Here is a 57245-nt window from a genome sequence, read left to right on the forward strand (position 1 = left end):
TCGGCTTCTTCGCGAGCAGGCTCGCTCCCACAGGTTCACCGAGATTGTGTGGGAGCGAGCCTGCTCGCGAAGCTTTTCAGACCTTCAGTACTTTCCCGCCAATCGCCACCGCGACCAGCAGCACCGCCATCAGGCCAAAGGCAAAACTCAAGCTGCTGGCGTGGGCGACAAAACCGATCACTGCCGGCCCGGCAAGAATCCCCGCATAGCCCAAGGTAGTAATCGCCGGTACCGCGATACTTTCCGGCATCACCGTCTGCTTGCCCACCGCGGTGTACAGCACCGGCACGATGTTCGAGCAGCCGGCACCGACCAGTGCATACCCCACCAGCGCGGCTTGCCAGCTCGGCGCGAAGGTCGCCAGAAACAGACCGGCCGCGGCCGTCAGCCCGCCGAACAGAATGATCCGCGTGGCGCCCAAGCGGCGGACGATGCGATCACCCAACAAACGGCCAGCGGTCATGGTCAGGGCAAATGCCGCGTAACCGAGGCCTGCATAGGCGGTGTCGATCCCGCGTTCCTGTGCGAGGAACACCGCGCTCCAGTCCAGCGCTGCACCTTCGGTGAGAAAAACAATGAAGCACATGCCACCGATAAACAGCACGATGCCATGGGGAATGGCGAATGCCGGACCCGAACTTTCGCTGCCGTAGGGCAGCATGTGCGGCACGCATTTGCACAGCGCCGCGATCAACAGCGCGACCACCACCAGCATGGCCGCCAGTGGCGACAGGCCGAGTCCGAGCAGGGCGCTGACGCCGGCCGCGCCGACAATCCCGCCCAGACTGAACAAGCCATGAAAGCCCGACATCATGTTCTTGCCGCTGGCGCGTTCGACGATCACCGCCTGCAGGTTCACCGTCGAATCCACTGTACCCAGCCCTGCGCCGAACATGAAAAGGGTGGCGATCAGCGCCGGGATTGACGACACCGTCGCCAGCAACGGTAATGCCGCGCAGATCAACAACGTGCCGCCGGTGGCCACGCGCCGGCAGCCGAAGCGCGCCGCCAGAATGCCCGCCAGCGGCATCGCCAGAATCGATCCGACGCCCAGGCACAACAGCAACAGGCCCAGCGTGCCTTCATCGAGACCGGCGCGGGTTTTGGCATAAGGCACCAGCGGCGCCCAGGCGGCGATGCCGAGCCCGGCGATGAAAAAAGCCACGCGCGTGGATATCTGTTGCAGGCGTCCGGGGACGAAGGTGTCTTGGGGGTTGAGGCTGGTCATATCGATCCTTGGTAAAAACATCGCGTCCCCGAAGGACAGTGATTCAGCGACGAGGTTCGATCGCTATGCGGGGGCGTGCAGCCGACATCGTAACCTGTAGGAGTGAGCCTGCTCGCGATAGCGGTGTGTCAGGTAAAAATATCTCGACTGACCCACCGCTATCGCGAGCAGGCTCACTCCTACAAGGGATTGCGGTTACAGTGGGATTTTCGGCAGCGCAGAGAGGTGGGGATGACTCGGTTTTATGACGCACGAGGCAATATCTATGGTGTGGTTTCACCCGAAGCCTTGCGTGAGGCAGGAATCGGCTTGCCCGCCAGCGCCCCCGAATGCGCCGCCTCGCGTCAGGCATGGAGCGACGCGGCGATCTCTTATTGTTGCGACTGGCCCGCAGGCCAGCGCCCGGCGCACAGCAAGGCCCATCGCAGCGACGGCTTGCTGATCGGCCCGTTCCAGGCGGCGCCGCCGTTCGATGTGCTGATCGTCAACACCGACGGCACCCTCGCCGAGCGCAGTGGCAACGGCCTGACGATTTTCTCTCAGGCATTGACCGAGCAAGGCTTGATGCCGGACGCAGGCGCGGTGTTACGCGTGCATCACGATAAGGGCGACGCTGTGGAAACCTCGGTGAAACCGGCCACCGTCGATGCTGTTCGGGGCTTCTGGCTCGACCTTGGTCAACCCGGTTTCGGCCCGGATGCCGTCGGCGCGCCGCAAGTCGAAGAGGTGCAATTCAACGGGCGAGCGGTCAGCCGCATACCGCCGCTGGCAGGGCTTGATCCAGCCTGGACGCACAGCCAGTTCGTGCGCATCGGCAATCCGCATTGCGTGACGTTGCTCGACGATCCCGGCGCATTGCCCAGCAATGAGCAAATGACTGAATCCACACTGAACGAAGGCCTGACCCGAATCGCCTATGCCATGCCGATCGGCTCAGGAAAACCCTGCCCGGCGGGCGTCAATCTGCAATGGGCCGCGCTGCAATCACCCCAGAAAATCCACGCCCGGGTGTTCGAGCGGGGCGAAGGGCCGACGGCTTCATCCGGCACCAGCGCCAGCGCGGTGGCATCGGCGGCGTGGCGGGTGGGTTGGGTTGTGGCGGGGGAAGTGCAAGTGATGATGCCCGGCGGCACGGCGCCGGTTTTGCTGGAGGTAGCAGACGAAGAATTGGTGCGAGTCAGATTGTTCGGAACGGCGCGATTGATGGGCTGAATTCGAGGCCGCCATCGCTGGCAAGCCAGGCTCCCACAGGTTTACGCCGTACTCAATATTGATGATCGGCACAAAACCTGTAGGAGCCTGGCTTGCCAACGATGAGGCCATCAGATCCGGCACAAACCTCAGCTCAGACCGCCGCTGAACTCCACCACCGGCATCTGCCGCTTCATCAACACCTTGCCAGCGCGAATCGAATACAGCGGCAAGCCCTGGCTGCGAATCACTTCGTAATCGCTGTCAGCCGACAGGATCAGCAGGTTCGCCGGGCGCCCCTGTTCCAGCCCGTAACGCTCGCCCAGATGCATGGCTTTGGCGCTGTTGTCGGTGACCAGATTCCAGCGCACTTTGCAGGTTGCGGTAACCGAGCATGTGGCAGATGTGCAGCCCGGCTTCGAGCACGCGCAGGATGTTGCCGTTACCCAGCGGATACCACGGGTCGACGATCGAATCCTGGCCGAAACACACGTTCATACCGGCTTCGAGCAGTTCGTTGACGCGGGTCACGCCACGGCGTTTCGGGAAATTGTCGAAACGCCCTTGCAGGTGAATGCTCTCGGTCGGGCAGGAGACAAAACTGATCCCGGAATGCCCCAGCAGGCGAAACAGTTTGGCGCAGTAGGCGTTGTCGTAAGAGCCCATCGCCGTGGTGTGGCTGGCGGTGACGCGGGCGCCCATGTCGCGGCTGCGCGCTTCTTCGGCGAGCACTTCGAGGAAGCGCGAGTGCGGGTCGTCGGTCTCGTCGCAATGCACGTCGACCAGGCAACCGGTGCGCTCGGCGAGGTCCATCAGAAACTTCACCGAACTGACGCCCTGATCGCGGGTGTACTCGAAATGCGGAATCCCGCCGACCACGTCCGCGCCCATGCGGATCGCTTCTTCCATCAGCTCGCGACCGTTACGGAACGATTCGATGCCTTCCTGCGGGAACGCGACGATTTGCAGGTCGATCAGATGACGGCTTTCCTCGCGCACTTCGAGCATGGCCTTGAGCGCGGTGAGTTGCGGGTCGGTGACGTCGACGTGGGTGCGCACGTGCTGAATGCCGTGCGCGGCCAGCGCCTGAATGGTCTTTTTGGCGCGGGTCTTGGTGTCTTCCTCGGTAATGGTGACCTTGCGTTCGCCCCAGCACTCGATGCCTTCGAACAGTGTGCCGCTCATGTTCCAGCGCGGCTCGCCGGCGGTGAGGGTGGCGTCGAGGTGAATGTGCGGCTCGACGAAGGGCGGCACCACCAGATTGCCGCCGGCGTCGAGGTCGTCCGGGCCAAGCGTCGGTGCTTCGGTCTGCCGGGCGATGCTGTGGATCAGACCGTTTTCCAGGTGCAATTCGTGCAGGCCTTCCTGGTTGCGCAGGCGGGCGTTGATGATGTGCATCAGGCGAATCCTTTTATAGATCTTGTAGTGGTGCGCTGACGCGACGGGCGCCGAGCAGACCGGTGACGATGACATACGTTAGCGCGGCAGCGGCAATCCCTACCAGCGGCGCGACCCACGGCGAACTGAACGCAGCAATGGTGCCCACGCCGTAAGCGCCGAGCCCCGGCCAGTTGAACGCCGGTAACCGCGCGTCGGCCAGACGCGGATAATGCCCGCGCCAGCGGTAGAAGAAGTCCGCCATGATCACCCCGCCAATCGGCGGAATCACTGTGCCGAGCAAAATCAGATACGGCACCAGCATGTCGTACATGCCGAGCAAGGCGAGCACCGTGCCGATCACCGCGCCGCCCAGGGTCACGGTTCTGCGCCGGCCGGTGCGCAGCAGGTTGCAACCGGCGACGGCAAAGTTGTAGATGGTGTTGTCCTGGGTGCTCCAGATGTTCAGCAACAGCATGGCCATCGCGGCCATGGCGAAACCTTGCAACAGCAACACCTCGACTACGTCTGGTTGCTGATAGACGATCGCGCCATACGCGCCGATCAATACCATCAGGCCGTTGCCAACAAAAAAACCGATCAGGCTGGCCAGCACCGCCACCCGCGCCGAGCGCGAGAAACGCGTCCAGTTGGTCGCTTGCGTCGCGCCACTGACGAAGGTGCCGAACACCAGCGTGATGGCTGTCGACCAGTCCAGCGAACCCGTCGGCACGACGCTGAGCAAGCCCTCGAAACCGCCGACTTTTATCGTCGCCACCCACATCGACAGCATCAACAGCAACAGCATCGCCGGCACCGCGATGTACGAGAGAATTTCCAGCCCGCGATAACCGATGTACGCCGTGGCGCAGAAACCCAGCCCGAACAGCACCATCAGGCCGAGCACCGTGGCTTCATTGAGATTGAAATACTTGCCGATCACCACCGCCGCCGTCGCCGTGCCCCAGGCGTACCAGCCGATCTGGGTAAAACCGAGGATCAGGTCGCTGAGCTTGCTGCCCACTTCACCAAAACAGAAACGGCCCATCAGCACCGAGTTGAGCCCGCTCTTGAAAGCGATATAGCCCAGACCCGCGGCGTACAGGCCGAGCAGCAGGTTGCCGACAACGATCACCGCGATCATCTCGCTGAAGGTGAACGCCACGCCGAGCTTGCCGCCGGCAAACATGGTCGCGGTGAAAAACGTGAAGCCCAGTAACACCATCGCGGTGGAGGCCAGGCCTTTGCGCGCATGCATCGGGACTTCGCTGAGGGGGTAATCGTTGCCGGGAGCGTTCTGCGTCATGGGGCAGTCCTTGCAGGAAGGGAGAAGACGCGGGAGGGTTGCAGCGGTCGTGCCAAATACCGATTGGGTGGGGTATGTATAGACGACTCGGCAAAGTCAGGCGCAAAAACGGTGCACCCGAGCGCACCCGTGTGCCATGTGGGAGCCCCGATCGTTCCCACGCAGAGCATGGGAACGATCGGTGTCAGGGGATTTTGATGCTGACAGAGGAATTGCAGCAGGGCGGCGTAAGCATAAAAAAACAGCCTTTGCGGCTGTTCTTTATTTCCTGACTCAACACCGCCCCCTTACAAAAAGCGATCTGCGGTGATTACTCGCCGCGATAGATGCATCCGCTGGTGCACGTCTCATGAATGCGGATCGCGCTCAGTTCCGGCAGCAGCGGCTTCATTTCATTCCAGATAAATTTGGCCAGCACTTCACTGGTCGGGTTTTCCAGACCGGGAATGTCGTTCAGGTAGTTGTGATCGAGACGCTCGTACAGCGGCTTGAAGATCGCCTTGATCTCGGAGAAATCGCGGATCCAGCCGGTGTGCGGGTCGAGGTCGCCGCTCAGGTGCAGCGCCACTTTGAACGAGTGACCGTGCAGACGCCCGCACTTGTGGCCGTCCGGGACGTGCGGCAGGCGGTGGGCGGATTCGAAAGTAAACTCTTTGAAGATTTCCACGGTATTTGGCTCTGTTCAGATGGCGTTCGCCGCAGCGATTCGGGCAGGCGGCGAGTTTATCAGCTTGTCTGTGGCTGTGCTGACTAAAGGGTCAGCAAGTGCTCGGCGAGGCGACCGTTGGCCGTCAGTTCGAGAAATTCGTCACCGAGTCGGCGGCTTTCGTCCATCGCCGTGTGCCAGTACTTCTGCCGGCCCGGCGCATCGCCCATGAAGCGTTTGAAGTCGTTACGGTCGGGCAGCTTGCCGAAGGGCAGGCGGGCCAGATATTCCTTCGACGGTGCGAGCAACAGCACGTCCTGCAAACGCTGCACCGAGGCGCGGCGCCACGGCAGGGTCTTGTCGAACCAGCCGGGAATCACCCGGTCGGTGAAGTGCGGATAGAGCACGATGCCGTCGCCGCTGTAGGGCAGGTCGAGGTGATAGTCGAGCAGGCCACCGTCGCGGAACGTCCCCGCGCCGGCTCCCGGCAAGTCGCGCACGCCTTGCATGACCATCGGAATCGAACCCGAGGCGAGCAGGGCCTGGCGCAGGTTGCCGGTGTTCAGCGCGACGAAGCGCGAAGGGAAATCCTCCAGCGCATGCAGCGGTGGGGCCAGACGCGGGTCGTGAATGATCAGCCGTTCGAAGTGCCGCGACAGCCGCGCACGACCGCGCAGGTTGTCGGCGATCACCGAACCCAGCGCCAGACCGAGTCGTCCGCGATGATCCTCGGCCAGGCGCCCCTGACTTTTCACCACCATGATGTTCAAGCGGTAATGCGCATTGGCGAGGATGCTGGCGTCGCGGCCGTCGAGCAGGTCATTGAGCATGCGCTGCGAGCTCTGACTGATCTCGGCCATGGTCACGCCTTTGTTGAAATTCTGCTCGGCGTACAAATGCCCGAGGCGGCGGATGCCTTCGGCGGCATCCGGCAGGCAGGCACTGGCGAAGCGCCAGGAGCCGACTGAAGCGCCGATCAGCGAACGCTCGCGCGGCGCACCCGGCAGCCACTCACCGAACAGCGCCAGATCCAGCCCTTGAATCCCCAGCGCCTTCGGCCCACCGGCCGCGCCGGGCAGGGTGCCGACGTCGGCAGCGTTCAGGCCCTGAGCACGAATGCGCGCCATGGCCCGCGGGCCGGCCTTGAGCGTGAGGGCAGGGAATTTGATGTGGATGGCGGTCATACCGGCCTCGATCGTTAGCAAGCTGCGAATTATAAGCACACCGCCGAACCCTGTGGGAGCGCCCGCGACGACGGCGTACTGATCGTTCCCACGCTCTGCGTGGTAATGCAGCCGGGGACGCTCTGCGTCCCATTGGAACGCGGAGCGTCCCTTGAGGCATTCCCACGCGGAGCGTGGGAACGATCGGAATGAACAGGGCGCAATGATGGCCATTCAGTTTCAGTTAAGTTGCTGCCGTTAAGGTGCCTACCTTAAGCAACCTATAAGAATTCGGAGACAACCGTGAACACCCTGACTGCCCTGACCACTGCCTCGCTCATCTGCCTCACCGCCGGTACTGCTTTTGCGCGCGATCTGGGGCCTGACGAAGCGCTTCGTTTGCGCGACGCTGGTACTATCGTGTCCTTCGAGAAGCTCAACGCCATCGCAATGGACAAACACCCAGGCTCGGAAATCACCGAAACCGAGCTTGAGGAAGAGTACGGCAAGTACATTTACCAGATTGAACTGCGCGACCCCAAAGGGTTGAAGTGGGACCTGGAATTGAACGCCGTTGATGGTGAAGTGCTCAGGGATCATCAGGATACGTAATGAAGCTGAATATTCGCGTCACCCGCCTGACGGCGCTGGCGCTGGTGTTGTTGTGCAGCCCGGCCATGGCTCGCGACCTCGATCAGGACGAGGCACTGACCCTGCGTCGCGAGGGCGTGATCCTGCCGTTGGAGCAAGTGTTGCAGCAGGCCATGGATCGCTACCCCGGCGCCAAACTGCTGGAAGTCGAGCTGGAAGAAAAACACGACGTCTACATTTACGAAGTCGAGTTGCTGACGGTTGAAGGCGTGGCGCGCGAGCTGCACTTGAAAGCCGATACCGGCGAGTTAGTCAAAGACAAGGAAGATTGATCGATGCGTTTGCTCTTGGTGGAAGACCATGTACCGCTGGCCGACGAGTTGCTCGCCAGCCTGCAGCGGCAAGGTTACGCGGTCGATTGGCTGGCGGACGGTCGCGATGCGGTGTATCAGGGCAGCAGCGAACCCTACGATTTGATCATTCTCGACCTCGGCCTGCCCGGCGTGCCGGGGCTTGAAGTGCTGGCGCAGTGGCGCGCCGGTGGGCTGTCGATTCCGGTGTTGATTCTGACGGCACGCGATTCTTGGGCCGAACGCATCGAAGGCCTGAAGGCCGGTGCCGACGATTACCTGACCAAGCCGTTTCACCCCGAAGAGCTGCAACTGCGCATTCAGTCGCTGCTGCGCCGCTCCAAGGGGCAGGCCAATCAACCGACCTTGAAGGCCGCCGGCCTGCACCTGGACGAGGGGCGTCAGTGCGTGGTGCGTGACGGCGCGGATATTCAACTGACCGCCGCCGAGTTTCGCCTGCTGCGCTATTTCATGCTGCATCCGGAACAGATCCTTTCCAAAAGCCACCTCGCCGAACACCTCTACGACGGTGAAACCGAGCGCGATTCCAATGTCCTTGAAGTGCACGTCAATCACTTGCGGCGCAAGCTCGGCAAAAGCGTGATCGAAACCCGTCGCGGCCAGGGTTACCTGTTCGGCGGGCAAGCCTCGTGAGATCGATCCAGCGCCGCTTGAGCCTGGGTCTGATCAGTGTGATGGTGATCGTCGGCGTGGTGCTGGCGCAGACCAGCCTGTGGTTATTCGAAGTGGGTCTGCAGCGTTATCTCGAAGCGGGTCTGCGCAACGACAGCGAGAGCCTGCTGGTGGCGCTGGTGCGCGGCCCGCAAGGCTTGCAACTGGACGAGCGGCATCTGTCGCCTGCCTATCAGCGGCCGTTTTCCGGGCATTATTTCCGCATCGATTTTGCCGACAGCCACTGGCGCTCCCGATCGTTGTGGGATCAGGACCTGCCGCTGCTCGATCATCCCGGCCTGCACAGCAATCTGCAGTTGGGCCCGGACGGCCAACAGTTGCTGATACTGCGTTCGGACTATCGGCGCCTCGGCCAGTCGATTTCAATCAGCGTCGCGCAGGATTACACGCCGGTGCGCGAAAGCTTCCAGCGCATGCGCCAGATCGGTCTGGCGGCAGGCCTGACGGCGTTGCTGGTGATTCTGCTGTTGCAGCGCCTGACCGTGCGCCGCGCCTTGAAGCCGCTGGAGCGGGCGCGCGAACAGATCGCGCAGTTGCAGCAAGGCCAGCGTTCGCAGCTCGACGACCAGGTGCCGGTGGAACTGGAGCCGCTGGTGGCGCAGATCAACCATTTGCTCGCCCACACCGAAGACAGCCTCAAGCGCTCGCGCAACGCCTTGGGCAATCTCGGCCATGCCTTGAAAACACCGCTGGCGGTGTTGTTGAGCGTGGCGTCGAGCGAAAAACTCGATGCGCACCCGGAACTGCGCAGGGTCCTCATCGAGCAACTGGAGCAAGTGCAGCAGCGCCTCAATCGCGAGTTGAATCGCGCGCGCTTGTCCGGCGATGCACTGCCCGGCGCGCTGTTCGATTGCGACGCGGAACTGCCGGGATTGCTGGCGACGCTGAATATGATCCACGGCGAGCATCTGGCGCTCAGCTACGTCGCCCCGGCGGGCCTGCAACTGCCGTGGGACCGTGAGGATCTGCTCGAGCTGCTGGGCAACCTGCTGGATAACGCCTGCAAGTGGGCGGACGCCGAAGTGCGCTTGAGCGTGATCGAACGTACCGATGGCTTTGCCTTGAGCGTCGAGGATGACGGCCCCGGGATTCCCGAACAACAGCGCGCCGAGGTGTTCAGTCGTGGCACACGGCTGGATGAACAGACCGACGGCCATGGGCTGGGGTTGGGCATCGTGCGCGATATCGTGGAAACGTGGGGCGGCTTGCTGGTGTTGGGCGAGAGCGAGTGGGGCGGGTTGAAGGTGGTGATCGAATTGCCTAAACGCTGAGCCTGATGACTACACCATCCCCTGTGGGAGCTAGCTGTGATCTCTCTGTAGGTTGTTCACTCGGGGCTTTTCCGGGAAATTGGAGGTGCGAACCAAACCAAGCCCCCGGAGGCCCCGAGTGAACACTCATAAAAATGCCCGATTAACTGTTTCTGGTCGAGCCCTTCTTGTTCAAAGAGTCCTCACAGAGGGTTTGAGAGTTGAAGAGGTGGCCAAGGCCCAGGGGGTCAGCGTTCGCACTGCCTACAAGTGGATAAACCGCTATCGAACCGAAGGCGAAAAAGGTCTCCAGGATCGCTCATCCCGCCCGGCTTCCTGTCCGCACGCTACTGCCCCAGAGTGTCTGGAGAAAATCATCAAGCTTCGCCGTGAGCGAAAAACCTATGGCGAAATCAGTAAGTCTTTGAAGGTGGGGCATAGCACGGTAGGCAGGATATTGAGCCGCAACGGACTCAATCGCCTGGCTTATCTGGAACCGCCAGTTGCGGTTATTCGCTACGAATACTCTCAGCCGGGAGGCTTGCTGCACTTGGATATCAAGAGGCTGGGGCGCTTTAACAAACCTGGTCATCGAGTGACAAAAGACCGTCTGAAAGGCCGTTCTTACCATGTGGGTTGGGAGTTTGGACATGTTGCCATCGACGACCATAGTCGAGTGGCGCACTGTGGTTTATACCCAGACCAAACCGCTCGTAGCGCCTGCCTCGCGCTGATCCGGGCCCTGCGTTACTACAAAACGCTCGGCGTGAAATTCGAGCGGGTAATGACCGATAACGGCCCTTGCTACAAATCCAGGAGCTTCAAGCGCCTGTGCCGGCGGCTGCGGCTTAAGCACATCTTTACCAAGCCTTACACCCCGCGCACGAATGGCAAGGCAGAGCGATTTATACAGACCGCTCTGCGCGAATGGGCCTACGCCAGAAGTTATGAAAGCTCAGATCAACGCGCGACGTATCTGATGCCTTGGTTGCACAGGTACAACTGGCATCGCCCGCATGCCAGTTTGAGTTATTTACCACCGATTAGCCGAATAGCATCCGTGAACAACGTGGTGGGTTTACACAGCTAGCCCTGCTAGCGATAGCGATCTTTCAGTCACATGAGTATTGAATGTGACGCCGTCATCGCTAGCAGGCTAGCTCCCACATTGGTTCTCGGGCTAGCCGTCAAACGCGAAACTGATACATCAACCGCTGCTGCTGATTCGCCAGGCTGTTGAGCGACTGGCTGACCCGCGCCGATTCATTGGCCTGCCCCGACAGCGATTCCGTCACGTCGCGAATCGTCGCCACGTTGTTGTTGATCTCTTCGGCCACCGCGCTCTGCTCTTCAGCGGCGCTGGCGATCTGCAGGTTCATGTCGCTGATCACTGTCACCGCGTCGCCGATCTGGCGCAGTGCGGTCACTGCCTGGCCGACCTGCTCGACACTGCCCTGGGCCTGGCGATGGCTGTTGCCCATCGAACCGACCACCTCCTGCGTGCCGTTCTGCAATTGCTCGATGACCTGACGGGTTTCCTCCACCGATTCCTGGGTACGTCGGGCAAGGTTGCGCACTTCATCGGCGACCACGGCAAAACCGCGTCCGGCTTCACCGGCCCGTGCCGCTTCGATCGCGGCATTCAGTGCCAGCAGATTGGTCTGCTCGGCAATCGCGCGAATGGTTTCCAGCACCGCGCCGATTTTCTCGCTGTTGGCCGCCAGACCTTCAACCTGCACCATCGCCGCGCTCATGTCGGCGGCGAGGGTGTCGATGCTCGCGGTAGTGCGGTCGATTACGGTCAGGCCCTGGCGAGTGGCGCGGTCGGCGTCCTTGGCGGCTTCGGCCGCCTGGGCCGCGCTGCGGGCGACGTCCTGCGCGGTGGCGCTCATTTCGTGAGAGGCAGTGGCGACCTGATCGACCTGACGGTATTGCTGCTCCATGCCGGCGCTGGTCTGGGTGGCGATGGCCGAGGACTGATCAGCCGTGCTGCGCGCGTCCTGCACTGAGCGTTTCACTTCGGCGATGATCGGCTGCAACTTGTCGAGAAAGCGGTTGAACCAGCCCGCCAGTTGCCCGAGTTCGTCCTGCTTGTCATAGGCCAGGCGACGGGTCAGGTCGCCTTCGCCGCTGGCGATGTCTTCGAGCATGTGCGCGACGCCGAGAATCGGTCGGGTCACGCTGCGCGCCATCAGCCACACCAGCAGCAGGCCGAGCAGGGCGGCGAGGCCGCCGAGGCTCAACTCCATCAACGTGCCCGAGGTGTTGCTCGCGTCTAGCTGTTGCTCGAGCGCTTCGGCGCGGCTGACCAGCACTTTTTCCGGTACATCGAGCAGCACGCCCCACGTCGGCCCGCCCGGAATCGGCTGGAACGGCGAGAGCACTTTCAACTGGCCATTGTTGTGCAGGCTGCTCACGCCCGTGCTGGCCGCCAGGCGCCGTAGCAGCTCAGCACCGCTGGTGGTGTCGACGGCGTCCAGACGCTGGCTGAGTTTGCCGGCATCGGCGCTGTAACCGGCGAGCAGGCCGGCGGGGCTGATGATGCTCACGGCGGTCTGACCGTCGTAGAGCTTTTTGCTCGCGGTCTGGCTGATCGCTTGCAGGCTGTTGAGGTTGATGTCGACCGACAGCGAGGCAATGACTTTGCCATTGAGCAGCAGCGGGAAGACGATGCTGGTCATCAGCACTTTCTGCCCGTCGATCATGTAAAAGTACGGTTCGATCACGCACGGCTTGAGGGTGCTGCGCGGGCAGGTGAACCAGGCGTTGGCAGCCTGACCGCTAGGGCCGGTGCGGGTGTCGCTCATGTCGCTTTCCGGCAGGGCCATCGAGTGGACTATGCCCGGGGTCGGCTGCGACCAGTACAGGGCAAAACGGCCCTTGTCGTTGCTGCCCAGCTCATCCTGCCCGGCGAACAGTTCGTCCTTGCCGTCCAGCGCATTGGCTTCGAATACCAGCGACAGGCCGAGCAGATCCGGGTTGGCCTGCAGCGCAGATTTGACCTGACGGGTCATGTCTTCGCGCAGATCGAAGGCATCGAGAAAACGCTTCTCGGCCTGTTCGCGCAGAAACAGCACCTGCCGCGAGAAGCCGTGGCCGTATTGATAGGCGTCCATGAACTGCTGGCGAATGCCTGCCGCTTGCACCTCACCCTGCGACTCGATGCGCGCCTGCGCCGACTCGGTGAGCATTTCCATACTCGACGCCTTGACCAGCGCGGAACTGTGCTGCATGCGATACAGCGAAAGACCGACCAACAGGGTCACGATACCGGCCAGACAAAGGCCGGCGAGCAGGGTGATTTTCCATTGGATGGAAAGGTGTCTGAGCGACATGGAAAACATCCTTATTCGATAAATATCTGAGGCTTTGCACTCTAACGGCGGAAAAGCAGCTTTCTTGAGCGGCAAGCTGCAAGCGGCAAGCTAAAAGCGAGCATCGGACTCAAGGATTGATCGTTCCCACGCTCTGCGTGGGAATGCAGCCCGGGACGCTCCGCGTCCCAAAGCGGATGCAGAGCGTCCATTGAGGCATTCCTTTGCTGCGCGTGGGAACGATCAAAAGCAGCTCAGCTTGCCGCTCGAACTTGCAGCTTGTGGCTGCTTGGGGCACAGTGCGCGCCCTTCTAAGAAGACCCTTTTGCCTCCGCCGAGCAGTTCTGGCGGACTCATCCTGTCTGGCGGTCGGTTGTCCACCGCGGTGTTTTTCGAGGTAGTGAAATGAATGCAGTCATAGCGGCAGTCGGCGTCATGCTGATTCTCAGCCTGTCCCGCGTGCATGTGGTGATCGCGCTGATCGTCGGGGCGCTGGTTGGCGGCCTGACCGGTGGCCTGGGCATGGACGCCACGCTCAAGGCGTTCAACAGTGGTCTGGGCGGCGGCGCGACGGTGGCGTTGTCCTACGCTTTGCTCGGCGCTTTCGCCGTGGCAATCGCCAAGTCTGGCCTGGCCCACGCGCTGGCTGACAGGGCTCTGGCGATGGTTGACCGGCAACATGCGACCGGCGGCGGCAACGTCAAATGGCTGCTGATCGGCCTGTTGTGGGTGGTGGCGATTGCTTCGCAGAACATCCTGCCGATCCACATCGCGTTCATTCCGCTGCTGGTGCCGCCACTGCTCTATGTGCTGACCAAGCTGCAACTCGACCGCCGCCTGATCGCCTGCGTCATGACCTTCGGCCTGATCACCCCGTACATGTTCCTGCCGGTGGGTTTCGGCAACATCTTCCTCAATGAAATCCTGCTGGCCAACGTTGCGCGCAGCGGCGTCGACATCAGCGGCATCAACATCACCCACGCCATGGGCATCCCGGCGCTGGGCATGGTTTTCGGTCTGGCGATGGCGTTCATCAGTTATCGCAAGAAGCGCGTCTATGACCTGGAAAAAATCGAGCAGGTCGAGCAGACCGCAGTGCATTACAACCCGCTGAGCCTGCTGATTGCCGGCGTGGCCATCGCCTCGGCGTTCGTCGTGCAGTTGCTGCTGGATTCGATGATTATCGGTGCGCTGGTGGGTTTCCTGATCTTCTCGGTGTCGGGCATCGTCAAGTGGCGCGAAACCGATGACCTGTTCACCGAAGGCATGAAAATGATGGCGATGATCGGTTTCATCATGATCGCCGCCTCCGGTTTCGCCGAGGTGATGAAGGCCACCGGGCAGGTGCAGACCCTGGTTGAATCGTCGGCGGCATGGATCAATCACAGCAAAGGCGTCGGCGCGCTGCTGATGCTGCTGGTGGGCTTGCTGGTGACCATGGGCATCGGCTCGTCGTTTTCCACGGTGCCGATTCTGGCGGCGATTTTCGTGCCGCTGTGCGTGCAACTGGGCTTCAGCCCGATGGCCATCGTGTGCATCGTCGGCACTGCCGGTGCGCTGGGCGACGCCGGTTCGCCGGCCTCGGACTCGACCCTCGGCCCGACCTCCGGCCTGAACATCGACGGCCAGCATCACCACATCTGGGATACCGTGGTGCCGACCTTCCTGCACTATAACCTGCCGCTGCTGGCCTTCGGCTGGGTGGCCGCGATGGTGCTGTAAACCCCTGAACCCTGTGGGAGCTGGCTTGCCAGCGATGGCGTCGACACATTCGTTATTCGTCTTTCAGACACACCGCCATCGCGGGCAAGCCCGCTCCCACAGGGACACGCAGTGCCTGCTGGCTCAACTTTTGCCCCGGCGTGCCGTTAAAGCCTTTAACCACGCCAACAAAATCAAAAGAGTGAGCCCCCACAATGCGCCTGAGCCTCAAGGCTAAAGTCCTGTCCCTCGCCGTTCTTCCGGTATTGCTCTTTGCGCTGGTCATCAGCCTGACCACACTGTTCATCCTCCAGGAACAGGCGCGCAAGGAGGTCGAACAGACCCGCGAGCGCCTGCTCGGCGACGCCAAAGCCACTCTGCAAAGTTATGTCGCCGTGGCGATGACCACGATCAAACCGCTGTACGACGCTGCCGCTCCCGGCGACAACGAGGCGCGGGCGCAGGCGATCAAGCTGCTGTCGGGCATCCGCTACGGCAAGGACGGCTACTTCTTCGCCTACGACTCGGAAATCGTGCGCCTGTTCAAGGCCAACGACCCTGACGGCGTGGGCAAAAGCTTCAAGGACAATCGCGACCCGAATGGCGTCTACGTCAACCTCGGTCTGGTGAAAGTGGCGAAGGACGGTACTCACTACCTGCAATACAGCTCGCCGCTGCCTGGCAATGCGAAAGTGCTGGTGCCGAAACTCGGTTACACCGAATACCTGGCCAAGTGGGACATGGCCGTCGGTACCTCGGTCAATCTCGACGGCATCGAAGCGCAAGTGGCGCTGGTCGAAGCCCAGGTCCAGGAACGTGTGCAAGGCGTGGTGCTGAGCATTGTCGGCGTGGCGGTGCTGGTGCTGCTGGTGATCGCGGCGGCGGGGATGCTGCTGGCCAATACCATTCTGCGGCCGCTGACCCTGATGAAAGCCAACCTCGATGACATCGCCGCGGGCGAGGGCGATCTGACCCGGCGCTTGAATATCACCAGTCAGGATGAACTCGGCGAACTGGCCGGCTCGTTCAACCGCTTCGTCGACAAGATCCACGGCCTGGTGCGGCAGATCACCGAGATGACCACGCAACTGACCGGACTGGTGACTCAGGTGTCGGATCAGGCGCAGCGCTCGGATCAGGCGATGGAGCGTCAGCGTCACGAGACCGATCAGGTTGCCACCGCCATCAACGAAATGTCTGCCGCCGCGCAGGAAGTCGCCAAGAGCGCACAGAACGCCGCCGTCGCCGCGCAGCAGACCGACGCAGAAGGCCAGAGCGCCAAACGCGTGGTGGCCGGCAGCATCAAGCAGATCCATGCGCTGGTCGATGACATTCGCAACAGCGGCGTGTCGCTGGACAGCCTGCAGCAGGACGTGACGTCGATTGTCGGTGTGCTCGGGGTGATTCGCTCGATCGCCGAACAGACCAACCTGCTGGCCCTCAACGCGGCGATCGAAGCGGCGCGGGCGGGCGAGGCCGGGCGTGGTTTTGCCGTGGTCGCCGATGAGGTCCGCGCGCTGGCCAGCCGCACGCAGATCAGCACCCAGGAAATCCAAGGCATGATCGATCGCCTGCAAGCCGGCACGCAGCAGGCGGTGGAAGCCATGCGCCGTTCCAGCGAGGCCGGTGATGGCACGTCACAGCAGGCCAATCAGGCCGGTGCATCGCTGGATGCCATGGCCGAGCTGATCGCGACCATCAACTCGATGAACGCACAAATCGCCAGCGCTGCCGAAGAGCAGACGGCGGTGGCAGAAGAGATCAACCGCAGCGTGCACCAGATTGCGGTGGCGGTGGATAGCGTTGCCGATGAAACGCAATTGGGCGCGCAAACGTCGCGCAGTCTGGCGGAGTTGGGACAACGGTTGGGCAAGCTGGTTGGGCAGTTTCGGATCTAGAGAACGCCGCAAACCCTGTAGGAGTGAGCCTGCTCGCGATAGCGGTTTGGCAGACACAGTGATGCTGAATTTGCCGACGCTATCGCGAGCAGGCTCACTCCTACAATTGGATCGGTGGTTGATTCAGAACCGATCCCAATACGGAATCTCACCAAAACACTCAACAAAAAAATCAATCACCGTCCGCACCTTCACTGACAACCTTCGACTGCCCGGCCACAACACCGCAATCTGCTGCGGCTCCAGACTGTTCGATACCTGATACCCACGCAACACCGGCACCAAGGTGCCAGCGCGCACCGCCTCGCCAATCAGCCATGACGGAAACATCACCAGCCCCAGCCCCTGTTCGGCGGCCTGGGTGAGGGTGTCGGCGTGGTTGCTGGTGATCGGACCTCTGACCGAATACGGCGTCCAGTCCTGGCCATCGCGGCGGAAAAACCAGCGCTGCTGACCGGTCGCGCCTTTGTAGGCCAGGCATTGGTGTTGAGCCAGATCCTCAGGTTTTTGCGGGGTGCCGTGGCGCGCCAGGTACGCCGGGCTTGCGGCGACTTGAAAACGGTGCGGCGCCAGAATTCGCGCCTGCATGCTCGAATCATGCAGTGGGCCGATGCGCACCAGCAGGTCGGCGCCTTCCTGCAATGGGTCGACGTAGTGATCGGTCTGTTGAATATCCAGTTGCAACTGCGGGTAACGCGCGCACAACTGGCCCAGCCACGGGCTCAGATGGCGCTGGCCGAACACCACCGGGGCGTTGATGCGCACCAGGCCGGTGGGTTCGCTTTGCTGCTCCTGCAACGCTTGCTCGGCTTCTTCCAGTTGCACCAGCAGCAGCCGCGCATGGTGGCCGAGCATACGACCGGTCTCTGTCGGCGAAACGGCGCGGGTGTGCCGATAGAGCAGTTGCTGATTCAGCGCCTGCTCCATCAATTGGATCTGCCGCGAGATCGAAGAGGGCGCCACGCCTTCACGGCGCGCGACCTCAGAAAAACTGCCCTGATCGAGTACAGCAACAAACAGCCGCAGCGCCTTGAATCCGAGTTCGTTGAGCCCGTGCATGGGAAGTCCTGCTGTGCGAGTTGCGCAAAAGTGTTGTCCGAATGCTCCCATTTATCGCACAGCTGTGCCAGCCGATAATCCGCGCCATCGTTTCTTGAAGTGGAAAGTTTTCATGCAGACGCTGGATGAGGTGGCTGTTGCCGCACCCGTTAGGCAATCGGGGTTGCGCTTGTTGTTGCTGCCGCTGGTGATATTGGCGGGCATGGGCTTGTCGGTGGAGGCCGGGTTGCTTGGGCCGTTGGGCGAGCAGGTCGGGCACCTGTGGGCGACGCTGAGTATCTTCGGCGTCGGTGCGGCGATCCTGTTCTTGTTGTTGCTGTTCGCCGGCCCGCAGAAAGGCCCGGCGTTGACCGATCTGCCGCGCTGGCAGTTGATCGGCGGGTTTCTCGGGCCGATGTACGTGGTGGTGCTGACCCTGGCAACGCCGCATATCGGTATTGCCATGACCATGATCGCGATCCTCTCGGGGCAAGTGGGCAAGAGCGTGCTGATCGACCATTTCGGCTGGTTCGGCGCGACGCGCAAGAAGGTCAATGGCGAGCGTTGGCTGGCCTTGGGGCTGATCGTGGTGGCATTGATTCTGATTGCGCGGGGGTGAGTGATGGGTCTGGTGATTTTGTTGGCAGTGGTGGTGTTGGCCGGCGCGGTGTTGAGCGTGCAAGCGGCGATCAACGGGCGCTTGGGTGAGTCGGTTGGCGTATTGCGCAGCAGTCTGCTGACCTTTGCAGTCGGCGCTGTGGTGACCGGGTTGTTGATTTTCTTTTTTGAGCCGGTGCAGACGGTGAGTTTGCTCGACGTGCCGAAGTGGCAATTGACCGGGGCCCTTTTTGGTGTGGTGTACATGATGGTGATGGTCGGTGCGGTGCCGGTGGTGGGCACGGCGGTGGCGACGGTGGCGGTGATTGTCGGGCAGCTGGGAATGGGGATGTTGATCGATAATTTCGGCTGGTTGGGCAATCCGGCGATCGAACTTTCGTCGAGTCGGGTTTTGGCGATGGGGTGTCTGGCATTGGCGCTGGTGTTTATGTATCGGAGTTCTTCGCGCCTGGATTGATTTTTTGGGTTGCTGAGATGGGGGGTATATCCGTTGCTTCGGGTGATGCGGCTGGCGGTTTCGCCCTTACGGCGAGTCCCTTTTTCAGACGCCAAAAAGGAACCAAAAGGCTTGCTCCTGCGTTCGGCCCTCGCAAGCTCGGGTCCCTTCGCTCCGGGATCGATCCGGGCGCAGCGGCTACGGTTTGCTGCGCTGCACCTACTTCCGCTGTGTCTGGCTGCGCCAGACGGTCGCTGCGCTCCCACGCCCGGATCAATCCCTGCACTCAGCCTTCCGATGTCGCTGGTTAGGCAAGATCAAGATCAAAAGCACTCGAGCTGGCGCTCATTGTTGAGTGGTGAGAAGCGGATGGTTGGCGTGGGATTGGTGGTGGATTCGCCCCTCACCCCAGCCCTCTCCCCCTGGAGAGGGAGCCGATTTGTGGGCTTTTCGAAAACTGCGTACGACTCGGTATTTCAGGTCAGCGTACCATTCGCATCCACCTCGGTCGGTTCCCTCTCCCTCCGGGAGAGGGCTAGGCGGGCGGCGTTCCGATGAGGGGCTTTTGGCTAATCTGGCTCTACCTGCAATTTCAACCCCGCGTCTTCCATCCGCTCCGTCTCCCGAACACTGCCCTGAAGCGTGCGCCCATCCACTTTCACCACGACGATTTTCGCCTGGTCCAGATCCTCCGGCACCGGCGCCTTGACGCATAAGGTGAAGCGGTAAGGATCGTCCGCAACCGTTTCGAGCCCAACCTCACAATCCACGGTTTTGCTGATCTGGCCGAAGAACGTGGTCAGGCCGTAGTCCAGCCGCGCCGGGTGGTAAAGGATGTCCATCAGTGCTTCTCCTTCGTCCGCAAGCGGCTGGGTGGTTAATGCGTCTGGCGCCAGGTGACGTTTTCCAGGCCGAATTTTTCCGCCATCGGTTTGCTGGTCTTTTGTACCTTTTCACGGCCAAAGCGCGGGATTCGGCCGACGCCGGCGTCGCAGCTCGCCCAGTGCCAGGCTTCGGCATTGTCCATTTTGTCCGAGCGGATAATGAACGACTTGGGCGTACCGTGAAGGGTGTAGTCGATAACAAAAAGTTTTGCGTTGTTCATAAAGCCGGTATTCCTCCCTGTGGTAATTAACGGATCGCAGGGCGTCGCGAAAATTCAGTCGGATTGTCCGACGGTAGCGATGATTGGCGAGCGTCGGGCGCGCTGGTTACCATGGCGCCTTCGCCAACCCCAATGAATGCTGGCCATGGCCCTTGCTGCGCCCCCCGATCTGAGTGACCCCGATGTGCCGGTGCAACCGCTGGCGCGCACCTATCCGCGTGGGCTGTTCATCGAGCCCCATGAGCATGTCTGGGGGCAGTTGCTGTATGCGATGAGCGGGGTGATGTGGGTCGAGACGCCGCACGAAGCGCTGGTCGTGCCGCCGCAGCGGGCCGTGTGGTTGCCGCCGGGGGTGCCGCACGCCATTCGCGTGGTATCGGACTTGCAGATGCGCAATATCTATCTGCGCCCGGCGCTGGCGGCGACGCTGGATGCGACGGTGCAGGTGATCGAGGTCGGCGGTTTGCTGCGTGAGCTGATTGTCGGCCTGGTGGCGCAGGGTGACAGCGGCGACCCGGAGTACTACGAGGCGCTGGTCAGTCTGGCCTTGCTCGAGCTCAAGCGTGCGCGGCGCTCTTCATTGAAGGTTCCGCTGCCGGACGATTCCGACCGGCGGCTGATGAACGTGTGCCAGGCGGTGATGGCGGCGCCGTCGCTGGCGCTGCCGTTCGAGCAGCATGCGGAGAATGCCGGGGCCAGCGTGCGCACCCTCGCGCGGCTGTTCAAGGAAAGCCTCGGCATGGGCTTCGCCGAATGGCGGCGGCAGGTGCAACTGGCGACGGCGGTGGCGGAGTTGATTCAGGGCGTGGCGGTGAGTGCCATCGCGCGGGAGCTGGGTTATTCGCCGAGCAGTTTCAGCGACATGTTCCGGCGTGAGCTCGGGGTGGCGCCTTCGCAGTTTGCTGTGTAGGAAAAACGTCTGATTTGTGAGATCCCTGTGGGAGCTGGCTTGCCAGCGATGGCGGCACGGCATTCAACGGATATGTTGACTGACCCACCGCTATCGCTGGCAAGCCAGCTCCCACAAGGTTCTTTGTGAATTGGGGTTTTTGTCCGAAATTCAGAAGTCCTTGGCCGATACCGCTCCACCCGTTTCCCTAGACTCGGCCCATCATTTATCGCGGCGGAGTTCCTTTCATGAACTACCTAATTTCTCTGGCCATCGGCCTGGGCGTCGGCCTGCTTTATGGCGCGCTCGATTTCCGTTCTCCCGCCCCGCCGGCCATTGCGCTGGTGGGCCTGCTCGGCATGCTCGCCGGTGAACAGTTGTGGCCGATGGGCCGGCAATTGGTTGCCGGTTGGCTGTCTTGAATTTCTCTTCTCTTTGGGTGGATCGTTCCATGAAAGCGCTGCAATTCGATAAAACCGGCGACCTGTCTTCCCTGCGTTACGCCGAAGTGCCGTCACCTATGCCGGGCCCTGATGAAGTGCTGGTGCAGATCAAGGCTGCCGGCCTCAACCCCAGCGATGTGAAAAACGTCCTCGGCCGTTTTCCTTACACCACGCTGCCGCGGATTCCCGGGCGGGATTTTGCCGGGGTGGTGGTCGAAGGCCCGCAAGCGTTGATCGGCCAGCAAGTCTGGGGCACTGGTCGTGAACTGGGCTTCTTCGCCGATGGCTCCCATGCGCAATTCGTCAGACTGCCGGCCAGCGGCGTCGCACACAAGCCATCGCACCTGAGCTTCGCTCAAGCGGCCAGCCTCGGCGTGCCGTACACCACGGCGTGGGATGCGCTGGAGCGCAGTCTGGTGCGCGCCGACACACGTTTGCTGGTGATCGGCGGCGGGGCGGTGGCGACAGCGGCGTTGGCGCTGGCGAAAGTGCGCGGCGCACAGTTGCTCGCTGCCGCGCGGCGTCCCGAGCAAGTGGTCGACTTGCAGGCTCAGGGGTATCAGACGATTCAGCTGGAAAAACCCGAAGACCTCGGTGCGCAGGTCAACGCGGTGTATCGCGGCGGCGCCGATGTGATTTTCGACACCACCGGTTTCTGGCTGCCGGCCTCGGTGGCAGCATTGGCCACGTTCGGGCGCATCGCAATCATCGCCGCGCCAGTCGACGGCCACGTACAGCTGCCAGCACTGGCGTTGTACCGCAAGGGCGGATCGGTGGTGGGGATCAACTCGCTGTTGTATGGCGTTGCAGCGTGCGCGGCGATGCTTGAGCAGTTTGGGCGGTTTTTCGATGAGGATCTGCTGCCGTTGCCGCAGGGGTTGGTCGAGGTGCCGCTGGCTGAAGGGGTACAGCGTTATGTTGAGGTGAACGAGGGTGGCGGGGACAAGATCATCCTGATTCCCTGATTCCCTGATTCCCTGATTCCCTGATTCACCACAAAACCCTTGTAGGAGTGAGCCTGCTCGCGATAGCGGTGTATCAGTAAACGAATATGTGACTGACACACCGCTATCGCGAGCAGGCTCACTCCTACAGTTGATTTGTGGCGGGGCTCAGGACTGCGGGACGCCGTTCTCCCACGCCGACCAGTTTTTCAGGATGTCCTGCACCAGCGGGTTACCGGCCCGGTAGAGGTTTTCCAGCGCCGGCACAAACCCACCCTGGTCGGCGTATTTGAGCAGGTTGTCGACTTCGCTGCCGCCGGGTTGCGGGCGGTCGAAGTCGGAGCCGGCGCGCACCACGGCGAGGCGCTGCACGTCGACCAGGCCTTCGCGGCTGGCGCGTAGCAGCGCTTCATACGTGGAGTTGTCTTCCTGTTGCGTGGTGCAGTATTCGCCCTTGTTGTCGGTTAGCAATTGGGTCCAGACCTCGGCGCGTTCGCTCAGGCGCGTGCCGGAAAACCAGGTGTTGCCGGCCAGCGTATCGCAGCGCGTCACCACCGGTGGCTGGTTAGCCGGAGCGGAAGGGTATTTCTGCCGCCACGCCGCCGATTCCTTGCTCTCGCTAAGAACCACCTTGTGGCTCAGCGCGAAGGCCTTGGCTTGCAATGTCGGGTTGAGTTCGAAGACTTCAGTCTTGTAATCCAGCGGCGGTTTTTCGTCCGGCCCTTGGGTGTTGATGCCCAGATAACCGGTCGGCCAGCTCGCCGGCGCATCGCGCGAATCCAGCTCCCACTGCGTGCCGAACTCGACCAGATAATGCGCCCATGCGGCAGTGCCGAGGGTGCCGTGTTTGGGGCTGATGCCGGCAATGCCGGCGATCAGGAAGTAACTTTTGCGCAGGTCGAATTTCGGCGACAAGGCCAGTGCCAGGGTCGACGCGGCGGCGTTGGTCTGGCCCATGCCGGTGGTCAGCAGGCACACCTGCTGGGCGTTGCAACGGATGCTTGGGTATTCGGCGGACAGCCCCGGCACGCGGATTTCCTGTTTCAGCTCGAGCCGGTCGATCCAGTGCTGCGCCTCGGGGGCGAACATGGTGATCAGCACGACTTTCGGTTGAATCGGTGCCTCGCTCGCCCATGCAGTGGAAGAGAGCAGGGCCGCACCGGCCAGGGTCAAACGTTTCATGGCTTGCATGCAAAACTCCTTGAGTCAGAACTGATAACCGATGCCGGCGTAGTAACCCCAGCCGTCGGAACGTGCGCGGAAATTACCGTCGCCGAAATTCAGCTCGCTGCCGTCATCCCAGTTGCCGCCGTTGTGGAAATAGCGGCCTACGAGGGTGAAGCGCACATGCGTGAACGAGTAGAGCAAGACGTTGGTCGCCACTGTCGCGTTGGCGGTGCGCGCCGGGTCGTCCTTGTGCAGGTCCGAGCCGAAATCGAAGTTGGTGAAGCCAATGTAGGTCAGTGATGCGCCGTTGCTGAATTTGTCGATGGGGACGATGTATTTGAGCTGCGCGCGGTAGCCGTCCCACGAATACTCATTGCTCGCGCCGTAGTTTTCCCACTGATAGCGACCGTACAGGTTGGCCGACAGATTGACCCGCGAGTGCGTATCGATGTCGGTGCCGAAACCGCTGTAAAGCGTGTTGGCGCGGTTTTCCTTGCGGCTGCCGTGGTCGTAGATCCAGTCGAACGCCACATACCATTCCTTGAACGGACCGATGGCCAGACTACGGCCGGCGAGGTAGTCGATGGAGATCCGCGGTTCGTGCTCCATGAACACCGGCGAACCGTGATCCCACACGCCTTTGTCGTGGCTGTTGCCGATGTTGAAGATCTTCGGCACGTCGATGTAACCGTAGAGTTCGAACGGGCCTTTGCGGCCGAAATACTCGTATTCCAGATAAATGTCATCGGCCGGTTGCGGGCCGAAGCTGATGTCCTTGCTGCCGATCAGGGTCAGGTCCTGGTTGTACCAGTCCGACAGGTACGCACCTTTTTTTGGCGGGCTGGCCTCGGGGCTGAGGCTCTCGCCCTGAGCGGATTCTTCGGCGGGCGCCGGTTGTGCATAGGCGCTGTGGCTGAGAAATCCGGTAACGCCGGTCAGTAGCAGGGAAACAGCACAAGTGCGCAACAACGGTGCGCGTTGAGACGAGGCGAGGTGCATTCAAAGTCCTTTTTTCGATCAGGGCCCGCGATTCCGTGGGCTATTCCGGTTTGTCAGGAAAACGCTGGTAATAGTGACAAGCAAACGTTTGCACAAGACGTACCAGTTTTTTCAATAGCCTGAATTTGCGGAGGTTTCAGTGTGATTTCTGAGAGGGCGGTCAGGTACGGTTTTGCGCGCATAATTTTGCCTGGGGAAGCTGATTATCGGCACTGAATTAAGACTTTTCCGTCAGAACTACAGCGAAAGGCTGTCGGTCATTTCCGGTTTGCCCGCGTCCTACGTTAAACATGGAATCGTCTGACTTCACCGCTAGCCCGGTGACCTTGCACAGTCCTGTGTTCAAACCAGACACAGGGACAGGTGCATGCTCAGCGGCGGCAAAACGGTGGTTTTCACGCTCGAAATCGAGGGCGTTTCCCACGACTTTCAGGTGTTCGAATTCCGCGCCACGGAGGCGCTCAATCGGACCTATGAAATCAATCTGGAACTGGTCAGCGAATATCCGGAACTCGACCTGGAAGCCTTGCTGCATCGGCAGGCGTTTCTTCGTTTCGATACCAACGGCGGCGGCATGCACGGGCTGGTTTATCGGGTCGGCCAGAGCGACAGCGGCTCGCGGCTGAGTCGATATCAGATGACGCTGGTCCCGCATCTGGCCTATCTCGCCCATCGCCATAACCAGCGCATCTTTCAGAACCGCAGCGTGCCGCAGATCATCGCCAGCGTGCTCGGCGAACACGGCATGCAGGCTGATGCCTGGCGTTTTCAGCTCAGCGCCGAATACCCGCCACGCGTGTATTGCGTGCAATACCAGGAATCGGACCTGCACTTCATTCAGCGCCTGTGCGAAGAAGATGGCCTGCATTTTCATTTCCGCCACGACCGCCACGCGCATCTGCTGGTTTTCGGTGACGATCAGACGGCATTTTTCAACGCCGACACGCCGACTGCTTATGTACAAGGCAGCGGTCTGGTCGCTGCGGCATCGGTCATCGACCAGTTCAGTGTGCGTCAGGAAACCCGCCCCAGCGAGGTGGTACGGCGCGAGTATTTCTTCCAAAGGCCTCATGTGCTGCTTGAAGCCAAAGCCAGCGAAGCCCGGGTCCCGCCGCTTGAGGATTATGCGTTTGCCGGCTCATTCACCGACCGCGATCGCGGCAAACACCTGAGCCAGCGCACCCTCGAGCGGCATGGCGCGGACTATCGCCTGGGCAAAGGACGCAGCTATCAGGCATCGATGCGCAGCGGGCACCTTATCGAAATAACAAGTCACCCGCGCGACGACTGGAATGATCTGTGGCTGCTGAGGCAGATCGACCACCTCGGCAAACAGCCCCAGGTACTCGAGGAAACGTCGACCACGCTGCCCGATACCGATGACATGTCCCAGGGTTATCGCAACCACTTTGTCGCAACGCCGTGGGACGTGGTCTTTCGCCCTGCACTCGAGCATCCCAAGCGGCGCGTCAGCGGCAGTCAGCCGGCACGGGTCACCGGCCCTCCGGGTGAGGAGATCTACTGCGATGCCTATGGACGGGTGAAAGTGCAGATGTTGTGGGACCGCGAGGGCCAGTTCGATGAGCAGTCCAGTTGCTGGCTGCGGGTCGCCACCGCTTGGGCTCACGAGCGCTACGGCAGCGTGCAGATTCCGCGGGTCGGCATGGAAGTGCTGGTGGGTTTTACCGAAGGTGACCCGGACCAGCCGTATGTGCTCGGCTGCCTGCCCAATGCGCTGACACCGGTGCCGCTGGATCTGCCGGCGCAACACACACGCAGCATTATTCGCAGCCAGAGCAGCCCCGGCGGCGGTGGCTACAACGAACTGCGCATCGACGACAAAAAAGGCGCCGAGGAAATTGCCGTGCGCGCCCAGCGCGATTACCTCCAGCACGTGCTCAACGATCAGCGCGTGCAGATTGACCATCAGCACACGATGGTGGTCGGCGGCATCTGCAGCCATGAGTTGCGCAGCGATGAACACCATCTGACCCACGGCAACCGCCTGACCGAACTCAAGCAGGACGATCATTTGTGGGTGCAAGGCGACCAACATGTGCGGGTCGCCAGTCAGCGTCTCAGCGCCGCGCAGCAGATCCACCTCGGTGCCGGCCTGCAAGTGGTGATCGATGGCGGCAACCGCCTCGTGCTTCAGGCCGGCGGGCAGTGGCTGACGCTGGGGCCGGAAGGCATTTTCAGTAGCGTGCCCGTTGTCCAGGGCGGGGCGCCGGCGGTAGCGCTGTTGGCGGAGCCGTTGGTGCCCGGCGCGCTGCCGGTGTTGAAGGTGGCCTTCGATGCGCTGCAGCAACGGCATGCTTTGGTCTCAACGCGTACCTCGCGTTGCCTGATCTGCGAGGCGAGCCAGGCATGAGCGATTTGCGTGCATTGCCGGACGGTTTGCCATGGACCGTCGAGCAGGCCTTTCTACTGCTCGACGGTGCGGTGCTCAGCGGTCTGCCGCAGCGTCTGCAGCAGATCAGCCCGGCGGTCAGCCCCCTTGCCCTGTACGACCAGCCGCCGTTTTCGGCGTTGCGCGAGGTGTCGCCATTGCTGGTCGCGCTCGCACCGTCCGACGCGGCTTTGCTCAACTTCCATCTGCAACATGCCGAGGACGAATGCGGCGTGTTGATGTTCAGTGGTGCGCCGGCCCATGTCGTCGCCGAGCACTGGCGAAAACTGCTCACGGTGGAACTGCCGACCGGCGCGGCGGCGCTGTTGCGTCTGGCGGATGCGGCAGTGGTGCAGGCCTTGTTTGCCAGCGCGCAGCCCTCACTGTTCGGGCCGTTGACCTGTGTGGTCACGGCCGACCGGGTGCCTGCGGTTTGGCACGTCCACCGGCCCCGCCAAGCGGAATGCCCGCCGCTGTGCCCGCCTTATCGCCTCAGCGCAGAGCAGAGCGCGGCACTGGATCAGGTCGACCGGCGGCGCATGTTGCTCGATCTCGATGCGCACCTGTTGAGGTACTTTCGCGATTTTCACAGAGGGGAAACCCTGAGCCTGCGGTGGCCGATGCTCGAAGACATCGAAGCCCGGGCCAGCGCGCTGCATCTGAGCTGTCAGGCCGAGTTGTTCAACTACGCCAACCTGACGGCGCTGCTCGACGGCAGTGCTATCGAGCAACACCCGCACATTCAACAGTTGCTCCACAGCCCCTCGCTGCAACCACCCGGCGAGCGCGTCGCGCTGGCCGTTGATCTGGCGGAGCGGTGGGCCAGCCAAAGGAATAAACCATGACTCATCCTGCGATTCTCGCCGCCGCCGCTGCCTCGAAAAAACCCTTCGGCTCGCTGGATTTCTGCCCGCTGCGGCAAACCCATGTGCAGTTGCTGCCGCTGGCTTACGGTCTGGTGGAGCGGCCGCACGACCCCGTCGCCGAATTGAACCTGCCCTATGCCCTGACCGCGCACCCGCTGGGCATTCGGCGATTGCGCGATGGCTGGCTGTACATCATCGACAGCCTCAGCGGCGAGCTTTACGAATACCGCGTGCTGGACGGCATCGTTACGGCGTTGCTGCATCAGGGCAAAACCGTTACCGAAGATCAGCGCGCCGCCATCGAAGAGCGGCCGGCGTTGATCTTTGCGCGCAAGAGTACGTTGTACGTCACCTTCGCCGACGTGCCGTTGAGCGCGGCCAAATGTCGACAGGTTCTGGACAGTCGCGAGGAGCGCGAGCATTTCATGCAGGCGGTCGACCTGGGGCCGGTGCATTGTCAGACCGGTGGCGAGCATTTGCTCACCGTGGCCCAGACCAAACAGTGGCTGGCGGAAGTGGCCAGCGTCGCCGAACCGGTTGCCGAGGCGGACGCCACGCGCATGCCGCCGGTGCAGGTCAGCGACGCCCCGGAGCACGAGCGCGAGCCGTATCTGTGGGAGAACCCGCGGCGTTTTCGCGAGGCGCACATCGGCGAATTCCTCGGCCGGGTCCGCGGGCCGTATCAGGACGACACGCTGTTTCTGCTGGTCAACGACGACCTCGGGGTGATGCGTGATCTGGCTGATTATCAGGACACGGTTGTCGGCTGGATTGAGCAGTGGAGCAACACCGACAACAACGAGCGGGATTACCTGCTGGCCAGTTACATTGAGTCGCTGAGTCAGCTCGGTGCCCAGGATTTCGACACGTTGGCCAAGGCCAGTGAGGATCCGCGCGCTCAGGCATTGTTTGCTGAACTTGAGCAGTTGCCCGAACCGGACCGGGAAAATATTCGGCAAGCGCTGCTGGAATATCTGAACAAGGGTGGTGAGCTTGTCCCGGCGGATACTCAGGCTCGACCTGAACTGCAGCAACAGCGCGAAAAGGCGCTGGACCAGTCGCTGGCGCTGAACCGCTTCGACGGCGTTGCCCCGGATTTCAGCGCGCACGGTCGCGTTACCGCCGAAGCGGACCGGCGTTTTTACACCCGCGAATACTTTCTTGAAGTCGCCCCCCAGGACTTTGTCGAACGGCACCTGAGCACGCTGGTCGACCTCGGCAAGGACCAGAACCGGCGGATGAACGACGTGCTCGACGGCCCGCTCCTGAGTGGCAAACGCGGCATCAACGACCTGATCGACCGCCCGGCCATGGACGAGGTGCTGACCCGCCATCGCGACAACTTAGGCCGCTGGAATCGCCTGCTCGAACGCATCACCGCCGACCGCGCGCAGCTGCTGAGCGCCGGGCGTTTCCATCGCTCGGCATGGTATTTCGATGCGCAATTGCCGGTGCAGATCGATCAGGCCTTCGCCAGCGAATACGCCTGCCTCAAGGACATCGGCCGCAGCGACGCGGCCAATGAACAGATGCTCGGTTACCTTGAGCACCATCCACAACTGACCCGCCCGCTGTTCTACACCTTGGCGCTGCGCCTGCAGACCGAGCACGCCGGGCAATATTCAACGCTGTTCAACGCCGGCATGGCGATGTTCAACAACCTGCCGGACTGGCTGAGCAAACTGCAGAAAATCGAACAACCGCACCTGCCGGCGCTCGACGACCTGCCCGCGCACAGCCGTGTTCTTGCCGAAGCGGTGCAGGACACCTACAGCCCGGCCCTGAACCTCGGCCTAAGCCGTGCGCTGGAAGGTTTCGACCTGACCGGCGAGAAAATTCCCGAACTGGACGAACTGTTCCAGCGCCTGCCCAAAGCGCTGCGCCTGCGCCTGTTCGATGCGGCCCGCACAACCGGCGTGACCTTCACCGTGTCCACCCCGGCGGAACAAACCGCGCTGCAAGCCACAATCAAGGAAACGCTGCGCGAACGCGAGTACCTGAAAACCCTCAACCGCGAGCGCAACCAGCTCACCCACAACAAAAACCGCCAGGGCCACAAAACCGCCCGGGCAGTGGAATTGCAGGAAGAAGTCGTCCGCGTGCGCACGCAGCTGACGTTGTTCGAAGGTCGGTTAGCGGCGGCGTTGAGCCCGATTGATGAACTGCCGGATCGCTCGGCGCGGCTTTACGGCGCCACGCCGGCGAAAGCGGGCGTGACGGTGGTGTTTCCGCCGCCGCAGCAGCGGGAATTGCGTGGGTTGCTGGAGAATATTCGCGCTGGTGTGGCTGGGGTTTCGAAGGCAAGTCTGGTGCGGACGGAAGGGATGGGGTTGTTGGTGGTGTTGGTGCAGGTGGTGAATTTGCTGGGAGCTTATCGGGAGGTGATGAAGCAGACGAGGGATGGGAAGAAACGAGCGGAATTTTTTGCGGCTCTGGCCGCGACAGGCGCAGCCGGATTTACCGCTGCACAGGGGCTTGCAGATACAGCGTTAAGGGCTCGCAGCACGAGTCTTGTCGGGAGTTTGCAGCTTGAAGCGTTGCAACAGGTTCGTGTGCAAGTGGGGAAGTTGCATGTGGGGTTGGGGGGATTCACTTACACCTTCGGTCTACTGTCATCTGTTAACAGTTTTAACAATCACAGACGCAATTGGCAGGAAGCTGTTCGTAGCGGAGATCACTCGGCGCAAACCGGGGCTGCACTTGCGACGCTGGGCGCTGGCGGCATGGCGTCCGCCAACACATACGGTTTAAGTGAAACGCTGTTTGCTGGCTATAAAATAATTAATGCCCAAAACAATGCGGCAAGGACAGTCGCCTGGGCTGCCGCTGGTACACGTCTTTCTTTAGTATTCTTTCGCTTTAATTTAGCCGGCGCGTTGTTCACCGTGCTGGAGTTCGTCGGTACTTGGCTGTTCAATCGTTACAACCTCTCTGCCCACGATAAGTGGTTGAAAATCACGCCTTGGAGCCATGATGAAGAGATGCGCGGTGACCACTCCCTGGATGACTATCAAAGTTATCTCGCTTTTTTAATACACGCTCCTTATGCCCAATCAGGACCTGATCCCAGTGACACTTGGCTGAAGACCTTACTATTTGGCGCCAAGCCCAGCGATATTCATTTGGTTTTGCCGAGGCTGGCGCTAAATGATCTTATGCCGCCGTTGAACGGTAAACCGACCCATCGCTTGGGAATCGGCGCCCATCGACTTGTTCTACCGCTGCATGGTCGCGGTGTGCCGCAAGTGCGCAGGGAGGTCATAAGTGAAGAGATATTGAGCAGTCTGCGAATCGTGAAGTCATCGCCAGATGGTTTGGTACTTTGCCTTCAATACCCCGTCCGTCCCGACTCTGAGTACGTGCCTGCAAAGGAAACGCTCGAACTTGCCGTATGTATTCAAGCTGTTAATGGCAATGGCGAGTGGGCATCCCGAACCCGTGTCATACATATCGATCCTCGGGATACCGGCCATTTTGCCGTTGTTGTTCCCGGCTCGGTCAAGGAAAACCCTCCGGTGCTGCTGGTAGAAACTCAATACCTCGAACGGGCTGACCATGCTAAATAATCACGATGAGCCTCTTGGTACTGCGCAATGTGAGGTGATTAGAAGAGCGGGGGATGTGGAGCCGTTCCCAAGCGGGAAAATTACCTATCTCGCACCGTTGCCATTGCCAACACCGATGCCACCTTATGGCCCGCATATCGGTGAACTCAATGATGTTTACATGGACTTCGGATTAGGCCAGCCGGAAGTTTTCATGTGGCAAATGACTCTGGGAGGGCCATTTGCTACGTCGTTCTCGGTGCTTTTTTTATTTCCGATTATTACTGGCTTTTTAGGGATTATTTTCGGCTATGGTCAAGAAGCCATATGGGAGTCAATGCTTGCCATCTTCGAAGAGGCTCGCGAGAACATTCTATTGACGGGGCCTTTTACGCTCCTCATCGGCCTGGGCGTCTGGCACCACGTCCACAAAAAACGCCTCTCCCTCATCCCAACCCGCTTCAACCGCCAACGCCGCGAAGTCTGCTTCATGCCCGAGGGCGCCACTGAACCAGTCTTCGTCCCTTGGGAATCGCTGTCCGCGTGGATCATCGAAGCCAAAGGCGCCACCCAGTTCGGCATCCATCGCCAATACGGCATGGGCATCGGTTTTCATCACGGCGAAACCCTCACCAGCCTCGAATTTCAGTGCGCTGGCCTGGAGCTTGCGATCAGCCACTGGGAGGCGATCCGCGGCTACATGGAATACGAGGTCAACGACCTCAAATCCATCCAGAACTTGCAGGATTTGCAAGGCCCGGACGACCCGCCCCACGAAGGCCTGCACACCTTCCGCAATGCCCGCGCGCGAATGCATCAGCAGATCCGCGAAGGCCGGCGCTCGCGGTTGTCGGGTTTCTTCTGGTACCTGTATCACGTCATGACCTTATGGACGATCCCCAATCGCCTGGTCGAATGGGAAGTGCGCCGACTCGAAAGAGTCGGCAAGCAGGCGCTGCCCGAAGTTATGCGCGAATGGTCCGAGCCGCTGCCGAAAGAGCAATGGGCCAAGCCCAGTGAAGAGCTGTTGCGACTGAGTGAACAAGTGCGGCGTATGCATAAGCGCCAGCCGCATCGACCGATTACGCAGATTTTTGCTGAGGTTTGCAGGCGAGCTGCAGACTGATGCAGAGCAGTTTTGTGATCAGTGAGTGGGAAGCTTTTTGGCTGTTTGAGCGTATTCGCGAGCAGGCTCGCTCCCACAGGGGACCGCGTTGGATGCGGATGTTTCGGATGATGTTGGTCAAGGTTGGAGAGCCTTGGGGTGACCGCCATTTCTCAGTCGTAGCTCCCGCCTCGGTCAAGAAAACCCTCCGGTTCTGCTGGTTGAAACTCAATATCTCGAATGGGCTGACCATGCTGAATAATCACGATGAGCCTCTTGCTACTGCGCAATGTGAGGTGATTAGAAGAGCGGGCGATGTGGAGCCGTTTCCAAGCGGGAAAATTACCTATCTCGCACCGTTGCCATTACCTTCATCGATACCGCCTTACGGACCTCACATCGGATCGCTCAATGACGGGTACATGGACTTTGGTCTCGGCTCACTAGAGGTCTTCCCGTGGCAGCTAATCCTCGGCGTGACGACCACAGGCACCTTTATGGTTCTCGTTTTATCTCCTTTGTTCACTGGCTTACTAGGGATTCTATTTGGCTATGGAAACGAGGAAATTTGGGAATCAATGGTTGGTGTATTCGAAGTGGCATTGGAAAATGAATTAATTTGCGGCCCCTTGATCTTGCTCATCGGCCTGGGCGTCTGGCACCACGCTCACAAAAAACGCCTCTCCCTCATCCCGACCCGCTTCAACCGCCAACGCCGCGAAGTCTGCTTCATGCCCGAAGGCGCCACTGAACCAGTCTTCGTCCCGTGGGAATCGCTGTCCGCGTGGATCATCGAAGCCAAAGGCGCCACCCAGTTCGGCATCCATCGCCAATACGGCATGGGTATCGGTTTCTACCAAGGTGAAACTCTCATAAGCCAGGAATTCCAATGCGCCGGCCTGGAGCTCGCGATCAGCCACTGGGAGGCGATTCGCGGTTACATGGAGTACGAAGTCAACGACCTCAAATCGATCCAGGACCTGCAAGACCTGCAAGGCCCGGACGACCCGCCCCACGAAGGCCTGCATACTTTCCGCAATGCCCGCGCGCGGATGCACCAGCAGATCCGTGAAGGCCGCCGCTCGCGGCTTTCGGGGTTCTTTTGGTACCTGTATCACGTCATGACCTTATGGACGATCCCCAATCGCCTGGTCGAATGGGAAGTGCGCCGACTCGAAAGAATCGGCAAACAGGCGTTGCCCGAAGTTATGCGCGAATGGTCCGAGCCGCTGGCGAAAGAGCAATGGGCCAAGCCCAGCGAAGAACTGTTGCGACTGAGTAAACAGGTGCGGCAGATGCACAAGCGCCAGCCGCATCGGCCGATTACGCAGATTTTTGCTGAGGTTTGCAGGGACTGACGGGGCGGTGCCGACAGGCGATCGCAGTACAAATGTGGGAGCGAGCCTGCTCGCGAAGGGGCCGCTCGGACAGCGCAAAAATCTGCGGGTTCGCGCTCTGCTAGAATCCGCCCCATTCATTGCCAGAGACCCTCCCATGAGCGAGCCGATTCGTCTGACCCAATACAGCCACGGCGCCGGTTGCGGCTGCAAGATTTCTCCGCAGGTGCTGGAAGTGATTCTGGCCGGCAGTGGCGCACAGAACCTCGACCCCAAACTGTGGGTCGGCAACGCATCGCGCGATGACGCGGCGGTGTACGAGATCGATGCCGAGCGCGGTGTGGTATCGACCACGGACTTTTTCATGCCGATCGTCGATGATCCGTTCGACTTCGGCCGCATCGCCGCGACCAATGCGATCAGCGATATCTACGCGATGGGCGGTGATCCGCTGATGGCGATCGCGATCCTCGGCTGGCCGGTCAATGTGCTGGCGCCGGAAGTGGCGCGGGAAGTGATTCGCGGTGGCCGCTCGGTGTGCGACGCGGCGGGCATTCCGCTGGCCGGCGGGCATTCGATCGATGCGCCGGAGCCGATTTTCGGCCTCGCGGTGACCGGTCTGGTGGAAAAGCGCCACATGAAGCGCAACGACACCGCCACCGCCGGTTGCCTGTTGTACCTGACCAAGCCGCTGGGCATCGGCATCCTCACCACCGCCGAAAAGAAGGGCAAGCTGCGCGCCGCCGACGTCGGTTTAGCCCGTGACTGGATGTGCACCCTGAACAAGCCCGGCAGCCGTTTCGGCAAACTCGCCGGCGTTACGGCGATGACCGATGTCACCGGTTTTGGTCTGCTCGGGCATCTGGTGGAAATGGCTGACGGCAGCCAGCTCACCGCGCGCATCGCCTATGACCGCGTGCCGCGTCTGGACAGCGTCGAGTATTACCTCGATCAGGGCTGCGTGCCCGGCGGCACGTTGCGCAATTTCGACAGCTACGCAAAACAGGTCGGCCGCGTCCAGGAGTTGCACAAACGCGTGTTGTGCGACCCGCAAACCAGTGGTGGTCTGCTGATCGCCGTGACGCCGGAGGGCAACGAGGAATTCCTCGCGGTTGCCGCCGAACTGGGCCTGAACCTAGCGCCAATCGGCGAACTGGTCGAGCGACAGACGAACGCAGTCGAGGTGATTTGATGCTCCGCGACTGCACCGATTACCGCGACATCTTCCTCAACGACCGGCCGCTGCTGGACGCCCGCGCGCCGGTCGAGTTTCACAAGGGTGCGTTCCCCGGCGTGGTCAACCTGCCGCTGATGAACGACGCCGAGCGGCAAAAAATCGGCACCTGCTACAAACAGCACGGCCAGCAGGCGGCTATCGAACTGGGTCATCAACTGGTGTCCGGCGCGGTGAAGGCCGAGCGCATCCAGGCTTGGGCCGATTTCGCCCGGGCCCATCCTGATGGTTATCTCTATTGTTTTCGTGGCGGCCTGCGCTCGCAGATCACCCAGCAATGGCTGCGCGACGAGGCCGGCATCGACTATCCGCGCGTCGGTGGCGGCTACAAGGCGATGCGCAGTTTTCTCATCGATACCCTTGAACAAGCCATCGCCCAGTGCGATTTCGTTTTGCTCGGCGGCATGACCGGCACCGGCAAGACCGAAGTGCTGGTGCAGCTGCGCAATGGTCTGGATCTGGAAGGGCACGCCAATCATCGCGGTTCGAGCTTCGGCAAACGCGCGACCGGGCAGCCGTCGAACATCGATTTCGAAAACCGCCTGGCCATCGACATTCTGAAAAAACGCGATGCCGGTATCGAGCAGTTCGTGCTCGAGGATGAGAGCCGGGTAGTTGGCAGTTGCGCCTTGCCGCTGTCGCTGTATCAGAGCATGCAGCAATACCCGATGGTCTGGCTGGAGGACCGCTTCGAGGATCGCGTCGAGCGGATCCTGCGTGATTACGTAACCGATCTGGCGGCGGAGTTTTCAGCGGTCCATGGCGAGGAGGGTTTCACGCTGTTTTCCGAACGCCTGATAGAGAGCCTGAACAACGTACAGAAACGTCTGGGTGGCGAGCGCCATCGACGTCTGTTGCTGTTGATGGAAGACGCACTGGCCGAGCAGGCCCGCAGCGGCGCGGTGGACCTGCATCGCGGCTGGATCGAAGGCTTGCTGCGTGAGTATTACGACCCGATGTATGTGTTCCAGCGCGAGAAGAAGGGTGGGCGGATCGAGTTTGCCGGGGAGCGGGGGGCGGTGATTGAGTATTTGCGGGGGCGGGTGAGACAGAAAGGTTGAGGTTGCTTTGGCTGGCCTCATCGCTAGCAGGCTAGCTCCCACAAGGGATGTGGCGCACACAAAACCTGTGGGAGCCAGCCTGCTGGCGATGGGGCCAGCAAGGCCAATGCAAGAACTCAGGTCGGGCAGCTCTGCTCGCCATGATCCAGCCCCTGCTTGTAACTGTGGCTCTGCAGGCTGGCCTTGCCGTTGTGCCAGGTCAGGGTCAGCACATACAGCGAGTCGAAATCATTGCCCGCCCAGTCCTCGGTGATGTTCTGTTTCTTGCCGACCGCGTTGCCCGCAACCTTGTTGATCAGCTCTGGCAGATAGCCGTGTGACCAGGCGGTGTAGATCGTCGAGTTGTGGTACTTCTCGTCCAGCAGTTCGCGGGCCAGATCGCTGGTGTCATTGGCCGAGAACTCGATGTTCACCGGCAGGCCGAGCTTGATCGCAGCGGGGCTGATGGTCATCAACGGACGAATGTAGCTGTAGGAATTGTCCAGTTCGCCTTCCTCGACGTTGCGCGTCGGATTGGCAGCAAACACGTAGTCGGCCTTGCCGAATTTTTCCGGCAGCAGCGTCGACAGGTCGATGGCACGGTTCAGGCCCTGGCAGTTGAGCTGACCCAAGCCGCCTTCGGGTTTTTCGGCATGGCGCAGAAACACCAGCGTCTGCGTGCCGTCGGCCGGCTGTGCGCGGCTCTCGCTGGACTCCAGCGACAACGCCAACGCAGTCACGGCCAGCAGGGAAGGCAGGAATACATAGGCACGGTGTTTGAAACGTTTGGCGAAACTCATCAGGTTCGTCATGAAATAAAAAGTCTTCAGCAAATTCAGTTAGGGCTGACAAACCGTTACACCACGGGCTGCCGGCGCCGGGTGTTTTCCATGTCGTGAACAGCTTCCTCTGCAAAAAGGCATAGCTCAGAGTCGTCCCGGGTCGTTTGGTTCGATTCGGCCCGCCGTGCGGCACTTTAACGACAAACTATGCGAGCTTGAGCGCAGGTTAGCGACAGGATGTTACGGTTCGTGTAGGCGCTGCGGCGGGCCTGTTTTATGATCGGCTTCTAATTTGTGACTGGATGCTTCCCATGACCGATCTGTCCGCGTTCCCGATCACCCAGAAATGGCCGGCGCAGTACCCTGACTGGATTCAGCTCTATTCCCTGCCGACGCCCAACGGCGTGAAAGTCTCGATCATGCTCGAAGAAATCGGCCTGCCGTACGAGCCGCACCGCGTCGGGTTCGACACCAATGACCAGACCTCGCCAGAGTTCCTGTCGCTGAACCCGAACAACAAGATTCCGGCGATCCTCGATCCGCATGGCCCGCAAGACCAGCCGCTGCCGCTGTTCGAGTCCGGCGCCATCCTGATCTATCTGGCTGACAAAAGCGGCCAGTTGCTGGCCCAGGAAGGCGCGCTGCGTTACGAGACGATCCAGTGGCTGATGTTCCAGATGGGCGGCATCGGCCCGATGTTCGGCCAGCTCGGTTTCTTCAACAAATTTGCCGGCAAGGATTACGAAGACAAGCGTCCGCGCGACCGTTACGTTGATGAAAGCAAGCGTCTGCTCAACGTGTTGAATACGCGCCTGGAAGGACGTGACTGGATCATGGGCGAGCGTTACACCATTGCCGATATCGCCACGTTCCCGTGGGTGCGTAACCTGATCGGCTTTTATGAAGCGGGAGATCTGGTGGGCATTCAGAATTTCCCCAATGTCACGCGAGTGCTGGAGCTGTTTCTCGCAAGGCCTGCGGTCGTTCGCGGCCTCAGCATTCCTTCCTGACTCACCGCATTCCTCTGTAGGAGTGAGCCTGCTCGCGATAGCGGTGTGTCAGTCAAAAAATGTGTGGCTGATATACCGCTATCGCGAGCAGGCTCACTCCTACAAGGGATTTGTGGTGTTCTGGAGATTGTTGCGAACCCGGAAACGCTCTCTTGATTGATCCAGGTTTGTACCCCAACCCCCGCAAGGCATAAGCTTCGCCCCTACGACTTTCGTCTCATCCGCCGTTTTCAGGAAAGGCCCCATGTCCAGTCAGTTCCCCGAAGCACGTCCCCGCCGTCTGCGCCGCAATGCGAGCCTGCGCAGTCTGTTCCAGGAAACCGAGTTCAGCCTGAACGATCTGGTCCTGCCGATCTTCGTCGAAGAAGACATCGACGACTTCGTGCCGATCACCAGCATGCCCGGTGTGCAGCGCATTCCCGAGCGCAAGCTGGCCAGCGAAATCGAGCGCTACGCGCGCGCCGGGATCAAGTCGGTGATGACTTTCGGCGTCTCGCATCATCTGGACAGCAACGGCAGCGACACCTGGCGTGAAGACGGCCTCGTGTCGCGCATGTCGCGCATCGCCAAGGACGCCGTGCCGGAAATGATCGTGATGTCCGACACCTGCTTTTGCGAGTACACCGATCACGGCCACTGCGGCGTGATGCACAACCACGAAGTCGACAACGACCAGACCCTGATCAACCTCGGCAAACAAGCCGTGGCGGCGGCGCGTGCCGGTGCCGATGTGATCGCGCCGTCGGCCGCGATGGACGGCCAGGTGCGGGCGATTCGTCAGGCGCTGGACGCGGCCGGATTCACCCAGATTCCGATCGTGGCTTATTCGACCAAATTCGCTTCGGCGCTGTATGGCCCGTTCCGCGAGGCCGGTGGCAGCGCGCTCAAGGGCGACCGCAAAAGCTATCAGATGAACCCGATGAACCGCCGCGAAGCCCTGCGCGAATCGCTGCTCGACGAGCAGGAAGGCGCCGACGCGCTGATGGTCAAACCGGCCGGCGCCTACCTCGACATCATCCGCGACATTCGTCAGGCGTCGAACCTGCCGCTGGCGGCGTATCAGGTCAGTGGCGAGTATGCGATGATCAAGTTCGGCGCCCAGGCCGGCGCGATCGATGAGGATCGCGTGGTGCGCGAAAGCCTCGGCGCGATCAAGCGCGCGGGTGCGGATCTGATCTTCACCTACTTTGCGATGGATCTGGCGTTGGCGGGGATCTGAACAACACCCCATAACCTGTGGGAGCTGGCTTGCCAGCGATGGCGTCGGCACAGGCAAAATCATGCTGGCTGATCTACCGCTATCGCTGGCAAGCCAGCTCCCACAGGGTTCAGGGTGTTCTTTGTGTCACGGCCCACGGTTTGCCAGCGATTGTGTATGGTGGGGGCGCCTCAACGGACTGGATAACGCAACATGCACACCCCTCGCTTACTCATCACTCTCGCGGCTTTGCTGGCATTGGCCGGTTGCGCCAGCCAGCGCGGCAGCGAACCGCTGCCACGCCCACCCGCCGAGGTGAAAGCCGAAATCGTCCGGCTGCTGCCGGCGAAGATCCCCGACCGGCAAGGCTGGGCCACCGACATCTATGCGGCTTTCGCCGCGCAGGACATCAGCCCGACCACGCAAAATCTGTGTTCGGTGCTGGCCGTGGCCGAGCAGGAATCGACCTTTCAGGCTGACCCGAAAGTCCCTGGCCTGGGCAAGATCGCCCGTGACGAAATCGACCGCCGCGCCGCCAAAGTGCACATCCCCAGCCTGCTGGTCAGCGGTGCCCTGCAAGTGCGCTCGCCCAACGGCAAGAGTTACAGCGAACGCCTGAATGCGGCGCGCAGCGAGAAAGAGCTGAGTGCGATTTTCGATGATTTCATCGGCATGGTGCCGATGGGCCGCACCTTGTTCGGCGGCTTTAACCCGGTGCACACCGGCGGACCGATGCAGGTCAGCATCGAATTTGCCGAACAGCACGCCAAGGATTATCCGTACCCGGTGGACGGCACGATTCGCCGCGAAGTGTTCAGCCGGCGCGGTGGCATGTATTTCGGTATCGCGCATTTGCTCGGTTATCCGGTCAGTTACCGCGAGCCGTTGTACCGCTTCGCCGATTTCAATGCCGGTTGGTACGCCAGCCGCAACGCTGCGTTCCAGAATGCCGTGAGCCGTGCTTCGGGCATCCCGCTGGCGCTCGATGGCGACCTGATCCGCTATGACTCGATCATGCCCGGCGGCACGGAACTGGCGGTGCGTACCCTCGGCAAATCGCTGGGCATGCGCAACCCGAGCATTCGCGATCAGCTGGAGAAGGGCAAAACCCTAGAATTCGAAGAGAGCAAACTCTACAAGCGGGTCTTTGAACTGGCCGAGCAGGCTGAAGGCAAGCCATTGCCGCGGGCGGTGTTGCCGGGCATCGTCCTGCAAAGTCCGAAGATCACCCGCAAACTCACCACCGCGTGGTTCGCCAAGCGTGTGGACGAGCGCTACAAACGCTGCATGGCCAAGGCCGGGTAAAAACGGTAGACGTAAAAAACCCGGCTGAGGGAGCCGGGTTTTTCTGCGGTGTTGCGCGTGCCGCCATTCATTCAAGCGTTGCGCAGTTCGTTCATGCGATCAGCACCGCCTTCAGCGACACGACGTTCGATCAGACGATCCGAGCCACCTTCAGCAACGCGGCGTTCGATCAGACGATCCGAGCCACCTTCAGCAACGCGGCGTTCGATCAGACGATCCGAACCACCTTCGGCAACGCGGCGTTCGATCAGACGATCCGAGCCACCTTCAGCGACACGACGCTCGATCAGACGATCCGAACCACCTTCGGCAACGCGGCGTTCGATCAGACGATCCGAACCACCTTCAGCGACGCGACGTTCGATCAGACGATCCGAACCACCTTCAGCCACGCGGCGTTCGATCAGACGATCCGAACCACCTTCAGCCAGACGGCTTTCGATCAATTTGTCCGAGCCGTCAGCGGCGATCATTGTGTGGGCCGGGGTAGCGGCAAAAGCGTTAACTGCGAAAACCGAGAAAGCGATGCTGAGAAGAGTCTGGCGTTTCATGATGGTGTGCTCCGGGGTGTTGTTGGTTGGTATGGAGCTGATGTTACGCCCGGAATTTTTTCTGAGAACTTCATTGCCGTGATGGTGAACATCGACGCCGATGATGGTAGCTGCAAGCCGCAGAACAGAGCCTTAAAGCACCTTCACCGCGCGGCCGATCGCCTGAATCGGCCCGGTCGGTTTGCCGATCGGCGACCCATTGGCGCCCTCCAGCGTCAGCTCGAACAACTGGTTCGGTTGCAGCGGCGGCAGTTTATCCAGCGGCACCGACAAGGCCTCGCCCGGTTTGACCAGCCCCAGCGACACCGGCCCTTGCCAGCCGTCCGCTTTGGTCCAGAACTCCAGGGCCTTGTCTGCCGGCACTTCGACCACGCCGAGCGGAATCAGCTGAATCTCGCGCGAGTTGCTGGCCTGGATCACCCAGCCCGGTGCCTTGTCCTGCGGCGCCACCAGCACCACCAGATAGCTCGGTTTCGGCGCGGTCTGGGTCAGCAGAATCGAACCCAATACCAAGGTCGCCGCCAGACCGGCCGCACTCAAGCCGCGCCACAGCGGCAGCCGATTCCACCACGATGTTGCAGGCGCTTTTTCCGGGAGGCGATTGAGGCTGCGTTCGATGCGTGGCCACAGCAGGGCCGACGGCTGCTGCGGCTCGGCCAGATCGGTCAGCTCCAGCAGGCGCCGCTCCCAGGCGTCCACTGCCGCACGCAGCTCGGGGTCGTTGGGCAAGCGTCGCTGCACCTCGATCCGCTGTTCGAACGACAGCGTGCCGAGCACATATTCGCTGGCCAGTTCATCACGTTCCTGCGCCGATTCGCCGCTCATCCCATGCACTCCCGCAACGCATTGAGGCTGCGCTTGAGCCACGCTTTGACGGTGCCCAGCGGCGTGCCGAGGCGTGCCGAAATCTGCGCGTGGCTGTAGCCGTCGACATACGCATGCAGGATGCAGGTGCGCCGCTGCGGCTCCAGCTGTTCCAGGCAACGGTGGATGCGCGCCGAATGTGCGGCGGCATCGAAGCCGTCATCCTCGGTCGCCACTTCGTGCTCGGCACTGAGCGGCGTTTCGCGACCGTGATCGCGCAACAGGTTCAGCGCCAGATGGCGGGTCACGCTGAACATCCAGCCACGCGCCGAACCGCGCGCCGGGTCAAACCCCGCCGCGCCGTTCCAGATCTTGATGAATGCTTCATGAACGATGTCCTCCGCCAGTGCCGTGTCGCGCACCAGCCGCTTGGCCACGCCGAGCAGGCGCGGGCCTTCTTGCACATACAAATCGCGCAGGGCCGCACGCTCGCCGCGGGCACAGGCAGCGAGACGGTCTTGGTAATCGAAATCGAAATCGGATTCGGCTAAAGGCATGGTGTGCAATCTAGCTGACATTCGAGCAAACACCATAAAGCCTTGTGGGAGCGGGCTTGCCCGCGATGACGTCGTGTCAGCAGAAAGGATTTCACTGACCCACCGGAATCGCGGGCAAGCCCGCTCCCACAGGGTATGCGGCGCAGGAAGAAAATCAGTTCGCCGCCCAGAAGATGTAATCCGCCTGATATTTCACCACTTCCTGCTTGCCCTTGTTCGCCGCCGTGCAGGCGCTGGCCGGGGCCACGCCGCCCTTGAGCGCAACGCGCTGGATGTAGCTCACGCCGCTCATCGCGCCTTTGCCTTCAGCCGGGTTGGCTTTCACCAGTTGATACGGCAGGTTGCCCGGGCTCGAAGGCGCCACGGCCAGTTGCGTGCCGGTGACTTTCGAACCGTCCTTGGCCTGCCAGGTGGCTGGCGGGCCGAAGTAGGTGCCGACCTGCTTGCCGCTGCGGTCATTGAGCACGGCTTTCGGGCCGACGAAGGTCCACTCGGTCTGGCCGGCCATGTTCGGCTTGTCGCGGCATTCATAGGTGATCTCGCCGACGCCGGTGGTTTCCAGAGCGATCTTGTGGCCGTCCGGCACTTTGATGGTGTCGGGATAACTGCTCTGGGCAAAAGTCGTCGAGGTGACGGCGAGCAAACCGGTGAAGCCAATCAGCTGGGTGATGTTCATCCGATGATTCTCCGAAAAGGGTAGAGCGCTGACAGCACAAAAGTGGGCTGTTACAGGGACTACCCGTGGCGGAGGCGATTGGATGCAGTGCCTGGAAAATAAATTTCAATGACCCACCGCAATCCCTGTAGGAGTGAGCCTGCTCGCGATGGCGGTGGGTCAGGCAGCACTCATATCACTGCAATACCGCTATCGCGAGCAGGCTCACTCCTACAGGGTTTCGTGTTGGGCTTGAGGGCGGAGGCGTTGAGGAGTTCCTGGGTGTAGGGATGTTGGGGCGCCGCGAATATCTCTTGCGAAGACCCTTGCTCAACGACCTTGCCATCCTTGATGACCATCAAGTCATGCGCCAGCGCATGCACCACGGCCAGGTCATGGCTGATGAACAGATACGTCAGCCCATGCCGGATCTGCAATTGCCGCAACAACTCCACCACCTGCTTTTGCACGGTGCGATCCAGCGCCGAGGTCGGTTCGTCGAGCAGGATCAGTGCCGGTTCCAGCACCAGTGCGCGAGCGATGGAGATGCGTTGGCGCTGGCCGCCGGAAAATTCGTGGGGATAGCGATGGCGGCTTTGCGGGTCGAGGCCGACCTCTTCAAGCACGCGGATCACCGCGGCTTCGCGCTCGGCTTCTGTACCGATGCCATGAGTCAGCAAGCCCTCGGCAATGATCTGCTGCACCGACATGCGCGGGCTGAGGCTGCCGAACGGGTCCTGGAATACCACCTGAATCTGCCGCCGCAACGGCCGCATCAAGCGCTGATTGAGCAGGCTCAGCTGCTTGTTGCCGAAACGGATATGGCCCTCGGATTCGACCAGGCGCAGGATCGCCTGGCCCAGGGTCGACTTGCCCGAACCCGACTCGCCGACAATCCCCAGAGTCTTGCCGCGTTGCAGGGTAAAACTGACCCCGTCCACCGCTTTGATGTAGTCCTGCTGGCGGCTGAACAAGGGTTTGGGCAGGGGAAACCAGACCTTCAGATCATCAACCTCGAGCAGGTTGTGCTCGTATTGACTGGGCACCGGCGCGCCGCTCGGCTCGGCCTCGATCAGCAGACGGCTGTAAGGATGCTGCGGCGCGTCGAACAGCGTTGCGCAGTCGGCCTGTTCAACGATCTCGCCGTGACGCATCACACAGACGCGCTGGGCGATACGTCGCACCAGATTGAGGTCATGGCTGATCAGCAGCAACGACATGCCGAGGCGTTGCTGCAACTCGATCAGCAGTTCGAGAATCTTCTGCTGCACGGTGACGTCGAGCGCCGTGGTCGGCTCATCGGCGATCAACAACTCCGGCTCGTTGGCCAGCGCCATGGCGATCATCACCCGTTGCCGCTGACCGCCGGAGAGCTGATGCGGATAGGCCTTCAAACGCTGCAACGGCTGGCGAATGCCGACCAGTTCCAACAGCTCCAGCGTGCGTGCGCGAGCCGCGCGGCCCTTGAGGCCTTTGTGGGTTTCCAGCACTTCGCTGATCTGCCGTTGCACCGTGTGCAGCGGGTTGAGCGAGGTCATCGGCTCCTGAAAGATCATCGCGATGCGATTGCCGCGCAAGCCACGCATCTGCTGCTCGCTGGCGTGCAGCAAATCCACGCCGTTGTAGCGGATCGAACCGCTGCTGCTGAGGTTCTTGCCCGGCAGCAAGCGCAGGATCGAATGCGCCGTCACCGATTTGCCCGAGCCGGATTCACCGACCAGCGCCAGGCACTCGCCACGACGAATATCGAGGTTGACCCCGTGCACCACGGGCTGCCCGGCGAACGCCACGCGCAGGTCGCGAATTTCAATCAGGTTGTCAGTCATGTCAGCTCCGGGGATCGAACGCGTCACGGCAGGCCTCACCAATAAAAACCAACAAGGACAAAATCAACGCCAAGGCGAAAAACGCCGTCAGCCCCAGCCACGGCGCCTGCAAATTGCGCTTGGCCTGACCGATCAGCTCGCCCAGCGAGGCGGTGCCGGCCGGCATGCCGAAACCGAGAAAATCCAGCGCGGTCAGGGTGGCGATGGCACCGGTGAGAATGAACGGCAGGTAGGTGAGGGTAGAGGTCATCGCGTTGGGCAGGATGTGCCGACGCATCAGTTCGTTATCCGTCAGACCCAGTGCCCGCGCGGCTTTGACGTATTCCAGATTGCGCCCGCGGAGGAACTCGGCGCGCACCACATCGACCAGCGCCAGCCAGGAAAACAGCGCCATGATCCCCAGCAACCACCAGAAACTCGGCGAGACGAAACCGGACAGAATGATCAGCAGGTACAGCACCGGCAGCCCCGACCAGATCTCCAGCACACGTTGCCCGAGCAGGTCGACCCAACCGCCGTAGTAGCCTTGCAGCGCGCCGGCGACGATGCCGATCAACGCACTGATGGCGGTGAGAATCAGCGCAAACAGAATCGAAATCCGCGTGCCGAAAATCACCCGCGCCAGCACATCGCGAGCCTGATCATCGGTGCCCAGCCAATTGCTCGCCGAGGGCGGACTGGGTGCCGGTTCGGCAAGGTCGTAATTGACCGTGTCGTAGCTGAACGGGATCGGCGGAAACAGCATCCAGCCGCCCTGATCCTCAATCAGCTTGTGTACGTAATTGCTGGCGTAATCCGGCTGAAAGGGCAGCTCGCCGCCAAAATCGGTTTCGAGGTAATCGCTGAGGATCGGAAAGTAAAAGGCGCCGTGGTAGCGGATCACCAGCGGCTTGTCGTTGGCGATCAATTCGCCACCCAGGCAAATCAGGCACAAGCCGATAAACAGCCACAGCGACCAGCGTCCACGGCGGTTGGCCTTGAATTGCGCGACACGGCGTCGGCCCAGAGGAGACAGTGTGAACATCAGGCAGTCCTCGCCGAGAAGTCGATGCGCGGATCGAGCAGGGTGTAGCAGAGGTCGCCGATCAGCTTGATCAACAGGCCGAACAGGGTGAACAGAAACAGCGCGCCGAACACCACCGGATAGTCGCGCGACACCGCCGCTTCGTAGCTCATCCGGCCGAGGCCGTCGAGGTTGAAGATGGTTTCGATCAGCAGCGAGCCGGCGAAGAACACCTCGATCAGCGCCGACGGCACCCCGGCCACCACCAAAAGCATGGCGTTGCGAAACACATGGCCGTAGAGCACGCGGCGCTCGGTCAGGCCTTTGGCCCGCGCGGTGACCACGTACTGGCGGCTGATCTCGTTGAGAAAACTGTTCTTGGTCAGAATCGTCAGGGTGGCGAAGCCGCCGATCACCAGCGCCGTAACCGGCAGCACCAGATGCCAGAGGTAATCGCCGAGCTTGCCCAGCGTGCTCAGTTGGTCGAAGTCGTCCGAGACCAGCCCCTGCACTGGGAACCAGTTGACGTAGCTGCCACCGGCGAACACCACGATCAGCAGAATGGCGAAGAGAAACGCCGGCATCGCATAGCCGACGATGATTGCCGTGCTGCTCCAGACATCGAAGGCGCTGCCGTTTCTAATTGCCTTGCGAATGCCCAGCGGGATCGAAATCAGGTAAGTGATCAGCGTCGCCCACAAGCCCAGCGACAGCGACACCGGCAGCTTCTGCACGATCAGGTCGGTGACCTTGGCGCCGCGAAAGAAACTGCTGCCCAGATTCAGCTGCGCGTAGTTTTTCAGCATCAGCCACAGGCGTTCGTGCAATGGTTTGTCGAAGCCGTAATGGTGTTTGATTTCTTCGATCAGCGCCGGGTCCAGACCACGGCTGCTCCGCCCGGCGCCGCCGACTGCCGCGACTTCGCCACCACCGCCCATGCTGTGCCCGCCAAAACCCTGCAGACGTGCAATGGCTTGCTCCACCGGTCCACCCGGCGCGGCCTGCACGATCAGGAAATTCACCACCAGAATGCACAGCAATGTAGGGATGATCAGCAGCAAGCGACGACTCAGATAACGCAACATGTCACTGGCCTCCCGCGAGCTGAGCGCGCATCTGCTGGGTGGTCAGTGGCCTGGCCGAGACTTCCCACCAGGTGTTGAGGCCTTCGTCGTACGCCGGTTGCATGGCCGGCATGCCAAAGCGGTTTTGAAACACCGTCGGCGTGCCTTTGGAGTAGTAGTTGGGAATCATGTAGTAACCCCATTGCAGCACCCGGTCGAGGGCGCGGGCGTAATGCACCATGGCTTGGCGGCTGTTGGCCTGGACCAGCCCGTCGATCAGTTGATCGACCGCCGGATCGGCCAGCACCATCGCGTTCGAACTGCCGACCTGCGTGGCACTTTGCGAGGCGTACAGGCTGTACAACTCGCGGCCGGGGGAGACGATCGGATCGCCACTGCGCGGGAAAGTGGTGACGATCATGTCGTAGTCGCGGGCATTGAGACGGTTAACGTATTGCGCCGAATCGATGCGCCGCAGATTGAGCGTGATGCCGATCTGCGCAAGGGTGCGTTTGAACGGCAGCAGCATGCGATCGAAGCCACCTTGACCGTCGAGAAAAGTGAATTCCAGCGGCTCACCGGCAGCGTTGACCAGGCGATTGTGTTGCGGCGTCCAGCCGGCTTCGGCGAGCAGCTTCAGCGCTTGCAATTGCTTGTCGCGGATGTAGCCACTGCCGTCGGTTTTCGGCGCTTCATACACCGTGGTGAAAACCTCATCGGGGACTTTGCCGCGCAGCGGTTCGAGGATCTGCAATTCCTCGGCGTCGGGCAGCGCCGTGGCAGCCATTTCACTCTTCGGCCAGAAGCTGTTCTGGCGCACGTAGAAGCCCCGCATCATCTGCTTGTTGGTCCATTCGAAATCCCACAGCAGGCTGATCGCCTGGCGCACGCGGCGATCCTTGAAGATCGGGTTTTGCAGGTTGAACACGAAGCCTTGCGCGGCGGTGGGTTTTTCCGGGGCCAGAATCGCTTGCTGCAGGCGCCCGTCGCGCAGGGCCGGGCTGTCGTAGCCGACGACGTAACCGGATGAGGAAAACTCGCGGTTGTAGTCGAACGCACCGGCCTGCAACAACTGGCGAGCGACGTCGGTGTCGCCGTAGAAATTCACCGTCAGCGTGTCGAAGTTGTACAGGCCGCGACTGACCGGCAGGTCCTTGCCCCACCAGTCCGGGTCGCGCTGGAAACTGATACTGCGCCCGGCGTCGACCTTGCTCACCCGGTACGGGCCGCTGCCCAGCGGTGGCTCGAAACCGCCGCCATTGGCGAAGTCGCGGGTTTTCCACCAGTGTTCGGGCACCACGCGCATCGTCGCCAGATCCAGCGCCAGCGTGCGGTTGAGGTTGTTCTTGAAGGTGAAGCGCACTTGCTGCGGGCCTTCGATCAGCACGTCCTGCACATCAGCGTACTGCTGGCGATAACTGAGGCTGCCCTTGGTCATCAGCAGGTTGAAGGTGTAGCGCACATCTTCGGCGCTGATCGGCGTGCCGTCGGCAAAACGCGCCTTGGGGTTGAGGGTGAAACGCACCCAGAGCCCGTCGGGATCGCGCTCGATCTGTTCGGCGACCAGACCGTAAACGGTGTAGGGCTCATCGAGCGAGCGGAACGCCAGGGGCGCATACACCCAGTCGTTGACCTGCACCACGGAAATGCCCTGATCGGCATACGGGGTGATGTAGTTGTACTGGCCGATCTCCATCGACGCCCGGCTGAGCGAGCCGCCCTTGGGCGCCTTGGGATCGACGAAATCGAAATGCTGGAAATTCGCCGGATACTTCGGCGCCTCGCCGTACACCGTCAGCGCGTGGCTGCCGGCGGCCAGCACCGAGGGGCCGGAGCACAGCAGCGCGCTGCTCAAAAGCAGGCCAGCCATGTTGCGCAAGATATTCATGAAGTCACTCCCCAATCCCTGAAAGCACACGGTTCAAACTGTAGGAGTGAGCCTGCTCGCGATGAGGCCAAGTCAGACCCTGCAAGGTTGACTGAAAAAACGCTATCGCGAGCAGGCTCACTCCTACAAAGGGTTGTGGTGTTTTCAGTTAGAAGTGGTAAGTCATGCGCGCAAACAAGGTGCGCCCCAGCGGGTCGGTGTAGCGCGGGTCATAGCCGCTCTGGAAGTTGTAGGCCTGGTTGGAGAACGGCGGGTTGCGGTCGAAGACGTTCTTCATCCCGGCATCGACATCCAGCACCTTGTTGAAGGTGTAGCCGGCCGACAGGTCCCACACCGAATACGAGGCCACACGCGAATGGGTGTCGCGGTCGTAGTCGTTGTAGCCGGTGGTGAAACGGTTGGTCAGCGCTGCCCGCGCCGCGCCCAGGCTCCAACTGCCGGTGAGGTTGTGCTTCCAGCGCGCAATCACGCCGTCACCCTGAAAGTCGCCGACCTTGTCGGTGAACGGGCCTTTGATGGTGCTCTGGAAGTCGTACTCATCGACATAAGTGCCTTGCAGGCCGAGGCCAAACTGACCGTACGGCGTATTCGGGAAGCGATAGTCGAGCGATACATCGACGCCGTTGGTTTCGACGATGCCGAGGTTGGCGTTGCCGGTGACGATGTAGTTGAGCGTGCCGTCGGCGTTACGTACGAAACGATCCTGATAGGAACCGGCCTGATCGAACACGGTGGATTCCGGGAATGGCTGGATCTGGTTGGAAATGTGAATCCACCAGAAGTCCAGACCTACCGAGAGGTTGCTGATCGGCTGATAGACGAAGCCCAGCGTCACGTTGCGCGCCTTTTCCGGGGCCAGGTCTTCGTTGCCGCCGATCTGGTTGAGGAACTGCTGACCGCAATCGCGGCCACCGTTGCCGCCCGGTTGCACCACGCCGCCGGTACACAGCACCGGGTCGTTGTAGTAGCCCTGGGTGAAGGTGATGCTGCGCGGCGAATACAGCTCGTACAGCGACGGCGCACGGAAGCCTTCGCTGTAGGCGCCACGCACCACCAGCTCTTTCAACGGCTGATAACGGAACGAGTATTTCGGGTTGGTGGTGCTGCCGAAGTCGCTGTATTTGTCGTGGCGCACGGCGGCGGACAGTTCCAGGCTGTCGAGCACCGGCACGTTGATTTCGGCGTAGGCGGCTTTGACGCTGCGGTCGCCCTCGACACTGCCGTTGGGGTCGATGCCGAGGCTCTGGATGTCGCCGGCAAACTGTTCGAAGTCCTGATGGAATTTCTCTTTGCGGTACTCGCCACCCAAGGCCAGACCGGACGGGCCGGCGCCGAACCAGTCGCCGATCTCGCGGCTGATGCGCCCGTCGAAACCGGCCACCCGGCCGACCGCGGTGGAATAGGCGCCGTGGTACGCGGCGTTATCGATGTATTGCTGGCCAGCGGCCGACTGCGGGCCGAACGGGTTGAGCAAACCGCTGGCGAGGCCGTTGATCATCGCCTGATCGCTGACATAACCACTGGTGACGCTGGAGACGATTTTGTTCTGGTTGTATGAGGCGCCGACGTTGTAATCCCAGCCGGCAACCAAGCCATCGAAGCTCACCAGAAAGCGCTGACTGGTGTTCTGGTCCTTCGATTCACGCGGGCCGGCGGCGGTTTCACGCCAGTTGACGTCGACCGGTTGCGTCGGGTCGAGGGCGAACTCGGTCGGCGCCGGGGTGATGCCATTGCCGGGGTAGTAGGGCGACGACGAATCCAGGCTCAGACCGGTCAACGGCGCCGGGCCGACGGCGGTCGCGTTGTTGTTGCGCGACCAGAAATATTCGAGGTTGACGTTGTGATCGTCGCCGAGCTTGCCGGTGGTTTTGCCGAAGAACGAAGTCTTCTCGGTCTGCGGCACCAGGTCGATGAATTCACGTGTGCTGAAGCGGCACAAGCCGTCGCGGGCTATCAGATTGGGCCCGTTGCAATTGCTGGCGGCCAACGGGTTGGTGGCGTTGCCGTTCTGGCTGTAGTTGCCGGGGAACGCGGTGCCGGAGGTCTGATCGAGGCCGCGGCCGGGGGCGTAGTCGGTGGCGAACGAGCGGTCGTTGGCGTCGAGGTTCTGCTGCTTGTTGTAGTTGAACACGCCGAGCACGTTGAAGCGGTCTTCTTCCAGATCGCCGTAACCCCAACTGGCGCTCATGTCTTTGGTTGCGCCACCGCCGCTGTGGGTCGGGGTTTCGCCGCCGAGGGTCAGCGCGCCGTCGGTGAGGGATTTTTTGGTGATGAAGTTGATCACGCCGCCGATCGCATCGGTGCCGTACAGCGCCGAGGCGCCGTCGCGCAGCACTTCCACGCGCTCGATGGCGGCAAACGGGATCATGTTCAGATCCACCGCGCCGCCCGCCGAGTTGGTGCCCGATAAGGCGTTGTTGGCCAGACGCCGGCCGTTGAGCAGCACCAGCGTCTTGTTCGCGCCGATGCCGCGCATGTCGGCGAACGAGGCACCGCCCGTGGCTGCACCCACGGAGCCTGCGCTGTTGTTGATCGACTGGCTGCCGGTGATGCGCTGGACCAGTTCGGCGGTGGTGGTCACGCCCTGTTTGCGCAGTTCATCGGCCTTGAGAATGGTGATCGGCACCGCCGTTTCTGCATCGACCCGACGAATCGCCGAACCGGTCACTTCCACCCGTTGCAGCTGCGTGGTGGGCGCGACGACCGCTGCCGCCGCCGAGACGCTGGCATTGTCGTCCTCGGCCGCTTGCACGGTGCCGGCGCCCATCCCCATGGCCACCAGGTACAGCGGAACGAAACGATGGCGAGAGATCGTGGCCACCAAGGGTTTGAGCGTGAAGCGTGGAGTGTTCATCAGCATGGTTGTTTCCGACTTTTATCAGACGTTATCGAAATGGCCTTGTGAGCCGCTCATTGCTCCGCTACCGGTGATACCGCGTGCGGAAAACCACTTTCTTCAAGCAAGCCGATCCCCTCCGAACACGCGTGGCGTTTTTTCGGTCGGCCGATTGCGACGGGATTCGTTCAGCGGTGCGGCGCGCGCCTTTCAAGTCGCGCGCGGCACCGCATTCAGTGGGTGGTCATCACCGATATCTTGCTGATGCCCGAGCGTTCGATGGACGCCATGGCTTTCGCCACCTGGCCGTAATTGACGGCGGCGTCGGCCTGCAACTGCACGCGGACATCGGCGTCCTTGGCCTTGACCTCCTTGAGGCTGGCCTCCAGCGACTCGGGGGCCAACTCGGTCTTGGCCAGATAGAACTTGCCGTCCTGATCGACGCTGACCACTACCGGATCTTTCTTTTCGGCGGGGGCAACGGCGTCGGTTTTCGGCAGGTTGACCTTGATCGCGTTGGTCATCAGCGGCGCGGTGACGATGAACACCACCAGCAGCACGAGCATCACGTCGACCAGCGGCGTGACGTTCATTTCGCTGAGCACTTCATCGCTGTCTTGAGTCGAGAAAGACATCAGCTGGCCTCCCGCACGGCGTTAGTGGTTTTGCTGGCAATGGCCTGACGGCTGATGGAAAACGCGCTGCGCGAGGCGAGGGCGTCGAAGTCGTGGGCGAAGTCATCCATGTCCGCCGAGGCGAGCTTCAGGCGCCGCAAAAAAAAGTTGTAAATCAGCACTGCCGGCACCGCGACAGCGATACCCACACCGGTGGCAATCAGTGCGTGGCCGATGGGACCGGCGACCGCTTCAAGGCTGGCCGAACCGGTTTCGCCGATGCTTTTCAGCGCTTCCATGATGCCCCACACCGTACCGAACAGGCCGATGAACGGCGCGGTGCTGCCGATACTGGCGAGGATTGCCTGACCGTTTTCCAGCGAGCGGCGTTCCTTCTGGATCTGCTGGCGCAGGTTGCGTTCCAGACGGTCCGAGCGGTTGATGGTGTGCGCCAGTTGTTGCGTGGTGCGCGGCGAATCTTCCACCAGCAATGCCTCGAAACCGCTGCTGGCGATGCGCGCCAGCGAACCCGGATACTGGCTGGCGTGTTCGGCGGCGGTGAGCAGGTCCGGCGCGCTCCAGAAGGCTTTGGTGAACTGTTTGTTCTGCGCTTTCTGGCGCAGGTATTGCGCCGACTTGACCAGCAGGATTGCCCAACTGACCACGGAAAACAGCACCAGGCCCCAGAGGACACCGGGGACAATCATCGAAGACAAATCGTTCATGGTTACACCTCGCTTGCGTTAATCAGTAATGGGTCGGTTGTGCCGTCACTGCGGCAATTTGAAATCGATGGTCTGGGTGGCGAAGCCGTCGATCGGCGTGTCACCGCGCTTGGCCGGAATGAACTTCCAGTTCTTCACCGCAGCGACAGCAGCGTCATCCAGTTGTGGCTTGCCGCTGGATTTGGTCACCGTCACCGAACCCGCGCGACCGTTGGCCAGCACTTGAATGCGCAACACCACGCTGCCTTCCCAGTTGCGCCGCAATGCCAGCGACGGGTATTCCGGCGGTGGATTGCCGAGGCTGGCGAGGCCGGAAATCGCTGCCGACTCCTTCACGGGCGCGGGCGCAGCGGCCGGTGCCGGCGGCGCGCTCGGTGTCGTCGGGGCCGCGGGGGGCGCCGGTTGTGGCGGAGCCGGCGGCGCTTTCGCAGGCTCGACTTTTTTCACCGGTTTGGGCTTCTCGACCGGTTTCGGTTTTTCGATCGGTTTAGGCTTCTCCACCGGTTTGGGCGGTGGCTTGACCGCGTCTTCGTCTTCCACCGGTTGCTCAGGCTCGGGCGGTGGTGGCGGAGGCGGCGGGGGTGGCGGTTCCGGGGTCGGCGGTGCCGGTGGCGTCGGGCTGGTCAGCTCGACGGTCATTTCCGGAATCTGTGGCGGCGTCGGTAATGGCTCGGTTCGGGACTGCTGGAGAAACCACCAGGCAGCCCCGTGTATCAGCGCCGACACGGCCACCAGCAAGACCATCTGCTGTTTATTCAGACCGCCGGGTTGTGAGGTATTGGCTGTGAAGGCCGGCCTGCCCGTTGGCGGCGGGACCGGCGCTTCCCGCAACGGCCCCGGCAGGGTTTTATGCTTTACCGCATCGTTCATTAAAGCTCCCTCGGGTAGATGAAGGGCAATAAGTCGCCGTCCGAACATTGGGTGAATGTTCGAGTGGGTGAATGCAACTTTCTTCAAGGTGTGCAGAAGCCGATAGTTGAACTATCCAATCAACTGGGCTTGTGCAAACTTACTGGCTCAGTGCCATCGACTCGGTTTGTTCATTTGCCATTCCATGGTTGTTGTTCTGTTGCTGGAGACACTTCGGGGTGTCTCATGCCTGTTACATATTGCAACCGTTGTGCCAGATGTTGCTGCAACGTAGCGCCGTTATTTCATTGCTGTTACGCGTGTCGCATTTATATAAGTTTTGTCACGATCAGGTGTTTGTCATCGCGCGCAGTGAGCCGTTACCCCGTCGGGCGGGGCTTTTTCAGAGGCGAGTCGGGCTTGACGCTTTATCCCGCGAAATGGCGAAACAGAGCGGTTGCGCGGCTGCCTGTCCGTGCACGTGCTGGTGCGCGAGGGACCGATTTGGTGCGGGTCAATGTTCTAGCGGGTCACGGGTTGTTTTCCTTGCTCTTGTTTAACGGAAACCGATGTTCTGGTGGTGTTCAAGTTATTAGGCTGGAACGCTTTTGGTGCAATCACAGTTGTCCGGAAGTTATTGTCCGACAATCCTGTAATTACGGCGATTAACGCCGCGAACAGCCAGGTCATATTTAAAAAGTAAATAGCACCACGCTGTCGGCGAACAATGGATGGCCGACAGCGACGTGCTGTTGAAGTCAGGTAATAAAGTAAGCAGGGCGGCTGTTCGGATGAACCGGGCCTGGAGCGCACAGATAGTAGTGGCGAGTGATGCGGCAGAACGTTTGAAGATTCACGCGGTGAACTCCTTGTTGCCAGTCCGGATACGCGAACTTTTGGTTCGGTATCGCACCTTACAAGAACGCGGGTAGCGTTCGATGGTTGCTCTTGGTGCGGGATGGGCACCGCCAGCGCTGTTGTGCGAGGTGTGAATTCGCAAGTCGGCAGTGCATGGGAAAACCGTGCCAGAACCGTTACACCGGCAGATTATTTCTACACCCGGGCCACAGGCATCTACGCTGTGGCAAAGGTCTTTTCGGGGGAATGGCTATGTATCAACTTTATGGGCACAAGAACTCCGGCGCTGCGGCGATCGAGGCGGCACTCGAGTTATGCCAGATTGCTTACCGCTTCATTGATAACGAAGCCAGTGCGGAGGCCGCCGAGGCGTTGGCCAAACTCAATCCGCTGAAACAGATTCCGACGTTGCAACTGCCCGACGGCAGCGCGATGACCGAGAGCGCGGCGATCCTGATTCACCTGGGCCTGACGTTTCCCCAGTCCGGCCTGCTGCCCGCCGAGGCAGCGGATCGTGACCAGGCGATTCGCGGCCTCGCCTACATCGTCAGCAACTGTTACGCGGCCATCGGCATCATCGATTACCCCGAGCGCTGGCTGATCACGCCCGACGAAGGCGCACGGCAAAACCTGATCGCCGGCGCCCGTCAGCGTCTGCACTTCAGTTGGGAGTTGTTTGCCGACCAGTTCTCCGCCGAACTGTACCTGGACGACGAGACGCCGGGGGCGCTGGATGTGTTGGCGGCGGTGGTGACGCGCTGGGAGGGTAGCCGCGAGCATTTGCGCCAGACGCGACCGGGGTTCTACGCCTGGCTGCAACGCATCGACCGCCACCCGGTGCTGGCGCCGGTGTTTGCGCGGCATTGGCCGACCTGAGCCCACCACAAAACCCCTGTAGGAGTGAGCCTGCTCGCGATAGCGGTCTGTCAGTCACCCAGTTTTTAGCTGACAGACCCGCTATCGCGAGCAGGCTCACTCCTACAGGGGGGGCGGTGCCTTGAGATTTATTCCCCGCGAATGTACTGCTCCAGCTGTTTGATCAATTCGGCCTGTTCGGCAATTGCTTCCTTGACCAGGTCGCCGATCGACAGCAGGCCGATCAACTGGCCGTCCTCGACCACCGGCAAGTGGCGCAGGCGTTTGTCGGACATGATGCCCAGGCAGGTGTCGACGGTCTGCCTGGTGTCCACAGTGATCACGTCCTTGACCATGATGGCGCTGACCGGGGTGCCCACCGACGAGCGCCCGTGCAGCACCAGTTTGCGCGCGTAATCGCGCTCGCTGATGATGCCGACCACCTTGTCGTCTTCCACCACCAGCAGGGCGCCGACGTTTTTCTCGGCCATCTTCATCAGCGCTTCGAGCACCATGTGATCGGGTTTGATCTGGTGCACTTCCTGGTTTTTCTGATCTTTGAGCTTGAGCAGTTGGGCGACGGTCTTCATGGCGGTTACTCAGGTGTTGTCGTTGTTCACCAAGCATCGTAGACGCAGCCGCGCAGGGCAAGGTGGCAAAGCGGCAGATAGCGTGCAAAAAACGCCATTTGCCGGGTTTTTTGCGGTTCAAGCGCTGATTTATCACCAAGGTCATTTCCGGCATTGCCGGGTAGAATGCCGGTCTATCAAGTTTCCGAGGTTGCAGTGGTGGATTTACCGCAGGGCTTCGTCCTGACCCGGCATTGGCGCGATACGCCGGCCGGCACCGAAGTCGAGTTCTGGCTGGCGACCGACGCCGGGCCGCGCCGTGTGCGCCTGCCGCCGCAGCCCTCAGTGGCGTTCATTCCCGCCGAGCAGCGCGAAGCGGCGCAACGCCTGTTGCACGACGAAAAGAACGTCGAACTGCGCCCGTTGGCCTTGCAGGATTTCGAGCACCGTCCTGTGCTGGGTGTGTATTGTCAGCAGCACGGCCAGTTGATGCGCCTGGAAACCGCATTGAGTCGCGCTGGCGTTGATGTGTTCGAAGCCGATGTGCGCCCGCCGGAACGCTATCTGATGGAGCGTTTTATCACTGCACCGGTCTTGTTCAGCGGTACAGCCGATGCCGACGGCGTGTTGCTCAATGCCCAACTCAAACCCGATCCCGCCTACCGCCCGACGCTGCGGCTGGTGTCGCTGGACATCGAAACCACAGAAACCGGCGAGCTGTACTCGATCGCGCTGGAAGGCTGCGGCCAGCGCCAGGTGTACATGCTCGGCGCGCCGAACGGTGACGCCAGCATTGTCGACTTCGATCTCGAATATTGCGATTCACGCACGCTGATTCTGAAGAAACTCAACGAATGGTTCGCGCAGCACGACCCCGACGCGATCATCGGCTGGAACGTTGTGCAATTCGATTTGCGCATCCTGCATCAACATGCGCGACGCCTCGGTGTGCCGTTGAAAATCGGCCGTGGCGGCGAAGAAATGCAGTGGCGCGAGCACGGCAGCCGCAATCACTTTTTCGCCTCGGCGGCGGGGCGGTTGATCATCGATGGCATCGAAGCGCTGCGCTCGGCGACCTGGAGCTTTCCGTCGTTCAGCCTGGAAAACGTCGCGCAGACCCTGCTCGGCGAAGGCAAGGCCATCGACAACCCGTACCAGCGCATGGACGAAATCAACCGCATGTTCGCCGAGGACAAACCGGCGCTGGCCAAGTACAACCTCAAGGACTGCGAACTGGTCACGCGGATCTTCGCCAAGACCGAACTGCTGACCTTTTTGCTCGAACGCGCCAGCGTCACCGGGCTGCCGGCGGATCGCAGCGGTGGCTCGGTGGCGGCCTTCACGCATCTGTACATGCCGCTGATGCACCGCCAGGGTTTCGTTGCGCCGAATCTGGGCACCAATCCGCCACAGGCCAGCCCCGGCGGCTTTGT

The 57245-nt window shown here is 61.2% G+C and carries 48 protein-coding genes and 4 pseudogenes (1 of these 52 cut by a window edge); 26 read left to right on the top strand and 26 right to left on the bottom strand.

The features are described from left to right. Positions 1-76: 76 nt before the first annotated feature. A complete protein-coding gene (locus J3P93_RS09660; protein WP_434596902.1) occupies positions 77-1228 on the bottom strand; it encodes an MFS transporter in 1152 nt (383 codons plus the stop codon). Positions 1229-1459: 231 nt separating this feature from the next. Between J3P93_RS09660 and J3P93_RS09665 the strand changes: the two genes are divergently transcribed. Next, positions 1460-2440: a diaminopimelate epimerase gene (locus J3P93_RS09665; RefSeq protein WP_434596904.1), complete on the top strand. Its 981-nt coding sequence runs from the start codon at positions 1460-1462 to the stop codon at positions 2438-2440. A gap of 128 nt (positions 2441-2568) precedes the next feature. Here the strand turns inward: J3P93_RS09665 and codA are convergent. The 4 genes and pseudogenes from codA to J3P93_RS09685 all read right to left on the bottom strand — a co-directional run bounded on the left by codA (position 2569) and on the right by J3P93_RS09685 (position 6932). Further along, positions 2569-3817 (bottom strand): annotated as a pseudogene (gene codA / locus J3P93_RS09670) (cytosine deaminase). Between the two features lie 13 nt (positions 3818-3830). Then, complete coding sequence (gene codB / locus J3P93_RS09675; RefSeq protein WP_394508064.1) at positions 3831-5102, bottom strand: cytosine permease; 1272 nt, start codon at positions 5100-5102, stop codon at positions 3831-3833. Between the two features lie 310 nt (positions 5103-5412). Then, entirely contained in the window at positions 5413-5769 is a 357-nt protein-coding gene (queD, locus tag J3P93_RS09680; protein ID WP_007915588.1) for a 6-carboxytetrahydropterin synthase QueD, read from the bottom strand. A gap of 83 nt (positions 5770-5852) precedes the next feature. Continuing rightward, complete coding sequence (locus J3P93_RS09685) at positions 5853-6932, bottom strand: patatin-like phospholipase family protein (RefSeq protein ID WP_434596907.1); 1080 nt, start codon at positions 6930-6932, stop codon at positions 5853-5855. Between the two features lie 282 nt (positions 6933-7214). Here J3P93_RS09685 and J3P93_RS09690 point away from each other — a divergent pair, with 282 nt between their 5' ends. From J3P93_RS09690 to J3P93_RS09710, 5 genes are all read left to right on the top strand, one after another. After that, positions 7215-7523 (top strand): PepSY domain-containing protein, encoded by a 309-nt coding sequence (locus J3P93_RS09690; RefSeq protein WP_434596909.1) that lies wholly within the window; start codon positions 7215-7217, stop codon positions 7521-7523. Continuing rightward, positions 7523-7834 carry a PepSY domain-containing protein gene (locus J3P93_RS09695; RefSeq protein WP_434596911.1) on the top strand — a complete coding sequence of 104 codons (312 nt, stop codon included), beginning with the start codon at positions 7523-7525 and terminating at the stop codon, positions 7832-7834. The genes J3P93_RS09690 and J3P93_RS09695 overlap by 1 nt, the downstream gene beginning before the upstream one ends. A gap of 3 nt (positions 7835-7837) precedes the next feature. Then, positions 7838-8506, top strand: a complete 669-nt coding sequence (locus J3P93_RS09700) for a response regulator transcription factor (protein ID WP_203418735.1) — start codon at positions 7838-7840, stop codon at positions 8504-8506. Then, positions 8503-9816 (top strand): sensor histidine kinase, encoded by a 1314-nt coding sequence (locus J3P93_RS09705; protein WP_434596913.1) that lies wholly within the window; start codon positions 8503-8505, stop codon positions 9814-9816. Before J3P93_RS09700 ends, J3P93_RS09705 begins: the two co-directional genes overlap by 4 nt. 118 nt (positions 9817-9934) lie before the next feature. After that, positions 9935-10885, top strand: coding sequence for an IS481 family transposase (locus J3P93_RS09710; RefSeq protein ID WP_093096621.1), 951 nt, complete (start codon positions 9935-9937; stop codon positions 10883-10885). A 97-nt stretch (positions 10886-10982) separates the two neighbouring features. Here the strand turns inward: J3P93_RS09710 and J3P93_RS09715 are convergent, their stop codons facing one another. Further along, entirely contained in the window at positions 10983-11738 is a 756-nt protein-coding gene (locus J3P93_RS09715) for a methyl-accepting chemotaxis protein (RefSeq protein ID WP_434598330.1), read from the bottom strand. A gap of 150 nt (positions 11739-11888) precedes the next feature. Continuing rightward, positions 11889-13139: pseudogene (locus tag J3P93_RS09720) on the bottom strand (cache domain-containing protein); the annotation flags it as partial. A gap of 375 nt (positions 13140-13514) precedes the next feature. On the opposite strand from J3P93_RS09720, the gene J3P93_RS09725 reads away from it, so the two are divergent. From J3P93_RS09725 to J3P93_RS09735, 3 genes and pseudogenes are all read left to right on the top strand, one after another. After that, on the top strand, positions 13515-14831 hold the full coding sequence (locus tag J3P93_RS09725; RefSeq protein WP_434596915.1) for a Na+/H+ antiporter family protein: 1317 nt from the start codon (positions 13515-13517) through the stop codon (positions 14829-14831). 194 nt (positions 14832-15025) lie between these two features. Further along, positions 15026-15802: pseudogene (locus J3P93_RS09730) on the top strand (cache domain-containing protein); the annotation flags it as partial. 315 nt (positions 15803-16117) lie between these two features. Next, positions 16118-16708 (top strand): annotated as a pseudogene (locus tag J3P93_RS09735) (methyl-accepting chemotaxis protein); the annotation flags it as partial. 123 nt (positions 16709-16831) lie between these two features. On the opposite strand, the gene J3P93_RS09740 reads toward J3P93_RS09735, so the two are convergent. Beyond that, on the bottom strand, positions 16832-17767 hold the full coding sequence (locus J3P93_RS09740) for a LysR family transcriptional regulator (RefSeq protein ID WP_434596917.1): 936 nt from the start codon (positions 17765-17767) through the stop codon (positions 16832-16834). Positions 17768-17879: 112 nt separating this feature from the next. Between J3P93_RS09740 and J3P93_RS09745 the strand changes: the two genes are divergently transcribed. Continuing rightward, the gene (locus J3P93_RS09745) at positions 17880-18365 is read left to right on the top strand and encodes a DMT family transporter (RefSeq protein ID WP_434596919.1); all 486 of its coding nucleotides are present in this window, start codon (positions 17880-17882) and stop codon (positions 18363-18365) included. 3 nt (positions 18366-18368) lie between these two features. After that, positions 18369-18821, top strand: coding sequence for a DMT family transporter (locus tag J3P93_RS09750; RefSeq protein ID WP_434596921.1), 453 nt, complete (start codon positions 18369-18371; stop codon positions 18819-18821). A gap of 548 nt (positions 18822-19369) precedes the next feature. On the opposite strand, the gene J3P93_RS09755 is transcribed toward J3P93_RS09750, so the two are convergent. Both J3P93_RS09755 and J3P93_RS09760 read right to left on the bottom strand, forming a co-directional pair. Next, positions 19370-19642 carry a hypothetical protein gene (locus J3P93_RS09755; RefSeq protein ID WP_203418729.1) on the bottom strand — a complete coding sequence of 91 codons (273 nt, stop codon included), beginning with the start codon at positions 19640-19642 and terminating at the stop codon, positions 19370-19372. Positions 19643-19677: 35 nt separating this feature from the next. Further along, positions 19678-19905, bottom strand: coding sequence for a DUF6555 family protein (locus J3P93_RS09760; RefSeq protein WP_090284584.1), 228 nt, complete (start codon positions 19903-19905; stop codon positions 19678-19680). 136 nt (positions 19906-20041) lie between these two features. Between J3P93_RS09760 and J3P93_RS09765 the strand changes: the two genes are divergently transcribed. From J3P93_RS09765 to J3P93_RS09775, 3 genes are all read left to right on the top strand, one after another. Further along, positions 20042-20815, top strand: coding sequence for an AraC family transcriptional regulator (locus tag J3P93_RS09765; RefSeq protein WP_434596924.1), 774 nt, complete (start codon positions 20042-20044; stop codon positions 20813-20815). Positions 20816-21042: 227 nt separating this feature from the next. Then, positions 21043-21216 carry a DUF1427 family protein gene (locus J3P93_RS09770; protein WP_007969534.1) on the top strand — a complete coding sequence of 58 codons (174 nt, stop codon included), beginning with the start codon at positions 21043-21045 and terminating at the stop codon, positions 21214-21216. Positions 21217-21245: 29 nt separating this feature from the next. Continuing rightward, a complete protein-coding gene (locus J3P93_RS09775; protein WP_434596927.1) occupies positions 21246-22202 on the top strand; it encodes a quinone oxidoreductase family protein in 957 nt (318 codons plus the stop codon). Between the two features lie 147 nt (positions 22203-22349). On the opposite strand, the gene J3P93_RS09780 is transcribed toward J3P93_RS09775, so the two are convergent. Both J3P93_RS09780 and J3P93_RS09785 read right to left on the bottom strand, forming a co-directional pair. Then, the gene (locus J3P93_RS09780) at positions 22350-23372 is read right to left on the bottom strand and encodes a purine-nucleoside phosphorylase (protein ID WP_434596929.1); all 1023 of its coding nucleotides are present in this window, start codon (positions 23370-23372) and stop codon (positions 22350-22352) included. 15 nt (positions 23373-23387) lie between these two features. Beyond that, entirely contained in the window at positions 23388-24347 is a 960-nt protein-coding gene (locus J3P93_RS09785; protein ID WP_434596931.1) for a nucleoside-specific channel-forming protein Tsx, read from the bottom strand. 367 nt (positions 24348-24714) lie between these two features. Here J3P93_RS09785 and tssI point away from each other — a divergent pair, with 367 nt between their 5' ends. From tssI to mnmH, 7 genes are all read left to right on the top strand, one after another. Beyond that, positions 24715-26718, top strand: a complete 2004-nt coding sequence (gene tssI / locus J3P93_RS09790) for a type VI secretion system tip protein TssI/VgrG (protein ID WP_434596932.1) — start codon at positions 24715-24717, stop codon at positions 26716-26718. Continuing rightward, positions 26715-27581, top strand: a complete 867-nt coding sequence (locus J3P93_RS09795) for a DUF4123 domain-containing protein (RefSeq protein WP_434596934.1) — start codon at positions 26715-26717, stop codon at positions 27579-27581. The genes tssI and J3P93_RS09795 overlap by 4 nt, the downstream gene beginning before the upstream one ends. Continuing rightward, entirely contained in the window at positions 27578-31168 is a 3591-nt protein-coding gene (locus J3P93_RS09800; RefSeq protein WP_434596935.1) for a toxin VasX, read from the top strand. The genes J3P93_RS09795 and J3P93_RS09800 overlap by 4 nt, the downstream gene beginning before the upstream one ends. Then, a complete protein-coding gene (locus J3P93_RS09805) occupies positions 31158-32273 on the top strand; it encodes a hypothetical protein (RefSeq protein WP_434596936.1) in 1116 nt (371 codons plus the stop codon). Before J3P93_RS09800 ends, J3P93_RS09805 begins: the two co-directional genes overlap by 11 nt. Further along, on the top strand, positions 32273-33610 hold the full coding sequence (locus J3P93_RS09810; RefSeq protein WP_434596938.1) for a hypothetical protein: 1338 nt from the start codon (positions 32273-32275) through the stop codon (positions 33608-33610). The genes J3P93_RS09805 and J3P93_RS09810 overlap by 1 nt, the downstream gene beginning before the upstream one ends. A 136-nt stretch (positions 33611-33746) precedes the next feature. Then, entirely contained in the window at positions 33747-34781 is a 1035-nt protein-coding gene (gene selD / locus J3P93_RS09815; RefSeq protein WP_434596940.1) for a selenide, water dikinase SelD, read from the top strand. Then, complete coding sequence (gene mnmH, locus J3P93_RS09820; protein ID WP_434596942.1) at positions 34781-35884, top strand: tRNA 2-selenouridine(34) synthase MnmH; 1104 nt, start codon at positions 34781-34783, stop codon at positions 35882-35884. Before selD ends, mnmH begins: the two co-directional genes overlap by 1 nt. 116 nt (positions 35885-36000) lie before the next feature. Here the strand turns inward: mnmH and J3P93_RS09825 are convergent, their stop codons facing one another. Next, complete coding sequence (locus tag J3P93_RS09825; protein WP_434596945.1) at positions 36001-36675, bottom strand: histidine phosphatase family protein; 675 nt, start codon at positions 36673-36675, stop codon at positions 36001-36003. 281 nt (positions 36676-36956) lie between these two features. On the opposite strand from J3P93_RS09825, the gene J3P93_RS09830 reads away from it, so the two are divergent. The 3 genes from J3P93_RS09830 (at position 36957) to J3P93_RS09840 (ending at position 40158) form a co-directional block, all read left to right on the top strand. After that, positions 36957-37655, top strand: coding sequence for a glutathione binding-like protein (locus J3P93_RS09830; protein WP_434596947.1), 699 nt, complete (start codon positions 36957-36959; stop codon positions 37653-37655). A 244-nt stretch (positions 37656-37899) separates the two neighbouring features. Beyond that, positions 37900-38874, top strand: a complete 975-nt coding sequence (hemB, locus tag J3P93_RS09835; RefSeq protein WP_434596950.1) for a porphobilinogen synthase — start codon at positions 37900-37902, stop codon at positions 38872-38874. A gap of 192 nt (positions 38875-39066) precedes the next feature. Next, complete coding sequence (locus tag J3P93_RS09840) at positions 39067-40158, top strand: DUF1615 domain-containing protein (protein ID WP_434596952.1); 1092 nt, start codon at positions 39067-39069, stop codon at positions 40156-40158. Between the two features lie 71 nt (positions 40159-40229). Here J3P93_RS09840 and J3P93_RS09845 read toward each other — a convergent pair whose 3' ends face one another. From J3P93_RS09845 to J3P93_RS09900, 12 genes are all read right to left on the bottom strand, one after another. Continuing rightward, positions 40230-40709 carry a phage infection protein gene (locus tag J3P93_RS09845; RefSeq protein ID WP_434596954.1) on the bottom strand — a complete coding sequence of 160 codons (480 nt, stop codon included), beginning with the start codon at positions 40707-40709 and terminating at the stop codon, positions 40230-40232. A gap of 132 nt (positions 40710-40841) precedes the next feature. Continuing rightward, positions 40842-41534: an anti-sigma factor gene (locus J3P93_RS09850; RefSeq protein WP_434596956.1), complete on the bottom strand. Its 693-nt coding sequence runs from the start codon at positions 41532-41534 to the stop codon at positions 40842-40844. Next, positions 41531-42070, bottom strand: coding sequence for a sigma-70 family RNA polymerase sigma factor (locus J3P93_RS09855; protein ID WP_434596958.1), 540 nt, complete (start codon positions 42068-42070; stop codon positions 41531-41533). The genes J3P93_RS09850 and J3P93_RS09855 overlap by 4 nt, the downstream gene beginning before the upstream one ends. A gap of 154 nt (positions 42071-42224) precedes the next feature. Further along, complete coding sequence (locus J3P93_RS09860; RefSeq protein ID WP_434596960.1) at positions 42225-42746, bottom strand: DUF3455 domain-containing protein; 522 nt, start codon at positions 42744-42746, stop codon at positions 42225-42227. A gap of 170 nt (positions 42747-42916) precedes the next feature. Next, positions 42917-44551 (bottom strand): ABC transporter ATP-binding protein, encoded by a 1635-nt coding sequence (locus tag J3P93_RS09865; protein ID WP_434596962.1) that lies wholly within the window; start codon positions 44549-44551, stop codon positions 42917-42919. Between the two features lies 1 nt (position 44552). Then, positions 44553-45575 (bottom strand): ABC transporter permease, encoded by a 1023-nt coding sequence (locus tag J3P93_RS09870; protein WP_434596964.1) that lies wholly within the window; start codon positions 45573-45575, stop codon positions 44553-44555. Continuing rightward, positions 45575-46639, bottom strand: coding sequence for a microcin C ABC transporter permease YejB (locus J3P93_RS09875; RefSeq protein ID WP_434596966.1), 1065 nt, complete (start codon positions 46637-46639; stop codon positions 45575-45577). Before J3P93_RS09875 ends, J3P93_RS09870 begins: the two co-directional genes overlap by 1 nt. Position 46640: 1 nt before the next feature. Beyond that, the gene (locus J3P93_RS09880) at positions 46641-48506 is read right to left on the bottom strand and encodes an extracellular solute-binding protein (RefSeq protein WP_434596967.1); all 1866 of its coding nucleotides are present in this window, start codon (positions 48504-48506) and stop codon (positions 46641-46643) included. 148 nt (positions 48507-48654) lie between these two features. After that, positions 48655-51366 carry a TonB-dependent receptor gene (locus J3P93_RS09885; protein WP_434596970.1) on the bottom strand — a complete coding sequence of 904 codons (2712 nt, stop codon included), beginning with the start codon at positions 51364-51366 and terminating at the stop codon, positions 48655-48657. Between the two features lie 209 nt (positions 51367-51575). Next, complete coding sequence (locus J3P93_RS09890; protein ID WP_041477201.1) at positions 51576-51977, bottom strand: ExbD/TolR family protein; 402 nt, start codon at positions 51975-51977, stop codon at positions 51576-51578. Then, positions 51977-52663, bottom strand: coding sequence for a MotA/TolQ/ExbB proton channel family protein (locus J3P93_RS09895; RefSeq protein WP_423815362.1), 687 nt, complete (start codon positions 52661-52663; stop codon positions 51977-51979). The genes J3P93_RS09890 and J3P93_RS09895 overlap by 1 nt, the downstream gene beginning before the upstream one ends. A gap of 63 nt (positions 52664-52726) precedes the next feature. Further along, complete coding sequence (locus J3P93_RS09900) at positions 52727-53551, bottom strand: energy transducer TonB (protein WP_434596972.1); 825 nt, start codon at positions 53549-53551, stop codon at positions 52727-52729. A 1089-nt stretch (positions 53552-54640) separates the two neighbouring features. Between J3P93_RS09900 and J3P93_RS09905 the strand changes: the two genes are divergently transcribed. Next, entirely contained in the window at positions 54641-55264 is a 624-nt protein-coding gene (locus J3P93_RS09905) for a glutathione S-transferase N-terminal domain-containing protein (RefSeq protein WP_203418704.1), read from the top strand. A 128-nt stretch (positions 55265-55392) separates the two neighbouring features. Here J3P93_RS09905 and J3P93_RS09910 read toward each other — a convergent pair whose 3' ends face one another. Beyond that, on the bottom strand, positions 55393-55833 hold the full coding sequence (locus J3P93_RS09910) for a CBS domain-containing protein (RefSeq protein ID WP_434596975.1): 441 nt from the start codon (positions 55831-55833) through the stop codon (positions 55393-55395). 198 nt (positions 55834-56031) lie between these two features. On the opposite strand from J3P93_RS09910, the gene J3P93_RS09915 reads away from it, so the two are divergent. Further along, positions 56032-57245 carry the 5' portion of a DNA polymerase II gene (locus tag J3P93_RS09915; RefSeq protein WP_434596978.1) on the top strand. 1147 nt of this gene lie beyond the right edge of the window, so only the first 1214 of its 2361 coding nucleotides appear in the window; the start codon lies at positions 56032-56034; the stop codon falls past the right edge of the window.

This window comes from Pseudomonas sp. R3-57 (genome assembly GCF_051132065.1).
Classification (GTDB): domain Bacteria; phylum Pseudomonadota; class Gammaproteobacteria; order Pseudomonadales; family Pseudomonadaceae; genus Aquipseudomonas.

Bases quoted from the DNA above. Each gene is read 5' to 3' on its own strand.
- tssI (WP_434596932.1), top strand. From the start codon at position 24,715: ATGCTCAGCGGCGGCAAAACGGTGGTTTTCACGCTCGAAATCGAGGGC.
- J3P93_RS09780 (WP_434596929.1), bottom strand. From the start codon at position 23,372: ATGCAAGCCATGAAACGTTTGACCCTGGCCGGTGCGGCCCTGCTCTCT.
- J3P93_RS09810 (WP_434596938.1), top strand. From the start codon at position 32,273: ATGCAGAGCAGTTTTGTGATCAGTGAGTGGGAAGCTTTTTGGCTGTTT.
- J3P93_RS09685 (WP_434596907.1), bottom strand. From the start codon at position 6,932: ATGACCGCCATCCACATCAAATTCCCTGCCCTCACGCTCAAGGCCGGC.
- J3P93_RS09770 (WP_007969534.1), top strand. From the start codon at position 21,043: ATGAACTACCTAATTTCTCTGGCCATCGGCCTGGGCGTCGGCCTGCTT.
- J3P93_RS09800 (WP_434596935.1), top strand. From the start codon at position 27,578: ATGACTCATCCTGCGATTCTCGCCGCCGCCGCTGCCTCGAAAAAACCC.
- J3P93_RS09875 (WP_434596966.1), bottom strand. From the start codon at position 46,639: ATGTTGCGTTATCTGAGTCGTCGCTTGCTGCTGATCATCCCTACATTG.
- J3P93_RS09885 (WP_434596970.1), bottom strand. From the start codon at position 51,366: ATGCTGATGAACACTCCACGCTTCACGCTCAAACCCTTGGTGGCCACG.
- J3P93_RS09660 (WP_434596902.1), bottom strand. From the start codon at position 1,228: ATGACCAGCCTCAACCCCCAAGACACCTTCGTCCCCGGACGCCTGCAA.
- J3P93_RS09855 (WP_434596958.1), bottom strand. From the start codon at position 42,070: ATGCCTTTAGCCGAATCCGATTTCGATTTCGATTACCAAGACCGTCTC.
- J3P93_RS09905 (WP_203418704.1), top strand. From the start codon at position 54,641: ATGTATCAACTTTATGGGCACAAGAACTCCGGCGCTGCGGCGATCGAG.
- J3P93_RS09785 (WP_434596931.1), bottom strand. From the start codon at position 24,347: ATGCACCTCGCCTCGTCTCAACGCGCACCGTTGTTGCGCACTTGTGCT.
- selD (WP_434596940.1), top strand. From the start codon at position 33,747: ATGAGCGAGCCGATTCGTCTGACCCAATACAGCCACGGCGCCGGTTGC.
- J3P93_RS09760 (WP_090284584.1), bottom strand. From the start codon at position 19,905: ATGAACAACGCAAAACTTTTTGTTATCGACTACACCCTTCACGGTACG.
- hemB (WP_434596950.1), top strand. From the start codon at position 37,900: ATGTCCAGTCAGTTCCCCGAAGCACGTCCCCGCCGTCTGCGCCGCAAT.
- J3P93_RS09840 (WP_434596952.1), top strand. From the start codon at position 39,067: ATGCACACCCCTCGCTTACTCATCACTCTCGCGGCTTTGCTGGCATTG.
- J3P93_RS09765 (WP_434596924.1), top strand. From the start codon at position 20,042: ATGCTGGCCATGGCCCTTGCTGCGCCCCCCGATCTGAGTGACCCCGAT.
- J3P93_RS09700 (WP_203418735.1), top strand. From the start codon at position 7,838: ATGCGTTTGCTCTTGGTGGAAGACCATGTACCGCTGGCCGACGAGTTG.
- J3P93_RS09725 (WP_434596915.1), top strand. From the start codon at position 13,515: ATGAATGCAGTCATAGCGGCAGTCGGCGTCATGCTGATTCTCAGCCTG.
- J3P93_RS09795 (WP_434596934.1), top strand. From the start codon at position 26,715: ATGAGCGATTTGCGTGCATTGCCGGACGGTTTGCCATGGACCGTCGAG.
- codB (WP_394508064.1), bottom strand. From the start codon at position 5,102: ATGACGCAGAACGCTCCCGGCAACGATTACCCCCTCAGCGAAGTCCCG.
- J3P93_RS09775 (WP_434596927.1), top strand. From the start codon at position 21,246: ATGAAAGCGCTGCAATTCGATAAAACCGGCGACCTGTCTTCCCTGCGT.
- J3P93_RS09695 (WP_434596911.1), top strand. From the start codon at position 7,523: ATGAAGCTGAATATTCGCGTCACCCGCCTGACGGCGCTGGCGCTGGTG.
- J3P93_RS09845 (WP_434596954.1), bottom strand. From the start codon at position 40,709: ATGAAACGCCAGACTCTTCTCAGCATCGCTTTCTCGGTTTTCGCAGTT.
- J3P93_RS09755 (WP_203418729.1), bottom strand. From the start codon at position 19,642: ATGGACATCCTTTACCACCCGGCGCGGCTGGACTACGGCCTGACCACG.
- J3P93_RS09865 (WP_434596962.1), bottom strand. From the start codon at position 44,551: ATGACTGACAACCTGATTGAAATTCGCGACCTGCGCGTGGCGTTCGCC.
- J3P93_RS09665 (WP_434596904.1), top strand. From the start codon at position 1,460: ATGACTCGGTTTTATGACGCACGAGGCAATATCTATGGTGTGGTTTCA.
- mnmH (WP_434596942.1), top strand. From the start codon at position 34,781: ATGCTCCGCGACTGCACCGATTACCGCGACATCTTCCTCAACGACCGG.
- J3P93_RS09715 (WP_434598330.1), bottom strand. From the start codon at position 11,738: ATGGAGCAGCAATACCGTCAGGTCGATCAGGTCGCCACTGCCTCTCAC.
- J3P93_RS09805 (WP_434596936.1), top strand. From the start codon at position 31,158: ATGCTAAATAATCACGATGAGCCTCTTGGTACTGCGCAATGTGAGGTG.
- J3P93_RS09870 (WP_434596964.1), bottom strand. From the start codon at position 45,575: ATGTTCACACTGTCTCCTCTGGGCCGACGCCGTGTCGCGCAATTCAAG.
- J3P93_RS09880 (WP_434596967.1), bottom strand. From the start codon at position 48,506: ATGAATATCTTGCGCAACATGGCTGGCCTGCTTTTGAGCAGCGCGCTG.
- J3P93_RS09750 (WP_434596921.1), top strand. From the start codon at position 18,369: ATGGGTCTGGTGATTTTGTTGGCAGTGGTGGTGTTGGCCGGCGCGGTG.
- J3P93_RS09895 (WP_423815362.1), bottom strand. From the start codon at position 52,663: ATGATTGTCCCCGGTGTCCTCTGGGGCCTGGTGCTGTTTTCCGTGGTC.
- J3P93_RS09860 (WP_434596960.1), bottom strand. From the start codon at position 42,746: ATGAACATCACCCAGCTGATTGGCTTCACCGGTTTGCTCGCCGTCACC.
- J3P93_RS09830 (WP_434596947.1), top strand. From the start codon at position 36,957: ATGACCGATCTGTCCGCGTTCCCGATCACCCAGAAATGGCCGGCGCAG.
- J3P93_RS09745 (WP_434596919.1), top strand. From the start codon at position 17,880: ATGCAGACGCTGGATGAGGTGGCTGTTGCCGCACCCGTTAGGCAATCG.
- J3P93_RS09890 (WP_041477201.1), bottom strand. From the start codon at position 51,977: ATGTCTTTCTCGACTCAAGACAGCGATGAAGTGCTCAGCGAAATGAAC.
- J3P93_RS09910 (WP_434596975.1), bottom strand. From the start codon at position 55,833: ATGAAGACCGTCGCCCAACTGCTCAAGCTCAAAGATCAGAAAAACCAG.
- J3P93_RS09900 (WP_434596972.1), bottom strand. From the start codon at position 53,551: ATGAACGATGCGGTAAAGCATAAAACCCTGCCGGGGCCGTTGCGGGAA.
- J3P93_RS09740 (WP_434596917.1), bottom strand. From the start codon at position 17,767: ATGCACGGGCTCAACGAACTCGGATTCAAGGCGCTGCGGCTGTTTGTT.
- J3P93_RS09850 (WP_434596956.1), bottom strand. From the start codon at position 41,534: ATGAGCGGCGAATCGGCGCAGGAACGTGATGAACTGGCCAGCGAATAT.
- J3P93_RS09825 (WP_434596945.1), bottom strand. From the start codon at position 36,675: ATGACGAACCTGATGAGTTTCGCCAAACGTTTCAAACACCGTGCCTAT.